This window comes from Paenibacillus agri (assembly GCF_013359945.1).
Taxonomy (GTDB): Bacteria; Bacillota; Bacilli; order Paenibacillales; family Paenibacillaceae; genus Paenibacillus_AQ; species Paenibacillus_AQ agri.
Genome location: NZ_JABWCS010000219.1, coordinates 288,357 through 328,758, shown reverse-complemented (window position 1 = coordinate 328,758; position 40,402 = coordinate 288,357). Strand labels below are relative to the sequence as shown.

Here is a 40,402-nt window from a genome sequence, read left to right as displayed (position 1 = left end):
TTTGTTTGTTTGTTTGTTTGTTTGTTTGTTTGTTTGTTTGTTTGTTTGTTTGTTTGTTTGTTTGTTTGTTTGTTTGTTTGTTTGTTTGTTTGTTTGTTTGTTTGTTTGTTTGTTTGTTTGTCTGTTTGTTTGTTTGCTTGCTTGTTTGCTTGTTTGCTTGTTTGCTTGTTTACTTGTTTGCTTGTTAGTCTGTCTGCCTGTCTGTTTGTTAGTTTGTTGCTAGTGAGTTTAGAAGACTTCGGTTAACCCTTCACCACACCGAGTATAAATCCATCATATCCCTTGCTGCCTACGGTCTGTAGCGCAGTCGCATCGATTCGCGGTTCGGCGGCTAGCAGATCGGTGAACTGGCGAATTCCCTGAACCCGATTATCCCCGCTGTCTCCATTCACGACTTCACCGTCACGAACCACATTATCGGCAATGATAACTGCGCCCGGGCTGGCCAGCTTCAGCGCCCACTGCAAGTAATGGGGATTGTTCGGCTTGTCAGCATCTATGAAAATAAAGTCAAATGGCTCTACCCCTTGAGCCGCCAAAGCAGCCAGCGAGTCCAGTGCGGGTCCTTCGATAACCTGTACGTTGTCAGCTAATCCTGCCGCCCGCAGGTTATCCTCGGCTATTTGCACATGCAAGTGTTCAAACTCTAGTGAGACTAGCTTCCCCTCGACAGGTAACGCCCGAGCCAGCCAGATGGTGCTGTAACCGCCCAGCGTTCCGATCTCCAGAATACGCTTCGCTCCCTTGATACGGGCCAACAGATGCAGTAGTTTGCCCTGGTTCGGTGCAACGTCAATCGCGGGCAGACCTGCTCCTGAGTTGGCCGCCAGCACGGCGTCAAGCACGTGATCTTCAGCCAGTAGCTTGCTGTTAAAATAATTATCCACTTCGCTCCATCTCTGTGTTCTTTCCATCGTTTCATTCCTCCTCATAATCGTTGACTCAAATATTTGTCTTGTTCCTGATTACAGCTTATGATGAAAGAAATCATAAATCTAATATATGTTTTTAACCCCTTCATATATTTTAGTTATATAAGGAGTGGCAGACAGGATGAATATACATGCGCTCAGGCTGTTCTACTATGTTGCTGAGACGGGGAGCGTGACGAAGGCGGCCGCCAAACTCAGAATCAGCCAACCTGCAGTTACAAGTCAGATCAAGAAGTTCGAGAAGGACCTCGGACTCCCCCTGTTCACACCGAGCGGGCGAGGTGTATCCTTGACTCCCTTTGGCATGGAGCTGGCGAAGCAGGCCGGAAACTTTTTTACGTATGAGGAACAGATTGATGAATTCATTGAGGATTACCGGCAGGGCCGAATCGGCAAAATCCGCATTGCCGCAACGTATCTTCCGGCGAATTTCCTGATTCCCAGCTGGGCCGCCCGCTTCAAAGCCCGCTATGACCAGATTGAGGTCGTCATTACGACCACGAACTCACGGCAAGCTTTTGAACAGCTGAACCGGCACGAGGCGGATGTGGCCATTTATGGCGGCGGTTTGGAGGGCAGGCCGGAGAACATGGACTGGGTGGAGCTTTTTGAAGATGAGCTGTGGTTTGTAGTGTCTCCCTCCCATCCCTTTGCCAATCGTTCGGTGACCCTGGCTGAGATGATGAAGGAACCGTTTATCATGCGCGAAGAAGGAAGCTCTACGCGGGAGCGGTTATTTTCCCTGTGTAGGACCTATGATCTGAAGCCACCGCAGGTGGCGCTGCAATTCAACGGTCTCAACGAGGCGATCCGATCGGTGATGGCGGGATACGGGGCGAACTTCGTCTCCTCACTGGTCGTTCGTGAATACGTCGAGCGCGGCCTGCTGGCAAGGGTATGGGTGGAGGATATTCATCTCACTAACAATCTGGCGATCTGTACCCGCAGCAATGAGCAGCAGCCGGCGATTGTTCAGCAGTTCATAGAGATCTGCAAGCAATATCCTACAGAGGTTTAGATTACAGTGGCTTGACAACAAAGTTATAGCTTCTATATATTTTAGGAACTATAGGAATATTGCCAAATTGGAGTGGGCTTATGAGTGCAAAAACAAACAAGGACCAGGCCATCCATGCTGTTATGGATACCATGGCCAGTGTGCAGCGGAGTTCCCAGGCTTTTGTTGAAAAAATAATCCGACCGGAGTCGCTGACACAAAATCAAATCATGCTGCTGTTTCAGCTTCAACTAACTGGAAGCCTGAATATTACAGATATAGCGGAACGGTTCGTTATTACACCTGGAGCCGCTTCCTTCATGTGCAATAAGCTGGAAGACGATGGCCTGATTGAAAGAGTCCGTACCAAGGAAGACCGCAGAGTGGTCCATATTGTGATCACGGCTCTGGGAGAGCAGCGCGTCCGGCAGCTTTTTGACAGGTTTGATAAGGACGAACTTGAGCAAATCGCCGTAACGCTTCAAAAGGTCCAAAAGCTAATGAATGACATTGTAGATTAACTTCTCTGAGCCTGCTCAGATTAGATTTACAAGCAAAGCACTGCAGGGTGTGGCTTTAAGTCACAATGCAGTGCTTTTTGGCATGCTCACGGTCAAAATAATGTTATATTGAATATATATTATAATTGTTATATATTTTAATCATTAAAATAAAATCCTGCAGAGGTGGTGAACGGATAAAGTGAAAGATGACATGCCGTCTGAACCTGCATTCAGTCAGCTCCCGCTAAAGGTGAAGGGCTCACTCATACGAAGGGATGATATTGTGGAGGACTCTGTGGAAGTGCTGGGAGCCCTGACTGCTAGGGGAAGCATCACTACAACACGGTTAAAAATATCCGGAGAGTGCTCTGTTGCTAATGCCTGTGTTGCACGTCAAGTCAAGAATCTCGGAAGTTTACGAGTACGCAGTCTTCAAGCTGAGGAGATTCGTTCATCCGGTTATTTGTCTGCAACGCAGGGGACGGAGACGGGATTTTTTTATGCTGAGGGTGCAGTGCGGATGAAGATGTTGACAGCCAGAAACTCCATAGAAATCCGTCTGGGAAATGCGTGTTCCATTGATGAGATGAGCGCAGGCGGAGAAATATCGGTCCTTCTATCTTCCACACCTTTCAGCTTCCTGATGGGACCGTTGCGTAAAATGAACTGCTGTACCATTACAGGAACCACGATCAAGCTGGAACGGACCACTGCTAATCTGGTCTGCGGCGAGGATGTCACCATTGGGCCGGGCTGTATTATTCAAGAACTCCATTACAGTAAAAGTCTAACGGTAGATTCTAAATCAAAAGTTAAAAAGGTGGTATTCCTACCTGACAGGGAGGCAACGTGATGAACAGCAGTACCTATTCCAAAGCTAACCTTTTTAAACTTACGATTAAAAGTTTCCTAATCCTCTTCTGTGTTCCCATCCTCAGTGTTTGGACGGTGGGGAGCCTAATATGTGCAGCAATCTCTCTGATCGCTGCCCTGCTGGGGCTTTTCGGCTGGAACGGCATCGCTATGAACATCTCCCCGGGGCATGCCTTGCCTGGAATCCTCGGCTTTCCAGCGGGCTTGCTACTCGCTTTTCTGCTGGTCTTGTCTTCCTATTACACTCGGTGTTTCTTGAAAAAGTCCCTACAGTTTATTAAATCATGAGCTTAGGATTCCCCCTCCATTTCTTATCTCTTATATCTTTTCAGTACGTTTTATTTAGCTGTAAAAAAGGCCAACCAGCAAAATCGCTGATTGGCCTTCTTCTATAAAAAGATACTACTTACTCAACTAAACAGTCTGTAGCAGAGAGCACTAGGACTGTGGAACACCATACACTCCAAATTCCCATAACGAATATCCGTAAGGCAGACCACGCTTCGTACCTACCAGGCGTACATGCCGAGCCTGAACATCCTGTAATGAGAGCTTTTCCAGTCCGCCAACTCCGTTGTCCGTGGAGAACACGGTTTGCCAGTCTCCATCCCCCGGCTCCGCCGCGGTAGAGACTTCGATCCGGTAGCCTTTTGCGTATGCCCCTTCCCAGTTCAGTTCAATCCCGCTTAGAAGATAGATTGCCCCTAGATCCACTGCGATCCAGTGATTGTCACTGTGTTCCGATTCCCAGCGGGTACCTGGATCACCGTCAAAAGCCAAAGCTGCAGGAGTAAGAGCTGCAGATGAACTCGCCGTTTTGTGAAGCGCCACGTTCACGGCAGTCGAAGGCGCTGCCTTGAGCGTCTGAACGACAGTTGTATCGGCATAACCCGCCGCTGATACTTTAATCGTATAATCCTTGGCCTGAGTAAATACCGTAGGCTCAAATGAAAGGGTTCCTGCTGCAATCGTGTACCCTTGAGTCAGAGTGACACCATCTACTTTCACCGATGATACGGCTTCCCGCCAAGCAACATTGTCTGCAAAACTCACCGTAATGTGCTGACCGACAATATTGCCCAAGGAATCCGCCGTCAGAACCGGGGCCGTTTTCAATTCCGGCTGACCGGGGCCTTCCGGCCCTTCTGGTTCTCCGCTGCCATCACGGGTGCCATACACTTCAAATTCCCATAAAGAATATCCGTACGGTGTTCCGCGTGTAATTCCATACAGTCTGACATGACGCGCTTCCACACCGTTCAATGTGATTTCTTCCAGACCTCCGAGACCGTTTTCCTTGGTGTATACCTCTTTCCAGTCCCCTTCGCCGGGAACCGCCGCCGTAGAAGTCTGAATCCGGTATGCCTTGCCGAATGCACCTTCCCAGCTCAGTACGATACTCTCCAGTTTAGAGACAGCACCAAGATCAACCGCGATCCATTGCGGGTCCGTAGCATCAGACTCCCAGCGGGACTGCGCATTTCCGTCAAAAGCATTACTTGCCGGCTGCTTCGTACTGGAGGCTGTGGCTTGTTTATGAAGTGCCAAATTCTCTGCATCAGTCTTGATTTTCTGCACTACAGTGGCATCAGCATAGCTAGTAGCCGAGACTGTAATTGTATAGCTGCCCGCGCTGGAGAACAATCCAGCATTCAGCACTATTGCCCCGGCACTAACCGTGTATTGATCCTTGGCAACAACAACATTATTGATCTTCACCCCTTGGATGGCCTCCCGCCATACCGCGTTGTCCGCAAAACGGAGTGTAATTGGACGGCCAACTTTGTTATCTGTTGTATTTTCCGCGAGTACCGGCGAAGCCTTCACTTCCCTAATCGCCACATCGTCGATAAAAATACTATGCTCCTTGCCATTGGTCGTACCATCCACATTACCGAGCAGATAGATCAGCTTCAGCGTCGTTGCATTACCTGGAGTAATCGCAGCCTTATACACTGCTTCACGATCTCCGTTAATGTTGTAAGTAAGCTTATTCGCGCCTGCATAACCGTTCAGTTCAACAACAATCGGACGATCTAGTGTAGACCATGCTTTGAAGCTAAGTTCATAAGCCTTTCCGCCTTCCAGCTTGATCCCTTCCTGCATCAGTTGGGTTGACCAGCTAAAAGGAACTTTCCATTCGTTATCGTTGCCGCCGTCATAATGGATATCAACCTTGGAGACTCCGTCTACGACGTTCCAGTCAGACCAATCGGCAGCATTTTTCCATACATCCCAGTGGGCTTTTCCATTAGACATGGAGCCATTATAGACGAGATTGCCATCACTGCTGAATATGGATTGCTTTACTGTAGCTGGAGCGTACCCGTTCGCTTCTACCGTAATCGTATAAGTTCCATCCGTTTCAAAAAGCTCCGCTGCCAGCGTCAAACGGTCGCCCGAGACAGTATACTTGCTTGCAGGAACGACGCTCTCTCCAATCTTTACAGATTGAATTGCCTGGCTCCAAGCTTCAGCCCCCTTATAAGTGATCACTACTGGTTCGCCCACAACATTGCCGGTCCGGCTCGGTACCAGTGTCGGCGGACGTTTGACTGGCGCGTCCTTGATCTCGAACACAACGTTACTAATCACGATATCATGAATAGCAGACGGGCTGGACGAGGTCTTGCCCAGAATGAACTTCAACGCAACCAAATCATCTGATCCAGCTCTGAAGGTATACGCAAAATGCTTCGTTTCCGGAGTCAGATCAATCGGTCCGGTCTCAAAACGCCGGGTGTAGCCCGCATTCTCCAGCGATACCTCGATATTTCGGGCAACCGTGGAGCTCGCATCAAAGGACAGGACATATTCGAAGCCCTTCGACAGCGGCAAGCCCGATTGGTTCAGCATTACATTCCAGGCTTCGCCTCCGGGATTGGATACTGTGATTTTGGCCTTGCCACCTTCACCAGAGAACGTTGCTGCGCCGCCTTGAACGAATGGCTCCCAGCCTTCCAGACCGAGCGCGAAATCACCGTTGACCAGCGGGAACAGCTTCACGCCCGAGTAATCCACATTATTATTGGTCGTGCGGATAAGGCGGACATTGTCGAGGCTGATATTTCCCAGCTCCCCGCCAAGGCCAAAGGCCAGTATCGCTTCTATATCCGTTGTTCCAGCAGCCATCGTGAATTCCAGCGTGTAAGTCTTCATATCCGGTGTTAGTGTATAGCTCTGTTCAGCATAGACCGTACCGCCATCCTTACTAAGCAGTGAGGTCTTCAAGCGTCTATCCGCTGCTGATTTAGCATCAAAGGTCAGCTTATAGCTATCCCGCTGCAACAGATTGATCCCTTTCTGCGTGAGCTGGATATCATCTGGCCCCGAACCCGGTTTACTGATCGAGACCGCCAGTTCTTTAGTAGCAGGATCTACCGACGCCTCAGCAGAAGCATCATTCTTCGCTGCAAAATTCCAGAAAATCATCCGGTCCATCGTTCCAAGCTCGAAGCCGCCATTATAGACATGATCTCCATTGTCCAATGGCGCCTTAGGCGCATTCAGATCAACCAGCATTTCTGTCTCTTCCACCTTGACGTTGCCAATCCATACCGGAAGGGTGCTCTGCCCCATGTTGAATTCCAAGCGCGCCCCAAGATCCGTATTCTCCGTCATTTGGAAAATAAAGCTGTAGTTCTCCAGCTGCCCCTTCAGCGCCGCAGAGAACACATCCGAGTAGGCTGCCCATGCTCTATCCGCTCCACCGGACAGCTTGACGTTCAGGTTCCGGGCTGCGCCGGCCTTTGCATCGAAGCTCACTTTGTAATAGTGGCCGGAGACCAAAGAGACCTTCTGGATCATCTGTACCGAATAATCGTTGTTGCCCCCGGCGGTGATGTTCATCTTCGCGTAAGGTGTCCCATCGATGGTCTCGACACTTGCAGCCCCCGCCCCTCCTGTTCCGGTCACCGCGTTCCAATATACAGGATCAAGAGTATCATCAGGTGTAATCGCCTTGAATCCCTTCTCGTAGGCAGTATCGTATACATAGTTTCCGTTAATTGCTTTCTTGGCATTCTCCGGAATTGGCTCCTTGACCAGCTCAGGCTCCACCGGTGTCTTGTATTCACGTCCTGTCAGCTCATAGACACGGACATAATCCACTAGCATTTGTGCAGGCAGCTTCGAGGCAGGTGGTTCCAAACCACCGTCATAGTTGCCCCCAACAGCCAAATTGAGAATCATGTAATATGGCTCGTCGAACGGTGCCGGATAAGCATTTTTCTCCGGTTGTCCTGTGCTCCAGCTGTACCAGTTACTTTCCTTGAAGAAAAGGACGCCATCCACGTACCAGCGGATTTCTCCCGGCTCCCATTCAACCGCATAGGTGTGAAAATCCGTAAAGGATTCCCCCTCAGGGAAAGTATAATGTCCCCCGCTGGCCTTGTTGTTGGGACTACTCTTTCCATAGTGGAGAGTGCCGTCCACGACATTAGGAACTCGGCCGCGCGCTTCCATAATATCAATCTCACCGGAAGCCGCCCAAGTGCCGTACGCCTGATCCTTTGGCATCATCCAGAACGCCGGCCACAGTCCCTGGCCTTCCGGCAGCTTGATCCGGGCCTCGAATTTTCCATAAGCTTTGGTGAAAGTAGGATTGGTCCACAGCCGGCCCGAGGTGTAAGGCTTACCGCCAACATTCTGCTCCTTCGCCTCGATGACCAAATGACCATCCTTCACTTTAATGTTGTCCCTTTGATAATACTGTTTCTCATTGTTACCCCAGCCGTCCAGTCCGAACTCCTGGCCAGTTCCGTTCTGGTATGCCCATTTGCTCAAATCCACGCCGTTGGTATCCAGCTGTGTACCCGTGCCGGAAAATTCATCATTCCAGACCAGGCTCCATTCACTTTCTCCCACAATACTCTGGGTCACGGACACAGGCTCAAAGCCTGCCGCCTTAACAGTCACTGTGTATTCCCCTGTGTGCTCGAAGACACTGGCATTCAGTGTCAGCACCCCTGCTGTCAATGTGTACGCAGAATCTGGCAAACGGACGTTGTTCACTAACACCTCGGTGACGGCCGTTCTCCAGGCAGGTAGATCAGCAAAAGTAAGCTGAACCGGTGCTCCTGGCTGATTGGCTGATGCATCCGGGGACAGCACAGGTCCTTTAGGCAAGGAAATATCATTACCTTCCTGTGCTTTCTCCCCCGTTGCGGCCTTCGCTCCTTTGACCTCCAGGGTAATCGTATCCAAATAGACTTTATGTGCTGCAAGTTCTTCTCCATTAACTTTTCCAAGAAGGAACTTGAGGGCTCCAATACTGTTGCCCTTCATTGTGAACTCCAGGGTATAATGCTGAGTCGATGCATCTAATGCCACCTTTTCATTCAGAAAACGGACGTTGTCTGTACTTTCGACTACTGCTTCAATACTCCGCGGCAGTGTCGATCTCGCGAAGAAGGACAGCACGTAGGTTTTGCCTTTCTCGAGGGGTTTGTCACCCTGCATCAGCATAATGTCCCATGGATTAGCGCCCGTCTTATCAACGGTGATTTGGGCTGCATGCCCGCTGCCGTCAAAGTCGGCCTCTGAGGTGCCAGGATCATACTTGCCCTGCCAATGGGTATCCCATCCGTTCAATCCATCGGTGAATTCGCCGTTGTTCAGCAGGAAGGCTTTCGCCCGAGCGCCCTTCAGCTCTACTCTCACATTATCGACGAAGACTTCATGCTCTCCAGATACGGCCAGTCCCTCTACTTTTCCTAGCAGCATTTTAAAGGAGGCTATCAGATCTGCGGTAACCGGAAGCTCGTAAGTAAAGGTCTGCTTTTCCGGTGTCAGCCGCACCTTCTGATTGATATAGCGCTCATTAGCTGCGTCAACCACGATTTCAACGTCCCGGCTCTTGGTTGATCTTGCATCAACCGAGACGGTATAGGTGTTGCCTTTGCGCAGCGGGAAATCATTCTGCATCAGCATGACATCCCAAGGGTTATTGCCTTGGCCCGCGATATGGAATTTCAATTCTCCACCTTCCACGGAGAACTTCGTGACCTTATCCCAACCGTCATAACGTCCTTGCACATGCTCGTTCCAGCTCGCTGTACCATTGGAGAAATCGCCGTTTTTAAGCGGGAATTGCTCTTCCAGCGGCAGTTCGCCCATGTTGTTATTGGTCAGGCGTAGCACAGAGATATCATCCAACACAAGATTGCCGCTATTGCCGCCAAGCAGGAAAATCAACTGTCCTTCAGGATCGGTGACTTCCGGCATGTCGAAGGTTACTGTCTTCTCTGCCATCGTCTCTGTCAGAGAGACCTTCTCAGCTTCCAAGTAACTTCTCAATCCATCTTTACTGCGAACAGCCACCTGAATCTCACGCGGCACATCCGCTCTTCCTTTGAATGTGAGCTGGTACTTGTTCTCTGCGACAAGATTTATACCCGGTTGGCTCAGTGTAACCGCTTCCGGTTTATCGCCTCCACCCTTGATAGCTACAGACAACTCACGGGCTTCAGGATCTACTGATGCTGACGCTACGGCCTGATCAGCATTGAAATGCCAGTAAGTCATGCGATCCATACGTCCCAGATCAAAAGAACCGTTGTATACATGGTTGCCATCGGCCAGTGGCTCTTTAGCCTGATCAGGGTAGGCTTCAGGTGCTTCTGTCTCCACCAGCTTCACATTGCCGATCCAGACTGTGGATGGGCTGAGGCCCATATTCAATTCCAATCTCGCTAACGGATCTGAATCCTTATCCATCTGGAAAGTCATCTCATAAGGCTGTACTTCTGTGCCTAACTGAGCCTCCAGCACTCTGGAGTAACTGCTCCAGCCTCTGTCTGCCCCGCCGCTAAGCTTGGCGCTCAGAGCACGGCTGGAAGCGGCTTTGGCATCAAAGCTCAGCTTATACCATCTGCCTTTGCCCAGCGTAACATTCTGAATGAGCTGAACTGCATGCACGGCATTACCAGGTTTAGAAATCTCGATCTTGGCAAACTTGCTGCCATTCACAGTATCGGCGCTTATGGCACCGTCACCACCAAAGGTATCCATATGAACGAAATTCCAATACCGGGTATCCAGTTCTACCGAAGAATCCGGTACATTCGTAAACCCTTGCTCATAACCGGGGTCATACACGTAGCTTCCATTTATAGCAGACTTCGTACCTTCCGGTAGCGGCTCCAGGGCAACGCTCGGTTCAACCGGAGTCTTATACGGTCTTCCGGTCAAATCGTACGCGCGAACATAATCGACTACCATTTCCGCAGGAAGCTGAGAAGCATCCGGCTCCCGATTGCCGTCATATGTTCCACCTACAGCGAGGTTCATAATCATATAGAAATCCTGATCAAACGGGGCTGGGAAGGCGTATTTGGCTGGCATATTCTTGCCCCAGCTATCCCAATTGTTGAGGATCTGGTAGATCTCCCCGTCCACATACCAACGAATCTCACCCGGCTCCCATTCAACGGAATACGTGTGGAAATCCGTGATATCGGTTCCTTCGGCAAAATGATAGGCGGTTCCTGTTGCGCGGTTGTTCGGCCAGCCCTCACCGAAGTGGATCGTACCGTCAACCTCGCCCGGCAGGCGTCCTCTCACTTCCATGATATCCAGCTCACCGGAGGAAGCCCACGTCCCGTATTTGCTCTCGGTCGGTACCATCCAGAATGCCGGCCACAGACCTTGACCTTTCGGAAGCTTGATTCTGGCTTCAAATTTGCCATAAGTTTTATTGAAGGTGGGCTCAGTATACAGTCTGGCTGAAGTATAAGGCTTGCCCTCGAAGCTTTCCTTCTTGGCCTGAATTACCAGCTTGCCATCTGTTACTTTGACATTCTCTTTACGATAATATTGCTGCTCGTTATTGCCCCAATCCGTCAACCCATATTGCGAACCTGTGCCAAGCTGGTATGCCCATTTATCCAGATTCACTCCGTTGGTATCCAGATTGTTACCCTTGCCGTCAAATTCGTCACTCCAGGCGAGTGTCCAATCCTTCTCCTCGGAAGGATTCTTCAACACTTCCTGCACAACGCTGCTGTCGCTGTATCCGGCGGCTGATACAACAATCCTGTTCTCCCCAACACTAAAGGTATCGGCCTTAAATGCGATGCTGCCTGCTCCTACTTTGTAGTGTCCGGCATCCAGGGACACGCCATTAACAGTGATCCCGCTGATCGCACTACGCCATGCCGCTGAATCTGCAAAGCTCAATTCAATAGTTTGGCTTACGAAATTAAACGTCGTATCCGTTGCCAGTACAGGTGGCTCCGTCGTCGGCTGACTTGTCGGTGTTGCCGTCGGCTGACTTGTTGGCGCCGTCGTCGGCTGACTTGTCGGTGCTGTCGTCGGCTGACTTGTCGGCGCTGTCGTCGGCTGACTTGTCGGTGCTGCCGTCGGCTGACTTGTTGGCGCCGTCGTCGGCTGACTTGTTGGCGCTGCCGTCGGCTGACTTGTCGGTGCTGTCGTCGGCTGACTTGTCGGCGCTGTCGTCGGCTGACTTGTCGGCGCTGTCGTCGGCTGACTTGTCGGCGCTGTCGTCGGCTGACTTGTCGGCGCTGCCGTCGGCTGACTTGTTGGCGCTGTCGTCGGCTGACTTGTCGGCGCTGCCGTCGGCTGACTTGTTGGCGCTGTCGTCGGTTGACTTGTCGGGGACGGTGCCGGCGTACTTACCGGTCCCGAGGTTGGTTGGCTTGTCGGCGACGTACTCGGTACGACATTGCCGTGAATAACGGGAGGCTGCGAAGGAGCGCTACTGCTCTGAGCTGCTGCTGCTAACACGCCTTTATCCACTTTTACGCTGCTCTCAGTTGGCAGCGCAGTATTATTAAGGGTAACCGCTTGGGCGGCATTCCTGATCTCCAGGATCGTGCCTTCTGCATCGATCTCGTTGTTAGCCGCATCAGCAGCAATATTTAGTGACTGGATGACGGCGTCTTGCCCTACTTCAAGTCGATTGCCAGGCGTAAGAATGTCTACGTCCTCTACCTGGCTGCCTTCGGAAATAACAACGCGTACAGGACTCTTTTTCTCAATGGATACTTTCCCGAGCTTGGAATCCTTCAGATAGACACTGAACTGCCCTCCACCATTAATATGCACACTGCCCTTAACGGTGGAATGCTCCAGGATCAGATCGCCTTCCCCTACGCCAGGAGCTACATACAGATCCCCGGCGATGTCGGCTCCGGTTAGAGTCACACCCGGCACATTTACCACTACATTCCCAGAGCTCTTGATTCCGGGTACCTTGGCATTCTGCTTATTAACGATCTGACCCGCCAAGCGGTCCAGCAGCGTCACCGCCTCAGCACGGGTAATAACATTCTGGGGCCGCAGTGTATGATCACCGTATCCGCTTACATAACCACCGGCTAGGAGTCCGCTCACGGCTTCGCGTGCATAAGCGCTAACTGCTGTGCCATCTCCAAATCCGGCCAATACAGAATCGCCGCTGTGTGGAAGCTTAAATACCCCAGCCAGCATCCGGGCAAATTGCTCCCGGTTCACCTTCTGCTCCGGCTTGAAGCTTCCGTCCGGATAACCTGTGATATAGCCTGCCGCTTTGGCAGCGGATACCGTATCCGCATACCAGGCATTGTCCTTCACATCACTAAAGCTCCCGGACGAAGAAACCTTAAAACCAAACAGCTTGTTGACGAGTGACGCAGCCTCTGCCCGGGTTAAAGCTTCATCCGGTCGCAGGGTGCCATCCGGGTATCCATGAATCAACCCTTTTTCTACCCATGAAGCCAGCGTTCCTTCGGCCCAATGGGCTACGGAAGCGGTTTCGTTTTTGGCTGCAAAAGCAGCCGGAAGATTGCTGAAAACCATCAGGAAACATAGTACCAGTGAGATCCCTTTTTTACGCAATTCCTGTAAGCCTCCTTTTGTCTTTGAATGATACCGCTTTCAATGTCTTCTAAACTGGACTGCACAGATTCTTTCCTCCGCGCTGTCGTCTCGCACTGCTGCGCCCGATCCAAGCGGCTGAATAATTCTATGCTAGCGTATACTGCCATAGGATTCCATTACACAAAATAACGAAAGCTATACAATATTAACGGTTTTAAGTATTTATATCTGCAAAAAACCTGCAGTCCCCTATTATAGGAGAAGGCAGGCGGAGAACGTATCCTACTTATGATCCCCATGCAGCTTGTGGAATTCCCCGCTTCTGCGGAATGCCTTGGGGGTCATGCCGGTGTACTTCCGGAACAGCTGGGTATAATAGCTTTGGCTACAGAATTTGAACATGAATGAAATCTCGGAAATCGACTGATTGCTGTGGGCTAAAATGGACTTGGACTCTTCGATTTTACGACGGTTGACAAACTCCGTGATTCCCATCCCAGTTTCCCGCTTGAAGCGGTCTGATAAGTAGCTTGGATGCACACTCACATGGCGAGCGATCATTCCGAGAGTCAGGTCCTGAAACAGATGCTCACGGATGAAATACACGGACAGATTCACAATATGCGAATAGTGAAGGGTCTCTTTTTCTCTTTTCATAACAGCAATAAACTGCAATACCATCTCGTATTCAAAACGTAGCAGCCACTCGATCTCCGTTGCCATCTCAATATCACGGATCAGTGTATCACTTAATTGAAAAGCGGTCTCCGGGTCCACACCACCACGGATAATCGCTCTCGTGAACAACGTACATGAAGCGATCATGGCATTCTTCTTCGAACGGAGCGGATAACGGGCCAGCTTGGCCGCTTCCAGCGCATTAATCTTTCGCAGCGCCTCCAGCGCCCCGTTCTCATTCCCTACACGGATGGCTTCCAGCAGCTCATGCTCATAATCCAGCGGAGGATGAACAAAACCCTGGTTAAGGTTCTCGGAACGGGTGGATAAATAGGACGGCAAAGGGGTTGCTTTCTCCTGTCTTGTCATACTTCTACCCCCACCTTAAAATTTTGATAAAAAGTTAAATATATTAGTATAATCTTAGACTTTCCCGCCTTAAAATTCAATCCATAACCACCAAGGGAGGACTTAAAAAGCATGAGCTGGAACATTTCCAATCAGGGATTAACCGCAGAGACACTGCTTAATTTAGAAAGTATTTTCGCGCTGGGCAACGGGTATCTGGGGGTTCGCGGGAATTTTGAGGAAGGGTATGCCGATACTGGAATTCAAAGCATTCGTGGCACATACCTGAACGCCTTCCATGATGTTATTGACATTCCATATGGCGAGAAACTGTACGCTTTCCCGGGCACGCAGCAGAAGCTGGTGAACATTATCGATGCACAGGGCATCAACATATATATCGGTGACGAGGATGAAGCTTTCTCATTAACCGAAGGCAGCATTGTGAGTTATGAGCGCAGCCTGCATATGGACAAAGGCTATTCAGAGCGCAAAGTCCACTTCAGAACACCTTCCGGCAAAGAACTGAAGCTTCATTTCCGCAGACTGGTCTCCTTCACGCACAAGGAACTGTTCGCGATTAACCTCACGCTGGAACCAGTAAACTTTACAGGGGCAATCAAGATTGTATCCCGAGTGAACGGGGATGTCAGCAATTACAGTAACCCTAATGATCCGCGGGTCGCTGCCGGACACAGCAAACGGTTGTCTGTAGTCGGCTGCGGTATTCAGGGTGAGTACCTGCATGTCGAGAACGCCACTATGACTTCTGGTCTGCGCACGGCCTGCGTTACCCGGCACGAATGGGACGGATCTTGGACAGTTGAGGCACAGAGCAACGATCTGGCAGGCGAAGTAACAGCCACGGCTCAGCTCACGGGTCCACTGCAACTGACCAAATGGAATGTATATACCGATACCCTTCGTCATTCGGACGCTCTTGTTGAGACTGGAATCGCTCTGCAAGAAGGCCTTAAAGCTCTCACGTTTACGAATTTGCTGGAACAACAGCATCAATATCTGCAAGACTTCTGGAAGACTTCTGATATTGTGATTGAGAACGACGCCCAGCTTCAGGAGGGTATTCGTTTCAACCTGTATCAGCTTCTGCAATCCGCGGGACGCGATCCGCACAGCAATATTTCTGCCAAAGGTCTATCCGGTGAAGGATACGAGGGCCACTATTTCTGGGATACGGAAATTTACATGTTGCCTGTCTTCTTAATGACCTCTCCTGACCTGGCTCGTCAACTGCTGCTATACCGTTATTCCAAGCTGGAGCAAGCTCGTGATCGTGCTAAGGAAATGGGACACTCCAAGGGCGCATTGTTCCCGTGGCGGACGATTTCCGGCACAGAATGCTCGTCGTTCTTCCCGTCCGGAACCGCTCAATATCATATCAGCGCCGACGTTGCCTATAGCTACATTCAATATTATCTGGCTGAACAGGATAACGCCTTCCTGCTGGAATACGGCGCTGAAGTATTGTTCGAAACCGCCCGCTTGTGGATGGAAATTGGCCATTACCATGAAGGCAAATTCCACCTTGACGAAGTTACTGGACCAGATGAATACACTTGCCTCGTGAATAACAACTATTATACGAACGTGATGGCTAAGCATAACCTGAAATGGGCGGCACGCAGTTTCGAAATCCTTCATTCGCATGATGAGACAGGCTTCCGAGCGCTGACTGAACGTCTTGGTGTGACAGCTGAAGAAGTTGCAGAATGGAGTCAAGCTGCCGAAGCCATGCTGCTGCCGTTCGATGAGAAATTGGGTATCAACCCGCAGGACGACACTTTCTTGCGTAAAGCTGTTTGGGACTTCGAAAATACTCCAAAAGAGAAGCACCCGCTGCTGCTGCACTACCATCCGCTCACACTGTATCGCTACCAAGTGTGCAAGCAGGCCGATACCGTGTTAGCCCACTTCTTACTGGAAGATGAGCAAAGCGACGAAACGATCCGTCGTTCTTATGATTACTACGAGAAAATCACAACCCATGATTCCTCGTTGTCATCCTGTATTTTCAGCATCATGGCCTCCAAGATCGGCTATCACGAGAAAGCCTATGAGTATTTCATCGAGACTGCCCGTCTGGATCTCGACAATACACACGGCAATACCAAAGACGGTCTGCACCTAGCCAACATGGGCGGCACCTGGATGGCGATTGTCTATGGCTTTGCCGGCACCCGCTTAAAAGAAAGCGGATTGTCGCTTGCACCTTCCATCCCGTCCGGATGGGAAAAATACGCATTCCGCCTGACCTTCCGCGGACGTCTGATTGCGGTAACCATCACTACCGGAAACGTGAAATTGGAACTGCTGGAGGGAGAAGCGCTGTCGCTGAATCTGTACGGACAGTCGATAGAGCTGGACAGCTCGAAGCCGGTGGTTCAACCTTTGAAAGGTTAATAACCATCTCAGCCGTTCCTCCGCTCTGCCAGTCTAGGCAGCAGCCTACAGCTTAAGGGGCTGTCCCATAACAAGGCATGAGCCTTGTTATGGCCCCACCTGTTAAAAAATCATGCAAAAAAAACAGAAAATGGCGGCTCAGGAGTATTCCTGAACCCGCCATTTTCTGTTTTCCGCCCACGACTGCACTCTTGAACAAATGATGAGCAAGCGATAACCGCCCGGCCTTCAGGCGTGTAGAAGCAATTAAAGGCCAAGTGGAAATCCTATAGTCACTGAATAACTGGAAATACTACCGTTAATTGTTCAGAAATCGCACATTTCGCAAAAATAACTGGAAAAACTCCTGTTATTCACTTGGTTTGGACTCTATTTTCACCGAAATGGAAGGATTAACTGGAAAAATTCCCTTTAATCCGAGAAAAACACTTAAAGAGACAGCGTTAACGGTATATTTTCCAGCTAAATCACGCACCGCAACATATTTTTAACTATATAAGACGAACAAAAGAAATTAACAAAAACCGAAGATGAGTGAACGGGTAAGGTTGGACTTGTAGGCACAAAACGCTCGCTTGAAAGCTTTCCATAGGAAAGCTAGCACCGGAACATAGATTGTCGTCGGATTTCAACTACTAGAAGCGGTATATTCCCCTTCACCAATCGTCTTAAGAGTGAAAAAGAGGGGCCACCTCTCCAACTAAGAGCATTTTTGTACCTTATTTTTCATTATTATAGTCAATTTAGTCAAATAAGGGCATTATTGTATCTTATTTTCCGAAAAAGCACGCTGGACGGGGGCTGGAAGATTTAAGGTACAATATTGCACCTAATCTCCAATAACCCCTAGCTGCAGAGGATTTAAGGTACGAAAATGCCGTTAATTACACTTCGATCCTTCCTTCTTATATAAGCTCTCTTTTCGCTTGGCTATGTTTTGTTTTTTTAATGTGTTCTAAATAGCATGAAAAAGCCCTCTTTGCCGTTACTGGTGTTGCACCTGTACCGTAAGGAGAGCTCTCCGTTTAAGATCAATGCCGTTTCATGGATTTTTGTTTCATCCTATCCACTTGAAAGGGCCGTTAACTTTTCGAATAGCCCCTCTAGGTACAGTCCCCCTTAAAGGTATCTCAGAGTCAGTGGAACAGGTTATTTTGCAACCTTCACTTTGGAGTACTGCCCTACTCTCTTTTACAGAACTGCTCGATTAATTCTAGATTATCATTCACGTGAATGATCTTGTCCTTATAATTACACTGGGCAATAAAGTGAGGTAGCTTCTTCAGATTGTATTCTCTGTTCCACGTTATAAGCCTCTGAACATCCTCTAGCGTCTCGCGTTTCTTACCAGGAACACTCCCAAAAATCCGCTCCTCATATCTCTTCCAAATTCTCGATTCTTGAACAGACAAGGGAGGCATCAGAACAACGATCTGGTCTGCAGCGGACAAACTTGGCTCTACCCATGATCTGTATACGCCCTCAATAATCCATGAGTCTTGGCTGACAATTTCTCTTAGCCTGTGATCTCGTTCAACCTCTGAAGCTTTTACCCCATAATCTGCGGATTCGTTATCCCAAAACAAATCGTCCAAATCATAGTGCGGAATATGGAGCTTTTGACTTAATAGCGAGGCTATATAGGATTTCCCGCTTCCTGAACCGCCGATAATATGGATTTTTATGATAATCGCCCCTATGTTATCGAGTAAAACTAACCGCCCACCTCAATACAATTCAGGCTCTTCTTCCACTACTTCATTATTCGCCTTCACCCGCTCTTCGTACAGGTATCCCCATTCTTTCATCATAAGGAGCATTGGCTCTAGCGTCCGCCCGAACTCCGTTAACGAATATTCCACCTTGGGTGGAACTTGATTATAGACCTTTCTTGATATGAGACCTTCCCGCTCCAGCTCCCTTAATTGCAAAGTAAGTGTATGGTGGGTTACTTGCGGATAAATCTTGCGAATCTCATTGAAACGCTTGGTCCCGCCGAGCAGAGAATATATAATGACGCCTTTCCATTTACCACCAATTACGCCTAGGGTGGTTTCAACCGGACAGCGTGTACTTGAGGAGCTTATCACAATATTCATCCCTTCTATAGTATCTAACTGGATACTTGGTATGCTATTTTTGCGTACTTTTTGTATATAACTTATTAAACTATACTAAAATAGTACAGCGCAATTCCATAAGAAAAGAAAGGATTGTTCCCATATGCAAAACTCAAAATCCATGCGAGCTGTTGGATATTATGAGTATTTACCAATTACACATCCAGATAGTCTGTTAGACCTCGAAATTCCTGTCCCTACACCGCAAGGCCATGATTTGCTTATCCGAATCGAAGCCATCGCTGTCAATCCTGCCGATACAGTTGTACGTCAATACAATCCAGCGACTGAAGGTCCTTATATTCTCGGATGGGACGCGTCAGGCGTCGTCGTTGAAGTGGGTCCTGAATGTACACTCTTCAAGCCAGGAGATGAAGTCTTCTATGCGGGTAGTGTGATTAGACCTGGAAACAATAGTGAATTTCATTTGGTGGATGAACGAATTGTAGGCCGAAAGCCAAAGACGCTCGGCTTCGCGGAAGCTGCTTCATTGCCACTAACGACGATTACCGCTTGGGAGAGTTTGTTTGATCGTCTGGGGATTCCACATAATCCCGAAATCAACCGAAATAAATCCATTCTTATCATCGGAGCTGCCGGAGGCGTGGGCTCTATCGCAGTTCAACTTGCCAAGCTGGCAGGACTCACTGTCATTGGCACAGCATCACGTCCAGAATCCGCAGAGTGGGTCAAAGAGCTTGGAGCCGAGATTGTGATTAATCATTACGAGGACTTCCTGCCCCAATTGCAGCAGCACGGATTGGATACCGTTGACTATATCTTTTGCCTGAACAAAGTAGACTGGAACCGTTTAACTCAGGTCATTGTTCCGCAGGGAAAAATCTGTTTTATCATTGATAATGATCCGCCTGTTGAACTGGGTCAATTTTTAGGCAAAAGCGTTACAGTGGTCTGGGAGAATATGTTCACTCGCTCCACTTTTCAAACGAAAGATATTACCGAACAGCATCATTTATTAAATCAGATGGCTGAGTTGATCGACGAAGGAAAAATCCGGACTACAGTCACCGAGCGACTGTCCCCGATCAATGCCGCGAATCTCAAGCTCGCTCATGCCAAAATGGAATCAAGAGTAGCTATTGGCAAGATTGTGCTAGAGCATTTTTAAAATAAAACACATGAGAAAGTCGACCGACGACCTAATTCGCCAGGCCGGCTTTTCACTTTCATTTTAGAAAAAAGGTTAGTACTACTCCCCCATCGGGCTTCATCCCCTCTTTCCTATCTGGATAACTTTTCTTCCCACAGGACAAGCTAATCCATAACCACTTTCACAGTTCGACAAAATCCGCATTTTATGCTTGACAGAAATCTAAAATTTAAATATAGTAAGCCCATCGGAATTAACCAACTGACTAATCAGTCGGGTTGAGAGGAGCGATGGAATCTGCCTGCTGTAGAGGAACAAGATCAGGATCGCCGCCAGCAACTGATGGCCGCGGCACTAGACTTATTTGCCCGTAAGGGATATCACGGAACCAAAATTTCTGATGTGGTTAAGGCCACCGGAGTGTCGCAAGGCACGTTTTACTGGCATTTTAAAAGTAAGGAACAACTCACGCTGGAGCTGATTGAAGATGGCAAAGAAAAGCTGATTCAGGTCATCCAGCAAGGTTACCGCAAGCATGCGGGTACGGTAGATGACATGGTGGGCTCATCTGCACGACTGCTTACAGATTTGTTCACTTTTGCACACCAGAACCGGGATTTGATGGCGCTGTTGCTTATGAAAGGCCAGGGCGCGGATCAACCGATCCGGGAAGCCGTCTCTCAAACTTGGGTTGCCTTTGAAGCAGCGTTCAAGAGTAATATCGAGCGGGCCGTAGAGCTGGGTATGTTGCCTGAAACAAACAACCTGGCACTGCGAGCTAACATTCTTGTCTGTTTAATTACCGGGGTGCTATCCAAGTGGCTGTTCGGGCCAATGCACGACGTTGATTACCAATCACCCTACTCCCCCGCTGCCATAGCCGAAGAAACCGCTAAATTCGAATTCCGGGGTTTGCTCGGATAACTTATAGCAAGATCGTGTATAACAACATCAAAGAGTGCCAAGGAGGCCATTGTAATGACAATCAAACTAAACAAGTTTTTAAAATCTGCTTCACTGCTGAGCGTGCTTGTGATCGCACTTGCAGGCTGCGGAACCAACAACACAGCGACGCCAGCTGCTACAGATGCCAATGCCGGCAACAAACCAGCTGAAACAGCAACCGCCGACAACTCACTTGAGCAGATCAAGAAAGCAGGCAAAATCAGAATCGGACTCATGGGCACCTATGCCCCATACAACTTCCTCAATGACAAGCATGAGATCGACGGCTTCGATGCGGACGTTGCCAAAGCTGTAGCCAAACGCATTGGCGTTGAAGCTGAATTCATCACTGGCGAATTTTCCGGGCTGATCGAAGGATTGCAAAAGGACAAATACGACGCGCTCGTTAGCCAAGTAACCATCACAGATGACCGCAAAAAGACGATGGACTTCTCTACCCCTTACATCAAGAATGCCGTCAACGTAATCGTCAAAAGCGACAACACAACCATCAAAAGTCTTGAAGACTTCAAAGGTAAAAAGATCGGTGTCGGACTCGGCACGAACGATGAGAAATATTTGCGCGATGAAGCCATGCCGAAAGTCGGCAAGTTTGAAATTGCTACGTACAACGATGTGATCACCTCGCTCAAGGATCTGAACGTTGGCCGCATCGACGCTACAATCAATAACACTTTTGCCATCCAGCCACTGGTTGAGAAAAATCACTTCAACGTCAAGGCGGTCGGTGAGCCGATTAAAGAGGACTTTGCGGGTATCGCGATTCGCAAGAACAATCCGGAGCTGCTGGATGCCATCAATAAAGCGCTGGATGAAATGAAGACGGACGGGACGTTCAAAGAGATTTTCCAAAAATGGTTTAAAGTCGACCCTAACATCTAATTAGTGTGAACGTGGAGGATGTACGGCATGGAACTGGTGTTACAGAACTTCCAATTTCTATTGACAGGCGCGTATTATACGCTGCTGATCACAATCGTCTCAATGTTCTTCGGCTTGATTATTGGGTTGCTCCTCGCCCTAGCCCGTCTCAAAGGAAATTGGCTGCTTAGCGGTCTGGCCAAAGGCTACGTGTCCATCGTTCGCGGCACCCCGATTCTGGTTCAGATTTTCATTATCTATTTCGGACTCCCCGACTACGGGATTACACTCGGGCCGCTCACTGCGGCCTTTATTTCACTCAGCATCAACATTGGTGCTTACTTGTCCGAGACCTTCCGTGGTGCGATTCTATCTGTACCTAAGGGACAGACGGAAGCTGCGCAGTCACTGGGCTTAACGTCTTGGCAAACGATGCGGCGGGTTATATTGCCACAGGCAGCCCGGGTGGCTATCCCACCGATGGGCAACACGTTTATTGGGATGCTGAAGGAGACATCGCTGGTGTCCGTCGTGACGGTAACCGAGCTTCTGCGCTCCGCACAACTGTTAATTGCACAGTATTATGTAGCTATGCCGTTTTATATCGCTATTGCTATTATGTATTGGGTGATGAGTGTGTTCTTTTCATTCATTTTGAACCGTATCGAAAACCGTTTATCAAAAGCTTATTAAGGGCGTGTGATGTTCATGATCGAGGTTAAGCAACTCGGCAAAAGCTTCGGCGATCTCGTCGTATTTCGCGATATCCATCTACATATTCATCCCCGCGAAATCGTGGTGCTGGTCGGTCCCAGCGGCTCCGGGAAAAGCACACTGCTGCGCTGTCTGAACGGACTGGAGGAACCGGACGCGGGATCGGTTGTGATCGGAGATGCGTCATGGGACTTCTCGATGGATGTGAGCAGCAAGAAGCAAGCGATCCGGAAAATTCGCACTTCCACAGGTATGGTGTTCCAGTCGTTCAACCTGTTCCCCCATATGACTGTCCTGGAGAACGTCATTATGGCTCCGACGATTGTCAAAAAAATGAGCCGCACAGAGGCCGTCGAAATCGGAGAAGCGCTGCTGGCCAAAGTAGGGCTGCTTAACAAAAGGGATGAGTACCCTTCCCGTCTGTCCGGCGGACAGCAGCAGCGGGTTGCGATTGCCCGGGCACTCGCTATGCAGCCAGAAATCATGCTGTTCGACGAGCCGACATCCGCACTGGACCCGGAACTAACGGGCGAAGTGCTGGCCGTTATGAAGCAGTTAGCAGAGGAAGGCATGACAATGATCGTCGTCACTCATGAGATGAAGTTCGCACGGGAAGTGGCGAACCGGGTTATTTTTATGAGCGATGGTGTGATTCAGGAAGAAAGTACGCCAGAGCAATTTTTCAAACAGCCAAAGACAGAACGGGCACGCAAATTCTTGCGTCAGATCGAAGGCGTGCCAGACATAGAGTATCAAGTTTGATTCAAGGGAGTGAACAATGGGATGCCCAGCAAAGCAGAGCATTTGAAAGACGTCGCGGAACGGGCGCGGGCAATCATGGAAAAAGAAAATGTAGAAGCGCTCGTGGCGACAAGCTGTGAAAATTTCTACTACTTGTCCGGACACCCCAGCACGTTCATGTATACGCTACGTATGAGCGAAGTCGCGCTGGCTGTCATGTTCCGTGATCCGAACCGGCCTACGGTCATCATCATGAACGAATTCGAAGCGGCCGGTGTTCCGGCTGACTTACCACAATGTGAGCTGCGTACGTACCCGACCTGGGTCGACGTCGACGATCCGCTCGGACTGCGCGGTGCCAAGTATGAAGGGCGACGGCCGGTGAACCACCAAGTGCAGGAGATGTTCGGACTGCTCGGGCAAGTGCTGGCGGAATATGGTGTAGACAGTGGCAGTATTGCTGTAGAGCTGAGCGCCATGCGCTATCCTGCTGTAACTGCGCTACGCGAAGCCATTCCCGGTCTACAACTGGCCGAAGCAGGCCCGATTCTTACCGAGCTGCGGTCGCTCAAGACACCTTGGGAAATCGCGCAATTGCGCAAGAGCTGCGAATACGCAGAGATCAGCATCACTCAGACGATTAAGGGGATTCGAGCTGGTCATTCGGCAAAAGAAATTGCTGATGCGTTCCGGCTCGCTTTGCTGACCCATGCGGACGGCTTCGAATCCCGTTTTCATATGATTTCGGTCGGAGATCACTTTGCGCCTGCACATGTTTTCGATAATCGTCCGAGCAAGCCAGGTGATCTCATCAAGTTCGATGTCGGCGTCGACGTGGCTGGATATGGCTCAGATATCGCGCGCACCTTTGTGCTTGGCTCCCCATCGGATACAGTTAGGCGCATCTATGGCGCACTGCGGGCCGGACACGATCGGCTGCTAGAGATTATCGAACCCGGCCTGCCGATGAAAAATGCTTTTGGCGAAGTGATGCCACTGATCCGCCGTTCCGGAATCCCGAATTATAATCGTGGTCATCTGGGACACAGCGCAGGACTAAGCCTTGCCGCCGAGGAAGCTCCCTTCCTCAGTCCATCGGAAGAAACCGTCTTCCGCCCGGGTATGGTCATTTGTCTGGAGACCCCGTACTACGGCTACGGCATCGGTTCGATCATGATCGAGGATATGGTGCTGGTGACAGACAACGGCTGTGAGCGGCTCAACAAGCTGTCGCGCGATTTGATATCGTTGTAACTGAACTTTGCTATAATGAACAAAAGGACAAAAGGCGCTCTTACAAGCTCTTTTGTCCTTTTCTTTTGCCTGTCCAGCCTCTGCTGTAATTATTCTAACATTTAGCCTCAACAAGACATGGTATATTGTAAACGGATTCCAATTTAAATATTAAGGAGGTACTACCTAATGCAGGCTTACTGGGAAAAAAGATTTGAGAGTGAAGAAAAAATTTGGGGCGATAAACCAAGTAACAGCGTCTACAAAGCTATTTCATTATTCAATCAAAATCATCTTAATAGAATTTTAGTTCCCGGAGCCGGGTATGGCAGAAATACAAAAGAGTTATCCAAACATTTTCATGTGGACGGGATTGAAATCTCCTCGCACGCGATTAGACTTGCTCAAGAATTTGATAGCACAACAACGTTCATTCATGACTCTGTGTTAGACCTCAAATTAGATGAGCAATATGAAGGGATATACTGCTATAATCTCCTTCACTTATTTATGCAAGAGGAGCGACACCTCATAGTAGATAACTGTAAAAAAGCGCTGAAAGACAACGGCATTGCCTTCTTCACCGTTTTTTCAGATAAAGACCATAACAATAAGCAGGGACTTGAAGTGGAGCCAGGTACATACGAATATAAACAAGACAAGATCGCTCACTTTTTTACCGAGCAAGATTTAAGAGACCATTTTGTTCATTTCAAAATCGTTGACTGCGGAGAGCTAAAAGAACAACTAAGCTACCACAATCAAAGTCATACCTTCATTGAATTGAGATATATTGTGGTCAGGGCAAATAACTCTATCTATATAGAGTGAAATTATGATCCAAACACAAGACTAGATGCCTCTCCGGTGAAGTCTGAGGCTTTAGGCCGCAGTTGGCCATACCCCCAGCCTTCTTCACGATGAAAAGTATCCTTGTATCACCAACTAAGAGCATTTTCGTACCTTAATTCCCCTCAATCCACCCAAAATAGGAATATAAGAGCATTTATGTATCTTAATTTTTGAAAAATGCACTGAAGAAGATAATATGGAAGAATTAACATACAAAATTGCACTTAATTAGGAAATATTCTTAGCTGCAACCGATTTAAGGTACAAAAATGCCGCTATTTACTATTTGGAAGGGATTAGAAGAATCTCCTTCCCAACTCAGGCAGGGATTGCTTTTAACGCAACCTATCAAGTTAACTCTTCAACTCAAATAAATGTGAGGTCTCGTTAAAGATGTGCAGCTCATGTTGTTGATAGCCATTTGTCTGCAAAAGTGAAATACTGCCCACCGAAGCCTTAAAGTGTGCTTTCTCCAACATATCGATGTTAAAGCCCATCCACCAAGCAATGATATAGCCTAATGTTCCGCCATGCGTCGCTATAATTAGATTTTTCTGTTCCGTATGAATGATTCGTTCCATACAATCGGAAACGCGCACATAAAATTCTCTCCAGGTCTCCCCGTCCTGAAACTCCTGATAATCGATGTGGAAGCCGCGTTCCCCCATAGGGTTTCTATTCGCTTTTGCCCACTCTTTTGTTTTGCCAATTGCAGCTCCAGTATTGATTTCCCGCAGGCCTGCCTCTTCAATCACATTTAGTTCTAGATGCTTTCCAATAATATCTGCCGTTTGCTTGGCCCGCATTAAATCTGAAGCGTACAAAACATACTCTTCTCTAGCTAGTTCACTCTTTAATTTTAGTCCAATCCGCTCAGCCTGCTTCTCCCCTAATTCAGTCAGAGGCGTATCGGTCCAACCGCCCGACATATTGTTGATGTGATGCTCTGACTGGCAATGTTGAATAATATAGATTTTTCTCATCTCAAATCCCCTCTCTATGGGTCAGTACAACATTTTTAACATAAATTGATAAAATCCTCAATCGAACCGTAAATAGAGAATGCCTACACTTTAACCCTTCTTGTTGTACCAATATTAATTATGTTTATTTTTTGCCTACTTCAGACTCAACTATTCTTTTACAATTATACTGGTTATTAGAATAGGGGGAAGCTATACAGGTGCAAGTGGTTTTAGACAGAATACAGTCATTATTTGTTGAAGAGTTGGGTGACAATTTAGTTGGGGTCTATTTGCATGGTTCTTTGGCGATGGGTTGTTTTAATCCTTCAAGGAGCGATATTGATGTATTGATTGTGATAAAAGAAACATTATCCCTCTTCTCCGCAAAACAGATCTCACAAAGACTACTATTCCTCCATGACGATAGCGGAAATAGTATTGAATGCAGCATCATTCTGGAGGAGCATTTAACTGAATTTGTGTATCCAACACCCTGCGAGTATCATTTCTCGGATTTTCATAGAGAGCAGTATCGGAATAACGAACATTATTTGTGTGGAGGGTATGAGGATAAGGACTTAGCCTCTCAAATAGCCGTAGCCTACCACAGAGGTAGAACTTTATATGGCAAGCCACTTTCAGAGCGTTATCCGCCAATTAACAGACAACACTATCTTGCCTCCATCCTGTACGACATTGAATGTGCATCCGAAGAGATTTTGGATAAACCGATGTATGTAACGTTAAATTTATGTAGAGTGCTTTATTTTATTAAGGAAGGCAAGATCTCTTCAAAGAAAGAAGGGGGAGCCTGGGGAACTGAGAACTTGCCAAGCAAGTACCAGCCCCTGGTTCAAAATTATTTAGAGGAGTATGCAGGAGTGAGAGCAAATAAGAGTATAGCTCCATCCCAACTTTCGGAGTTTGCCGAATATATGCTGTTGGAAATACATCAGGAGCTCACCGGTGATCGAACATGATATTTTTTGTGCAAGGAATGCAAGGCTCCTCTTCTTCCCGCACCCTATAATCAAACTTGAAAGGAGGATCTGAATGGAATGGATTGGATGGACCGCATGAACAGCGCAATGGAATACATCGAAACACACCTGTCTAAAGAAATTGATTACGATCAGAATGGTTTCCGAATTCCAATTACGAAAACACGAACGCTCCCGAGTTTGAAATGACGTACGATCGTGGAAACAACATGTATGAAATGGAAATTTGGATTCCTGTCGTTAAAAGACCTGTTTCTTAGAAAAAAAGAGCAACACGAGTGTCTCGCACTTCGTGTCGCTCTTTTTTATTTGCAAAAAAACAATACAGTTCCATAGTGCTTCATAAAACTTTTATAATCGGCATTTCCGTTCAACACAATAATGGTCGGGTAAGCATTTACTTTGCGCTGCTTTAATATGGCCAATAGCTATGTCTGTGCAATGCAATAAAATTTACCTGCTTCGTACCGAATTAGCAAAGGAGGATGAGTCACTGCATCATCGATGATATGATCGTCTCCCCCACTCTCCACCCCGTCCCGCTGAATGAGCCGCAGTGGAAACTTGACAACACCATAATACCGGGGTTTTTCCTCCTCGAAGTCATGCAAGATAGAAGCAGCGTTTCGGGTAAGCAGCAGATAACAGTGAATCCATTCTTCCAGCATCCCGGCATTCGAATACTGTACTGAAGATTCTAAAGTGGGAACGTACGTGATGTGTAGGTCATTTTTCTTAGAATAGATGATTTTTTTAATGGAATCCAAGGATAAAAAGTATTCATCCGCAAGCTCCGACACTGTCACTCCATGACCATACTTATTGCGAATCATGAGATTGCGCTTCTGCAAGGTCTCCCGGTAACCTGACGTTTCGCCCCAGGCTCTTTTTTCCTCCCCGGAGGGAATATACAGCAGCTTGCCTGCCGCATATTTCTGCAGTTCTTTGAGTAGCTCCGCCGGCAGTACATCGCCAGCATTTTCATATTTCATCTCATCACCATCTATATAGAGATAGCATCCATTCGGTCTTTCAATTCACTGATCGACTTCACAATCGAGCTGCAGGATTCCGTGTCATCAATAGATGCATGCCAGCGCAGGACATCGATTCCTTTATAATACGCCATACACAGGAATCTTTCCTTGTAATCCGGGATAACGATTCCCCTTTTCTTACTATACTCGGCCAACAATTCTGGAATTCTTAAGTATGGCTTATTCAAATCCATAATGGCAAAATCCAATAGGAAATCGCAAATGCCGGACCGGCTCCAGTCAGGGAATCCCACCGTAGTCTTTCCATCTGTGATCGTATTCTCAAAAAACGTATTATTATTCACCAGATAACGTTGTCCTTCACAATAAGGAATCCGCTTCTCCATTTCCTTGAAGTAAGTCTCAAAGAATTCGCGTTTCAAGACCGTTGTTTCGAACATCTCTCTCCAGTTCAGCCAATACCCCTCACGATCATCCGCAAAGTTATCAATCAGGTACTCCCTGCAGGTTCCATAGGCCACTTTGCATTCCTCGTCGAATTCCCCATACCCCTCTATACCCGAAATATCGGATGAGCTGATGTCAAATATCTTGTCAAAAAACAATTCGTAGTGATCCGCAAACTGCTGCGGGCTTAACTGATCTGCTATAAAGCCGGTCGGTGTCATACTTACCTTTTCCGAAAGTATCGACTTAAGTGTATTGTCCTTGCTCATCTTATAACTTCCCCTCTCGTACTCTAATTATTGGGTTATCATCTGCGCATCTAATATTGAAATCTTAACATTGGAAACAACTAGGAGATAGGCAATGAACATCTTAAATGAACTTTACATACTTTTAGAATTGGATTCTTTTCACACAGCATAGTACGCTTGTCTTATGGGGTGAAGCTCTTCGCCAAGTGATCGCGCATGTGAAAAAGAAACGGAGTGAGACTGATGAACGTTGTAATTGCGGCGGGTCGCCGTCATACCGTTGGGCTTAAAGCGGACGGAACGGTAGTTGCCGTGGGTGATAACAAATGTGGTCAATGTGATGTAAGCGGCTGGCGCGATATTGTCGCGGTTGCGGCAGGTAATGTTCATATGGCGACGAACACGGGTAATGCTCATACAATCGGTCTTAGATCAGATGGCTCGGTGGTTGCTGTGGGTTGGAATAAGCATGATCAATGCAATGTTAGTGATTGGCGCGATATTGTGGCCGTTGCGGCGGGTTGGCGTCGTAGCGTCGGGCTTAAATCGGATGGCTCGGTGGTTGCTGTGGGTCGAAATAATGAAGGCCAATGCAATGTTAGTGACTGGCGTGATATTGTGGCGGTTGCGGCGGGTGACTGGCATACTGCCGGACTTAAATCGGATGGCACAGTGACGATTGTAGGTAATAACCAGTAGGGCCAATGCAACGTTAGTGACTGGCGTGATATTGTGGCGGTCGCTGCGGGTTACCTTCATACGGTGGGGCTTAAAGCGGACGGCTCGGTGGCGGCTGTGGGTCGCAACAAGCATGGCCAATGCGATGTTAGCCGTTGGCATGATATTGTGGCGATAGCGGCGGGTAGTTATCATACCCTCGGGCTTAAATCAGATGGAACAGTCATGGCTGTGGGCGATAATAAATATGGCCAATGTGATGTGAGCAACTGGTGCGATACTGTGGCGGTGGCGGCTGGTTGCGCTCATACACTCGGCCTTAAATCGGACGGCATGGTAGTTGCTGTGGGGGATAATGAATATGGCCAATGCGATGTAAGTGGTTGGCATCTATGAGTAATGTAAAAAACAACGGGCGTTAATAAGTTGCCTGTTGTTTTTTTGTGCTGCAAATATGAAAAATATGGAATTTTGTTCCGATAATACAAATAGAGTGAATTTGTCTGAACAAATAAACGGGAGAGGTGTTTAAGGAATGCAAATTGTTAGCTCTACCCTGCCGGAGTTAAAACCATACATAAACTTAAAACAGCAAGCGGATAAACCGTCTTTGGTGACAGGTACAATCCCCGAACTTTCACACAAGGACGACACAGTGGAGATCAGTCCAGCGGCCAGACAATTGGCTGCATCCGATATTGTGAACCATTCAGCCATCTATTTTGGAACCACTCAAATCAATGATTCATTGAACCGTCTGCTCAAAGATCAGCCCTCGGAGGTAAAAGAAGCCGTCTACGGCATCATTCAATCCAACCTCATCACAAACGTAACTGACAAAGACGACAGAGCAGCGTTATTAGATTTAGGGCTTACTCAAGCCAAGTTCATTGCAGACAACTACATGAAAGATAATGAAGCGGCGGAATTTATGAAGACCTTCCGGCAAATTGGAGCCATCTCCACAACCAGAACCGTAGTTCCTGACACCAAACAGATCCACTATGCTACCCCTCCCCAGCGGCCTGTTGGAGCTCCGGAAGACTATATCGGCTTAACCGCGATGATGCAGACCTTTGAGCCACAAACATTGAACAAGCTGCAAGATGCGATCAATAACGGCAAAGACTGGGGAAGCGTCCTAATCGACTTCGCTAAGAAAGTATCGACTCGTAACGATTGGGTAAAGCAATACAGAGAGGACACTGCGAACCAAGTATGGGATTTCACTGGCGTGAACAGATTCGAGAAGGCTTCTACCGCCAGCCGGACTGCATTTGTCAAAGATATTAACGATCTGATCGACCAAGCTGGACTGCGAAATGCTGATACGTTAAAAGAGAATATAGACGCTTTCGTACGAACATTAGGGAGCTCGAAGTCCATCTAAAGTTCGATCTGAGTATCTCCTGTAACTGTTGTGAATCATGTATTGGTGGTGAAGACACAAAACTAACCACATCTACGATCATCAATAACAAAGTGGCTGCCAAGAAATTGGCAGCCACTCTGTTCCCTTAACTTCTTTAGCTTTCGAATTCACTCTTCGTTAAGCCAAATACATATTCATCGAAGTGTTGTCCTTTGGAATAAATCATATTCCTTAGTCTGCCCTCTTGTACAAATCCAAGACGCTCCTGGAGGGCAATCGAACCTTCGTTAAAAGCATAGACATGTGCGGTCACTTTCTGATAACGTAACTCCTCGAAATAATAGCGTAACAGGATCGTAACTGCTTCAGAAGCATAGCCCTTACGCCAGTGTTCTCGAAAAACGGCTACACCATACTTAAAAGTCCCATGCCGCGTATCACAGCCATGCGTATTAATACTGCCTACAAGATTGCCGTCGAGCGTTTCAATCGCTAGCATGATGCTATCACCCTCTGGCCCTTTTGACGCTTGATGCTCCGCCCAATTCTTCGTACCTTCTTCAGACCTTGGAAAGTAGATCACATCGCAAAGTCTGGCACTATCAGAATCGAGATCATTATTGTGGAACTTTTCCCAGTCGGTAGGTACAATCGCTCGTAATCTAACTTTATCGCCAGTCCAAATGTTATTAATCATATAAACCCTCCTGAAGTAAATTGAAAATCTTCCAGCCCTCGCAAAAAAAGAGGTGGAGGTCTTGCGCGAGGATTTATATTTCTGGTTGTGAACTACATTGTTCTCATTCCCTTCATATATGAAAATTATACCATTTTATATTAGGAAGGTAATGCCGCGAGCAGCGTCTTGTACAATTTAATAGCAGTCAGGTGCTGGCCTTCATGGTACAGATTGAGGCTGAGGAATTCCGCAACTGATCCTAGTCTCATCCCGCCAGATGTGGTATACGGTGGCACGATCGATTCTTGCAAGCGATCTTCCAAAATGCGCTGAATGCGCTGCGGCTGCTCCCGCAGAAGTAACTTCAGTTCTTCAAGACTCGGAAATGCCAATGATACAGGTTCATTGAGCGGGGACGTGCCGTTCTCAAACAATTCCAGAAAGCCATCCGGCAAATGCATTGGCAGCCCGATATTTTTGAAAGCAAAACGTTCATTCAATGTGTATACATGTCCCAAATGCCACAGAATGTGATTACGGAAGCCCTGCGGAATGCGTAAGGCTGTAGCCTCATCTATTCCGTCCAGGCTCTTTAACAGTTGTGTCCGTACATAAGCCGATTGATAAAATAAGTAATGTTCCATTGATCTTACCCCTTAGCATTATTGATCCCTATCTATTCCATGAACGTGCTGGAAAATCCTTTTATACGATTGGCAAGACATTCAAGGACGCCGATGACTATAGAGATAATTCTCACGCAAGTGGCACAGTGAAAGCATTATTTTATAAAAAAAGAGAGCGCCCGTGCCGGACCCTCTCCTCTGCATTTTCAAGTGGAAAATGAGGTTGTTGCACCATTCCCTGGTAGCGGAGTGCCGGCAGGTTCAAGCCGTTCGGCTTCGGCCTTCCGCAGCACTTTCTGACCGCGCCAGCGCAGCAGGACGCACAGACCTCTAACCAGCTCATCGGCAATCATGCAGCAGTAAATGCCAATTAACCCCCATCCTGCCCAAATCCCGAATACGTAGGAACAACCAACGCCAATCAACGACATAGAAGCAATAGACGTATACATCATATACCGGGTATCGCCAATGGCACTTAGGGCGTTGCCCATGCCCATGTTGAGCATTTTGGACGGCTGCAGAATCAGATTGATTGCCAGCAGCGACACACCAAGTGCAAGGATTCCCGGGTCTTGAGTAAAGAGCCCTAATATTTGTCGTCCGAACAGGAAGAGAAGCAGCATGTTGCCCATCACAACTGCAAGCCCAATGAGCAGGGTGCGATAGGCCAGTTTGTAGGCTTCCCTCGTCTTTCCTCCTCCGTACAAGTGGGCGATTTGAATCTGTGCCGCTAAGGCGACAGCGTAACCCAAGGTGAAACAGTAGGATTCTAGCGTATTCAGATAGGTGCGTGCAGCCAGAGCTTCTGAGCCAAGCACCGCCAGGAAAGAGTATACGATTAGCTGCGAGAACACCCAGCAGGATGAATTGACGCCAAGCGGCCAGCCAATCTTCAGGATTTCCCTGAACAATCGCTTGTCAAAAACAAGAAAATCCTTCAGCCCGATTCTGATCTCAAATGCGCGTCTGAACATCACGAACAGCATGATCAACCCGATTGCCCGGCTTATAATCGTGGAAATCGCCACTCCCGCAAGTCCCAGCTTCGGCATGCCCATTACACCAAAAATAAAGAGATAATTCAAAATAATATGAACGACATTCACCAATATACCCGTATACATCGGCCCCCGGGTGTTCCCGGTATTACGAATCGCTGTTCCAAGTGAAGCGATCAGGCCGACCATGAACAAGCCGCCGCCCACGTGCGAAATATATATATTGGAAAGCGGAAGAAGATCGCCCGAAATATTCAGCAGTCCTCCGATCGGAGCAGCAAAGAACAATAGAAAGATGCTAACGGCAATACCGAGAACAAAGCTCGCTGACACCCCCATAATCGCCAGGGTACGTGCCTCTTTGATCTTCTTCGAGCCCATCCGTTGGGCGATCAGAATACCCGCGCCTCCGGCAAAAGTCGTAAATAACGTGGTTAAAGCACCGAATAATTGGTTCGAGATCCCGACAACCGCAACGGCATCATCCGAAATCCGGCTGACCATCAGCGTATCCACCGTCCCCAGCAACGTCTGGAGAAAAATCTCCAGGAATATAGGCCAGGCCAGCATCCACAGTCCAAATCCCCCAGTATTCTTTTTCACAAAACAAACCCTCCTTGCAAGTATACCAACCCTGATGTTCTGTCTACATTGACATGATTTATCTCTGTGGCTAGTATATGATTATAGAGGAAAACGATCAGATGTAAGTACACATAATCAACCAAAACTTTCAATATTCCAACCTGAACGAAAGGAGTTGTCCGGGTGACTATTCTGCATTTCACCGTCCCGCCGATGCTGCATTATATTGTAAGCGGGCTGCATTATTTCGAAGCGGGCCACCGCCATATCGGGCGCCATCACATCGGTGTATTCGATCTGTTAGTCGTGAAAAGCGGCTGTCTATACATGGGAGAAGAGAACATGCGCTTTGAGGTGCAGGCGGGGGAGATGTTGATCCTTCGTCCGGGCAACCATCATTTCGGCACAATGGATTGTACGGAACGAACTACGTATTATTGGCTGCACTTTCATACAGGAGGCTGCTGGAGTGTGTCGGATGAGTACGAGCCTCTGAAGGGTGGTAGCCCTATGGGCAGTGAGCTTCAAAACTCGCAGCTATTCGAGGTCCGCCCGTTCACACTCAGCTTGCCGCAGTACGCTGCATTGCGGCAGCCGCAGACCGTTCAGAGCCTGCTGGACCAGCTCATTCAGCTCGGACCCAGCGCCCATCTGAGCGCTACACCGCTACGTCAGCAGCTTTTGTTCCAGGAGGTCATTCAGCATCTGACGGCTTCCCTGAATAGTGAACGAAGCACGCCCTCCCGGGCATGCGCCGAACAGACCGCCTCCTACCTGCGCACCCATTATCGTGAAGACATAACCGCCAAGCGGCTGGGTGAGCATCTGAATTTCCATCCTGTCTATATCGCACGGTGCATGGGCAAGGAATACGGCTGCTCGCCGATGGAATATCTGCTGCATTACCGGATTCAGCAAAGCAAGCTCCTCCTGATGCAGACCGATTATCCGGTGGCCCGCATTGCTGAAGAGGTGGGCTTCAATCATGTTCCCTATTTCAGTTCCAGCTTTGCGAAAATCGAAGGAATGTCGCCGCGGAAGTACCGTCAGCAGTTCTCGTAATGGTACTTTCTCTTAGGGTCTGCCCCTTTACTAACGAAGTCTTTGTAAGCGGCAATTTTGTCTTTTAGGATTTTCTCTGTGGCTGTTAAGTTTTCGATTTGACTCTGAATAGAGTTTCTATGATCTTCAAGATTGATGAGTCCCCATGATTATAAAAAAACATTTGACTTAGAGTAAACTTCAACCTATATAATCAAGCTACTGTTGGTTCATAATACAATATCATACAAAAATAGGGAGAGGATCACATGAAATATACTGTAGTTACCGGCGCCAGTTCAGGTATAGGCTATGAAACTGCTCTAGCTTTTGCAGCTCGTGGAAAAAACCTAATTCTTGCGGCCCGAAGACAGGAGCAGTTGGAGGAATTAAAGTCTGAAATCGCTCGTACTCATCCTGATGTAGATGTTGTCATTGTAACGATTGACTTATCCGTTGCCGAGAATGCTTATAAGCTGTACGAAAGCCTTCAAGGGTTCCAAATTGAGACCTGGATCAATAATGCGGGATTTGGCAACTTTGCTTCAGTGGCAAATCAAGATTTAAATAAAATAACTGCAATGCTCCATCTGAACATTGAAGCGTTAACTATACTATCCTCTCTTTTCGTTCGTGACTACTCCAATGTTGAAGGAACACAGTTAATCAATGTTTCATCTGGTGGCGGCTATACGATTGTGGGAAATGCCATTACTTATTGCGCGACCAAGTTTTATGTGAGTGCTTTTACTGAAGGGCTATCTCATGAGTTAAAAAGTCAAGGTGCACCTATGCAGGCTAAAGTGTTGGCACCTGCCGCAACAGAAACAGAATTTGCAAAGCGTTCATTCGATGTCACGGAGTTCGAATATCACGGCACTGTGCCGAAGTTCCATACCGCAAAGGAAATGGCTCATTTCATGCTTGACCTGTATGACAGCAATAGCGTTGTGGGGATTGTGAATGGTTTGACTTACGAGTTTGAGTTGAGAGATACAATTTATAATTATATAGAGCGCACGCGATAGGCTTGTCTTGCAATCGTAGTGGAAAGTTATGGAACATGATGGGTCATCATGTTCCTTATTTCAGCTTCAGCTTTGCTAAAACCAACCGAAGGAAAATCGCCGCGGCAGGCCCTCTCGTTATTTATAAGCTATGAAATTCAAACTAAGTATTTATTATAAATCAACGGATAGGCGCATACTCTCCTGTAAAATTATAATGATAACCGTTGTCTATACGGATGTATCCCAGAATACAATGACCTCTATCCCTGTATAGAACACTGGAATAGTTTTTATTGTCTTTGTTACCTTCTGCAACCAAGATTTTGTTGTCATGACATGCCAAAATAATTCCAATATGATCGTGAGAATTATCGGACAAAAGCTTTTCGTACACGACAATATCACCACGCTCTGGTATAAATCCATCTTGTTTATCTTGATAGAAAAATCCCGTTTCAGGCAGCTGGGCCCAATCCAGCCATGCACCAACCCCTGCTAATCGAAACGTACGATTCGGATATCGGATTGGCAGTACTATTCCTACCTGCATACAGCAGTAATAAACATTTGTGGATACAATGATTTTCCCCACCTCATTTTGAGTGATTCTATTGACCGCTTCTTGAAGCTGTATTTTGTCATACCCATCTCTTTTTTGAATTCAATACTCATGTTTTAACTCCCCCATTTCATCACTTGTCCTCACTCATGGAATTCACAATATTTATGAATTTGTAGCAATCAATTCTTTAACACTACAGTTTCAGTTCATGCGCAAAAATATCATGCCCAGCAGATTTGGATGATCCTAAGAGCACGAGAGCAGAATAACTCTGTAAAAGGAGGTATAACATGCTACAGAAAAGATGGGTAACTGTTCTTCTCGCTTTCTTCCTTACTACATTTATTCCGGCAGAAGTGCTTGCATCAGGATCAATAAATAGACCTCAAGAAAGTGCTCAGTTGCCTTGTGACGTAGTGAAGGACGCGTTCGTCTCTACTTTATTCAAACCAATCGGGACAGTCCTTGCCCAATACAACGATGAAAGACAGTTCATGGTTGATAAAGTGGTTGAAGTGAAAAGATTAGAAGAGGTGTTGCTGTTATGGGCAACGGTGTGAATGATGAGCTAATGTTTCGAGAAGCAGATCTCTCCATTGCAGTCATTGGAAAAGAAGGCTGCGCAATGGTAACGTTAATGTCTAGCGATATAACCGTGACAGATATAATCGACGGATTAAACTTGTTAATCAATCATCATCGCCTAATTCCAACACTTAGAAATTAAACGGTGAACCCATATAAACAGGCTAAGATAATGATCATCACTGATCTATCTTAGCCTATTTATGTTTTAATTCATTCGGAAAGGTGACATCAGCTTACTTGTCATTAACCAAATGAAAACTTAGTCAATAATGCTTCCCAAATTATATGTTAGATTATATAACATATAATCCATAAATATATCAATAAAATAAGATTTCATCGTCAAAAAGCTAAATGACACAAGAGAAATTCCGTTAATTCATTTGAAAAGTTTTTTTAGCAATAAAACACTATGAAAACCCTCTACAAAGCAATTATTAGTGTCATTTTATATAACTCGATATGATATTATACTTGACTTAACATTTTACACGATGCTAGAATTCCACTAGATTACATAAGGGAGATGATACATATTGATTAAATCCAAGAACAAACAGAGAGAGACAAGAAATCAAGCGCACAGAGACCACATCAAAGCCTCCCCAACAGCAAGCCACCGTTTGAGTAAGAAATCTATTTTTGCAGCTTCACTTTCACTATCCATCGCTATCACCGGCCTGCTACCTATTAATAGCGCGCATGCACTAACGAGACTTACAGCGGATAGCGGCACAAGATGGGATTTCCACGATTCCTTCGCACCAAACCTTGATACAGGTAGTGTTCGCAGTGCGACTTCTACACCGATGCAAGGCTTCGGTAATATTTTCGTACAAGTATCAACCCAGCCAGAACCTCGCATGAATGGCCAAATGATGCGTGACTTTGGACTGGTATACGATGGCACAGATACATTTGTTAGCACTCGCTCGGTTAATCTCGGCGATGTACACGTTACACGAGATGTCTACTTTGATAGCACAAATAACAGAACTCGTTTCTTCGATACGTTCACCAATACAACCTCTTCGCCGGTGACAGTTGATGTATCATTTGGTGGATCACTAGGCTATGGAACAGGTCCATACCACGCCTCCATTCAACAGACGTCCAGTGGTGACACCATCATCAACAATGAAGACTCATGGGTGCTAGTAGATAACGCCAGACCTGCAGACCGACCGATTGGTATTGTTCTTGGTACCCCAGGTCCCTTCGAAGGTGCTCTTAAGGGGACTGGTAACCAACAAAAAAATCCATTCACAACGCCAATGGCCGCTTCGGGCAATGATTCCAACTTTTACGGCTTCATTCATAGCCTATCCCTCGAGCCTAATCAAACCAAGTCACTTGCTAGATATGTAGTAGTAGGCGATACGGACGCTAATAAGTTGACCACAGCTGCCGATTCGATGAATCAACTAGTGCTTGAACCCGATTTCACCCACCTAACAGCAGAACAGGTGTGCACAATAAGCAACTGGGATCTAACTAAACTACCAGGCTATGACCCTAGTGCTTGCTCCACAGTTACCACCTTACCTATCCCACCAGCTCCAGCAGTACCACCAATGGTTACAACCTCCAAATATGATGTAGTGAACAAAACCATTGCAGAAATGCAAGCTGATATGGAGAATGGTGTTACTACCTCAGCAGCTATCACACAAGCCTATCTAGATCGTATTAATGCCTATGACTTGGGTCAGCTTGGCTTCCACTCTTTCCTGCATGTTGGAGAAACAGCCCTCGAGCAGGCTAAGGCAGCAGATGCAGCTCGGGCGAATGGTCAGACAGGACCATTGCTAGGTATTCCAATTGCAGTCAAGGATATCTATGACACGAAGGACATGCCAACGACAGGCGGGTCCAAAGCGCTTGAAGGCTGGCAGCCTGGATCAGACGCTTATCAAATACAGAAGCTAAGAGAAGCAGGCGCTATCATCATTGGTAAGACAAATACATCGGAATTTGCCAATAGCGGCAGCATGAGCGAAAGCGGTTGGATGCAGACATGGAATGCAATTAATCCGTCCAAAACATCGTTTGGTTCAAGTGGCGGTTCAGCAGTATCTATAGCAGCAGACTTCGCCGCAGCAGCTATGGGTACACAAACAGGCGTTTCTCTGTACGCCCCTTCCGTAGGCGCAAGCTTAACTACATTCCGCGGTACAGACGGCATGTCCAGCACGCGCGGCGTTATGCCACTGACATGGGGTCAGGATTATGCAGGCCCAATTGCTCGCACCATGACTGACCTGGCTATATTGCTTAATGCTACAACAGGAACTGATCCAGAAGATATCCTAACCAAGGATGCGGATCGATTAAAACCGGAGGATTGGACTAAGGCGCTGAATGCTAATTCCCTACAAGGCAAGCGTATCGGCTATATCCCTTCGTCATTTGTTTCTTCGTACGCAGATGATGGTACAGGCGAGGCGGTTAAAGCGCATTTTGCTGATCTGATTGCAGCAGGCGCCACAATGGTCGAAATGAGTTCTCCACCTAGCGGCGGATCAAATCCCGGGGGCAACGTGGGTAGCGAAGGCTGGGCACGTTACATCGAGCTGCACAAGGATTTCCCTTATGAGACCGGTGATCATCTACTCGCTTCACCACTTGTACTGCTGTACAACCAAAGAAACCTGCAAGTTCGCCCACGTATGACTGAAGCTCAAGTACAAGCCTATATCAATTACAGAACCAACTATAAGAGTATCATTGCAAACTGGATGGATCAAAGCGGTGTTGACAGCGTGGTGTATCCTGGGTTCATCAGTGACGTATACAACAATGACGGCGCAGCTAGTCAGCTGAGCTCAGATAGAGCCACTGGTGTTTTGACATCCAACGTTGGTCTACCAACCGTTGTGGTACCTGTAGGCACTAGTCCAAATGGGTACTCATTGTCTATGCAACTGGTGGGCAAGGCTTGGGATGATGCCAACATTCTCGGCATGGGCTACGCGCTAGAGCAGCAGACGAAAGCTCGCGTGCTTACAAGCTTTGCACCTAAGCTAACTTACCTGCCGAACGACACAACTGATCCTCAGGGCGGCACGGGCGAACCAGGAACGAAACCTACTGAACCGACAGAACCTACTGAACCTGGGCCTACTGAGCCTACTAGCCCTACTGGCCCCACTGGCCCTGGACCTACTGAACCTAGCGGACCTACCGGACCTACTGGACCTACTGGACCCACTCCCACTCCTGGCCCTACCGGAACAACCGGACCTGTTGGACCAACTGAGCCTCCAAAAGGCTCCACTGGAAAAGATGACGCACAGACAGAAAAACCACCAGTAACCATTTCATTCACTGATACAAATGGACATTGGGCAAAAGAAAGCATTGACTTCCTGATTCAAAAAGGACTGATCAACGGCTATCCAGATGGCAGCTTCAGACCTAATCTGGGCA

29 protein-coding genes and 2 pseudogenes (1 of these 31 running past the window's edge) are annotated in these 40,402 nt (G+C 47.6%); 20 read left to right on the top strand and 11 right to left on the bottom strand.

Translation table 11 applies throughout. The annotated features are described in order from the left end of the window. Nucleotides 1-242: 242 nt before the first annotated feature. Entirely contained in the window at nt 243-914 is a 672-nt protein-coding gene (locus tag HPT30_RS25220; protein ID WP_175374037.1) for an O-methyltransferase, read from the bottom strand. A gap of 139 nt (nt 915-1,053) precedes the next feature. Here HPT30_RS25220 and HPT30_RS25215 point away from each other — a divergent pair, with 139 nt between their 5' ends. The 4 genes from HPT30_RS25215 to HPT30_RS25200 all read left to right on the top strand — a co-directional run bounded on the left by HPT30_RS25215 (nt 1,054) and on the right by HPT30_RS25200 (nt 3,593). Further along, nucleotides 1,054-1,950, top strand: coding sequence for a LysR family transcriptional regulator (locus tag HPT30_RS25215; RefSeq protein ID WP_175374036.1), 897 nt, complete (start codon nt 1,054-1,056; stop codon nt 1,948-1,950). An 80-nt stretch (nt 1,951-2,030) separates the two neighbouring features. Then, nucleotides 2,031-2,450 carry a MarR family winged helix-turn-helix transcriptional regulator gene (locus tag HPT30_RS25210; protein WP_175374035.1) on the top strand — a complete coding sequence of 140 codons (420 nt, stop codon included), beginning with the start codon at nt 2,031-2,033 and terminating at the stop codon, nt 2,448-2,450. Between the two features lie 181 nt (nt 2,451-2,631). After that, the gene (locus HPT30_RS25205) at nt 2,632-3,285 is read left to right on the top strand and encodes a hypothetical protein (RefSeq protein WP_175374034.1); all 654 of its coding nucleotides are present in this window, start codon (nt 2,632-2,634) and stop codon (nt 3,283-3,285) included. After that, nucleotides 3,285-3,593 (top strand): hypothetical protein, encoded by a 309-nt coding sequence (locus HPT30_RS25200; RefSeq protein ID WP_175374033.1) that lies wholly within the window; start codon nt 3,285-3,287, stop codon nt 3,591-3,593. Before HPT30_RS25205 ends, HPT30_RS25200 begins: the two co-directional genes overlap by 1 nt. Nucleotides 3,594-3,743: 150 nt before the next feature. Here HPT30_RS25200 and HPT30_RS25195 read toward each other — a convergent pair whose 3' ends face one another. After that, complete coding sequence (locus HPT30_RS25195; protein ID WP_175374032.1) at nt 3,744-13,142, bottom strand: hemoblobin-interacting domain-containing protein; 9,399 nt, start codon at nt 13,140-13,142, stop codon at nt 3,744-3,746. Between the two features lie 264 nt (nt 13,143-13,406). Next, complete coding sequence (locus HPT30_RS25190; protein WP_175374031.1) at nt 13,407-14,171, bottom strand: helix-turn-helix transcriptional regulator; 765 nt, start codon at nt 14,169-14,171, stop codon at nt 13,407-13,409. 111 nt (nt 14,172-14,282) lie between these two features. Between HPT30_RS25190 and HPT30_RS25185 the strand changes: the two genes are divergently transcribed. Next, nucleotides 14,283-16,571, top strand: a complete 2,289-nt coding sequence (locus tag HPT30_RS25185) for a glycoside hydrolase family 65 protein (RefSeq protein WP_175374030.1) — start codon at nt 14,283-14,285, stop codon at nt 16,569-16,571. Between the two features lie 1,727 nt (nt 16,572-18,298). On the opposite strand, the gene HPT30_RS25180 is transcribed toward HPT30_RS25185, so the two are convergent. Continuing rightward, nucleotides 18,299-18,670 (bottom strand): winged helix-turn-helix transcriptional regulator, encoded by a 372-nt coding sequence (locus tag HPT30_RS25180; protein WP_175374029.1) that lies wholly within the window; start codon nt 18,668-18,670, stop codon nt 18,299-18,301. A 124-nt stretch (nt 18,671-18,794) separates the two neighbouring features. Between HPT30_RS25180 and HPT30_RS25175 the strand changes: the two genes are divergently transcribed. The 7 genes from HPT30_RS25175 (at nt 18,795) to HPT30_RS25145 (ending at nt 25,148) form a co-directional block, all read left to right on the top strand. Further along, the gene (locus HPT30_RS25175; protein ID WP_175374028.1) at nt 18,795-19,820 is read left to right on the top strand and encodes a zinc-binding alcohol dehydrogenase family protein; all 1,026 of its coding nucleotides are present in this window, start codon (nt 18,795-18,797) and stop codon (nt 19,818-19,820) included. Between the two features lie 324 nt (nt 19,821-20,144). Further along, the gene (locus HPT30_RS25170) at nt 20,145-20,726 is read left to right on the top strand and encodes a TetR/AcrR family transcriptional regulator (protein WP_175374027.1); all 582 of its coding nucleotides are present in this window, start codon (nt 20,145-20,147) and stop codon (nt 20,724-20,726) included. A 54-nt stretch (nt 20,727-20,780) separates the two neighbouring features. After that, nucleotides 20,781-21,650 carry a transporter substrate-binding domain-containing protein gene (locus HPT30_RS25165; RefSeq protein WP_175374026.1) on the top strand — a complete coding sequence of 290 codons (870 nt, stop codon included), beginning with the start codon at nt 20,781-20,783 and terminating at the stop codon, nt 21,648-21,650. A gap of 27 nt (nt 21,651-21,677) precedes the next feature. Beyond that, on the top strand, nt 21,678-22,322 hold the full coding sequence (locus HPT30_RS25160) for an amino acid ABC transporter permease (protein ID WP_175374025.1): 645 nt from the start codon (nt 21,678-21,680) through the stop codon (nt 22,320-22,322). A gap of 15 nt (nt 22,323-22,337) precedes the next feature. Beyond that, nucleotides 22,338-23,105: an amino acid ABC transporter ATP-binding protein gene (locus HPT30_RS25155; protein ID WP_175374024.1), complete on the top strand. Its 768-nt coding sequence runs from the start codon at nt 22,338-22,340 to the stop codon at nt 23,103-23,105. A gap of 21 nt (nt 23,106-23,126) precedes the next feature. Next, nucleotides 23,127-24,338 (top strand): M24 family metallopeptidase, encoded by a 1,212-nt coding sequence (locus HPT30_RS25150; protein WP_175374023.1) that lies wholly within the window; start codon nt 23,127-23,129, stop codon nt 24,336-24,338. A 168-nt stretch (nt 24,339-24,506) separates the two neighbouring features. After that, entirely contained in the window at nt 24,507-25,148 is a 642-nt protein-coding gene (locus HPT30_RS25145; protein ID WP_175374022.1) for a class I SAM-dependent methyltransferase, read from the top strand. Between the two features lie 374 nt (nt 25,149-25,522). Here the strand turns inward: HPT30_RS25145 and HPT30_RS25140 are convergent, their stop codons facing one another. Next, nucleotides 25,523-26,152, bottom strand: a complete 630-nt coding sequence (locus HPT30_RS25140; RefSeq protein WP_175374021.1) for a histidine phosphatase family protein — start codon at nt 26,150-26,152, stop codon at nt 25,523-25,525. A gap of 200 nt (nt 26,153-26,352) precedes the next feature. Here HPT30_RS25140 and HPT30_RS25135 point away from each other — a divergent pair, with 200 nt between their 5' ends. Further along, nucleotides 26,353-27,114 carry an aminoglycoside adenylyltransferase domain-containing protein gene (locus HPT30_RS25135; RefSeq protein WP_312876373.1) on the top strand — a complete coding sequence of 254 codons (762 nt, stop codon included), beginning with the start codon at nt 26,353-26,355 and terminating at the stop codon, nt 27,112-27,114. A gap of 164 nt (nt 27,115-27,278) precedes the next feature. Next, nucleotides 27,279-27,395: pseudogene (locus HPT30_RS30150) on the top strand (AraC family transcriptional regulator); the annotation flags it as partial. Nucleotides 27,396-27,563: 168 nt separating this feature from the next. On the opposite strand, the gene HPT30_RS30740 reads toward HPT30_RS30150, so the two are convergent. Together HPT30_RS30740 and HPT30_RS25120 are read right to left on the bottom strand one after the other, a co-directional pair. Beyond that, on the bottom strand, nt 27,564-28,127 hold the full coding sequence (locus HPT30_RS30740; RefSeq protein WP_312876372.1) for a CD3324 family protein: 564 nt from the start codon (nt 28,125-28,127) through the stop codon (nt 27,564-27,566). A gap of 11 nt (nt 28,128-28,138) precedes the next feature. Next, entirely contained in the window at nt 28,139-28,849 is a 711-nt protein-coding gene (locus HPT30_RS25120; protein WP_175374020.1) for a hypothetical protein, read from the bottom strand. A 225-nt stretch (nt 28,850-29,074) separates the two neighbouring features. Between HPT30_RS25120 and HPT30_RS25115 the strand changes: the two are divergent. Further along, nucleotides 29,075-29,905, top strand: a pseudogene (locus HPT30_RS25115) (RCC1 domain-containing protein). A gap of 139 nt (nt 29,906-30,044) precedes the next feature. Continuing rightward, a complete protein-coding gene (locus tag HPT30_RS25110) occupies nt 30,045-30,899 on the top strand; it encodes a hypothetical protein (protein WP_175374019.1) in 855 nt (284 codons plus the stop codon). 136 nt (nt 30,900-31,035) lie between these two features. On the opposite strand, the gene HPT30_RS25105 is transcribed toward HPT30_RS25110, so the two are convergent. The 3 genes from HPT30_RS25105 to HPT30_RS25095 all read right to left on the bottom strand — a co-directional run bounded on the left by HPT30_RS25105 (nt 31,036) and on the right by HPT30_RS25095 (nt 33,790). Beyond that, complete coding sequence (locus HPT30_RS25105; RefSeq protein ID WP_175374018.1) at nt 31,036-31,578, bottom strand: GNAT family N-acetyltransferase; 543 nt, start codon at nt 31,576-31,578, stop codon at nt 31,036-31,038. Between the two features lie 140 nt (nt 31,579-31,718). Next, nucleotides 31,719-32,204, bottom strand: a complete 486-nt coding sequence (locus tag HPT30_RS25100; RefSeq protein WP_175374017.1) for a DinB family protein — start codon at nt 32,202-32,204, stop codon at nt 31,719-31,721. 188 nt (nt 32,205-32,392) lie between these two features. Further along, nucleotides 32,393-33,790 (bottom strand): MATE family efflux transporter, encoded by a 1,398-nt coding sequence (locus tag HPT30_RS25095; protein WP_312876371.1) that lies wholly within the window; start codon nt 33,788-33,790, stop codon nt 32,393-32,395. Between the two features lie 165 nt (nt 33,791-33,955). Here HPT30_RS25095 and HPT30_RS25090 point away from each other — a divergent pair, with 165 nt between their 5' ends. Together HPT30_RS25090 and HPT30_RS25085 are read left to right on the top strand one after the other, a co-directional pair. Next, nucleotides 33,956-34,834: a helix-turn-helix transcriptional regulator gene (locus HPT30_RS25090; protein WP_175374016.1), complete on the top strand. Its 879-nt coding sequence runs from the start codon at nt 33,956-33,958 to the stop codon at nt 34,832-34,834. A 248-nt stretch (nt 34,835-35,082) separates the two neighbouring features. After that, nucleotides 35,083-35,841, top strand: coding sequence for an SDR family NAD(P)-dependent oxidoreductase (locus tag HPT30_RS25085; RefSeq protein ID WP_175374015.1), 759 nt, complete (start codon nt 35,083-35,085; stop codon nt 35,839-35,841). 160 nt (nt 35,842-36,001) lie between these two features. On the opposite strand, the gene HPT30_RS25080 is transcribed toward HPT30_RS25085, so the two are convergent. Further along, nucleotides 36,002-36,415, bottom strand: coding sequence for a CHAP domain-containing protein (locus tag HPT30_RS25080; protein WP_312876370.1), 414 nt, complete (start codon nt 36,413-36,415; stop codon nt 36,002-36,004). Nucleotides 36,416-36,675: 260 nt separating this feature from the next. On the opposite strand from HPT30_RS25080, the gene HPT30_RS25070 reads away from it, so the two are divergent. Together HPT30_RS25070 and HPT30_RS25065 are read left to right on the top strand one after the other, a co-directional pair. Beyond that, complete coding sequence (locus tag HPT30_RS25070) at nt 36,676-36,945, top strand: hypothetical protein (protein ID WP_175374014.1); 270 nt, start codon at nt 36,676-36,678, stop codon at nt 36,943-36,945. A gap of 564 nt (nt 36,946-37,509) precedes the next feature. Further along, nucleotides 37,510-40,402, top strand: partial view of an amidase family protein gene (locus tag HPT30_RS25065; RefSeq protein WP_246317421.1) — the 5' portion only. The gene runs 407 nt beyond the window's last position; the window shows 2,893 of its 3,300 coding nt (coding positions 1-2,893); its start codon is at nt 37,510-37,512; its stop codon lies off the right edge, out of view.

Coding starts and splice junctions, on each gene's coding strand:
- HPT30_RS25220 (WP_175374037.1), bottom strand. CDS start 914: ATGGAAAGAACACAGAGATGGAGCGAAGTGGATAATTATTTTAACAGC.
- HPT30_RS25215 (WP_175374036.1), top strand. CDS start 1,054: ATGAATATACATGCGCTCAGGCTGTTCTACTATGTTGCTGAGACGGGG.
- HPT30_RS25210 (WP_175374035.1), top strand. CDS start 2,031: ATGAGTGCAAAAACAAACAAGGACCAGGCCATCCATGCTGTTATGGAT.
- HPT30_RS25200 (WP_175374033.1), top strand. CDS start 3,285: ATGAACAGCAGTACCTATTCCAAAGCTAACCTTTTTAAACTTACGATT.
- HPT30_RS25190 (WP_175374031.1), bottom strand. CDS start 14,171: ATGACAAGACAGGAGAAAGCAACCCCTTTGCCGTCCTATTTATCCACC.
- HPT30_RS25185 (WP_175374030.1), top strand. CDS start 14,283: ATGAGCTGGAACATTTCCAATCAGGGATTAACCGCAGAGACACTGCTT.
- HPT30_RS25180 (WP_175374029.1), bottom strand. CDS start 18,670: ATGAATATTGTGATAAGCTCCTCAAGTACACGCTGTCCGGTTGAAACC.
- HPT30_RS25175 (WP_175374028.1), top strand. CDS start 18,795: ATGCAAAACTCAAAATCCATGCGAGCTGTTGGATATTATGAGTATTTA.
- HPT30_RS25170 (WP_175374027.1), top strand. CDS start 20,145: ATGGCCGCGGCACTAGACTTATTTGCCCGTAAGGGATATCACGGAACC.
- HPT30_RS25165 (WP_175374026.1), top strand. CDS start 20,781: ATGACAATCAAACTAAACAAGTTTTTAAAATCTGCTTCACTGCTGAGC.
- HPT30_RS25160 (WP_175374025.1), top strand. CDS start 21,678: ATGGAACTGGTGTTACAGAACTTCCAATTTCTATTGACAGGCGCGTAT.
- HPT30_RS25155 (WP_175374024.1), top strand. CDS start 22,338: ATGATCGAGGTTAAGCAACTCGGCAAAAGCTTCGGCGATCTCGTCGTA.
- HPT30_RS25150 (WP_175374023.1), top strand. CDS start 23,127: ATGCCCAGCAAAGCAGAGCATTTGAAAGACGTCGCGGAACGGGCGCGG.
- HPT30_RS25145 (WP_175374022.1), top strand. CDS start 24,507: ATGCAGGCTTACTGGGAAAAAAGATTTGAGAGTGAAGAAAAAATTTGG.
- HPT30_RS25140 (WP_175374021.1), bottom strand. CDS start 26,152: ATGAGAAAAATCTATATTATTCAACATTGCCAGTCAGAGCATCACATC.
- HPT30_RS30740 (WP_312876372.1), bottom strand. CDS start 28,127: ATGAAATATGAAAATGCTGGCGATGTACTGCCGGCGGAGCTACTCAAA.
- HPT30_RS25120 (WP_175374020.1), bottom strand. CDS start 28,849: ATGAGCAAGGACAATACACTTAAGTCGATACTTTCGGAAAAGGTAAGT.
- HPT30_RS25110 (WP_175374019.1), top strand. CDS start 30,045: ATGCAAATTGTTAGCTCTACCCTGCCGGAGTTAAAACCATACATAAAC.
- HPT30_RS25105 (WP_175374018.1), bottom strand. CDS start 31,578: ATGATTAATAACATTTGGACTGGCGATAAAGTTAGATTACGAGCGATT.
- HPT30_RS25100 (WP_175374017.1), bottom strand. CDS start 32,204: ATGGAACATTACTTATTTTATCAATCGGCTTATGTACGGACACAACTG.
- HPT30_RS25085 (WP_175374015.1), top strand. CDS start 35,083: ATGAAATATACTGTAGTTACCGGCGCCAGTTCAGGTATAGGCTATGAA.
- HPT30_RS25070 (WP_175374014.1), top strand. CDS start 36,676: ATGCTACAGAAAAGATGGGTAACTGTTCTTCTCGCTTTCTTCCTTACT.